48 protein-coding genes and 3 pseudogenes (1 of these 51 running past the window's edge) are annotated in these 57,671 nt (G+C 37.5%); 28 read left to right on the forward strand and 23 right to left on the reverse strand.

The annotated features are described in order from the left end of the window. Positions 1 to 163 precede the first annotated feature (163 nt). The 6 genes and pseudogenes from ACH8JV_RS11140 to ACH8JV_RS11165 all read left to right on the forward strand — a co-directional run. Positions 164 to 1,333, forward strand: coding sequence for a tetratricopeptide repeat protein (locus ACH8JV_RS11140; RefSeq protein ID WP_396521239.1), 1,170 nt, complete (start codon positions 164 to 166; stop codon positions 1,331 to 1,333). 403 nt (positions 1,334 to 1,736) lie between these two features. Next, entirely contained in the window at positions 1,737 to 2,177 is a 441-nt protein-coding gene (locus ACH8JV_RS11145; protein WP_396521241.1) for a hypothetical protein, read from the forward strand. A gap of 192 nt (positions 2,178 to 2,369) precedes the next feature. Next, positions 2,370 to 5,633: an AAA domain-containing protein gene (locus tag ACH8JV_RS11150; RefSeq protein WP_396521243.1), complete on the forward strand. Its 3,264-nt coding sequence runs from the start codon at positions 2,370 to 2,372 to the stop codon at positions 5,631 to 5,633. A gap of 386 nt (positions 5,634 to 6,019) precedes the next feature. Beyond that, entirely contained in the window at positions 6,020 to 6,472 is a 453-nt protein-coding gene (locus ACH8JV_RS11155) for a hypothetical protein (protein WP_396521245.1), read from the forward strand. 47 nt (positions 6,473 to 6,519) lie between these two features. Then, positions 6,520 to 7,485: an RDD family protein gene (locus ACH8JV_RS11160; protein WP_396521247.1), complete on the forward strand. Its 966-nt coding sequence runs from the start codon at positions 6,520 to 6,522 to the stop codon at positions 7,483 to 7,485. 251 nt (positions 7,486 to 7,736) lie between these two features. Then, positions 7,737 to 7,964 (forward strand): annotated as a pseudogene (locus tag ACH8JV_RS11165) (NLPA lipoprotein); the annotation flags it as partial. A gap of 183 nt (positions 7,965 to 8,147) precedes the next feature. Here ACH8JV_RS11165 and ACH8JV_RS11170 read toward each other — a convergent pair. Then, complete coding sequence (locus ACH8JV_RS11170; protein WP_396521249.1) at positions 8,148 to 8,543, reverse strand: tautomerase family protein; 396 nt, start codon at positions 8,541 to 8,543, stop codon at positions 8,148 to 8,150. Between the two features lie 813 nt (positions 8,544 to 9,356). Here ACH8JV_RS11170 and ACH8JV_RS11175 point away from each other — a divergent pair. Further along, on the forward strand, positions 9,357 to 9,917 hold the full coding sequence (locus ACH8JV_RS11175) for a TetR/AcrR family transcriptional regulator (RefSeq protein ID WP_396521251.1): 561 nt from the start codon (positions 9,357 to 9,359) through the stop codon (positions 9,915 to 9,917). Positions 9,918 to 10,618: 701 nt separating this feature from the next. On the opposite strand, the gene ACH8JV_RS11180 is transcribed toward ACH8JV_RS11175, so the two are convergent. After that, positions 10,619 to 11,200 (reverse strand): TetR/AcrR family transcriptional regulator, encoded by a 582-nt coding sequence (locus tag ACH8JV_RS11180; RefSeq protein ID WP_396521253.1) that lies wholly within the window; start codon positions 11,198 to 11,200, stop codon positions 10,619 to 10,621. A gap of 161 nt (positions 11,201 to 11,361) precedes the next feature. Here ACH8JV_RS11180 and ACH8JV_RS11185 point away from each other — a divergent pair. The 13 genes and pseudogenes from ACH8JV_RS11185 to ACH8JV_RS11245 all read left to right on the forward strand — a co-directional run bounded on the left by ACH8JV_RS11185 (position 11,362) and on the right by ACH8JV_RS11245 (position 23,510). Further along, positions 11,362 to 14,418: pseudogene (locus tag ACH8JV_RS11185) on the forward strand (DUF2345 domain-containing protein). Beyond that, a complete protein-coding gene (locus tag ACH8JV_RS11190; protein ID WP_396521255.1) occupies positions 14,415 to 15,860 on the forward strand; it encodes a hypothetical protein in 1,446 nt (481 codons plus the stop codon). The pseudogene ACH8JV_RS11185 and the gene ACH8JV_RS11190 overlap by 4 nt, the downstream one beginning before the upstream one ends. Positions 15,861 to 15,865: 5 nt before the next feature. Further along, positions 15,866 to 16,933 (forward strand): PoNe immunity protein domain-containing protein, encoded by a 1,068-nt coding sequence (locus ACH8JV_RS11195; RefSeq protein WP_396521350.1) that lies wholly within the window; start codon positions 15,866 to 15,868, stop codon positions 16,931 to 16,933. A gap of 38 nt (positions 16,934 to 16,971) precedes the next feature. Next, a pseudogene (locus ACH8JV_RS11200) lies at positions 16,972 to 17,055 on the forward strand (hypothetical protein); the annotation flags it as partial. Positions 17,056 to 17,057: 2 nt separating this feature from the next. Then, positions 17,058 to 18,125 carry a PoNe immunity protein domain-containing protein gene (locus tag ACH8JV_RS11205; protein WP_396521257.1) on the forward strand — a complete coding sequence of 356 codons (1,068 nt, stop codon included), beginning with the start codon at positions 17,058 to 17,060 and terminating at the stop codon, positions 18,123 to 18,125. Between the two features lie 225 nt (positions 18,126 to 18,350). Continuing rightward, complete coding sequence (locus ACH8JV_RS11210; protein ID WP_396521259.1) at positions 18,351 to 18,524, forward strand: hypothetical protein; 174 nt, start codon at positions 18,351 to 18,353, stop codon at positions 18,522 to 18,524. Position 18,525: 1 nt separating this feature from the next. Next, positions 18,526 to 19,644 (forward strand): hypothetical protein, encoded by a 1,119-nt coding sequence (locus ACH8JV_RS11215; RefSeq protein ID WP_396521261.1) that lies wholly within the window; start codon positions 18,526 to 18,528, stop codon positions 19,642 to 19,644. 10 nt (positions 19,645 to 19,654) lie between these two features. After that, positions 19,655 to 20,668, forward strand: coding sequence for a PoNe immunity protein domain-containing protein (locus ACH8JV_RS11220; RefSeq protein ID WP_396521263.1), 1,014 nt, complete (start codon positions 19,655 to 19,657; stop codon positions 20,666 to 20,668). 149 nt (positions 20,669 to 20,817) lie between these two features. Continuing rightward, the gene (locus ACH8JV_RS11225; protein ID WP_396521265.1) at positions 20,818 to 21,522 is read left to right on the forward strand and encodes a GAD-like domain-containing protein; all 705 of its coding nucleotides are present in this window, start codon (positions 20,818 to 20,820) and stop codon (positions 21,520 to 21,522) included. A 237-nt stretch (positions 21,523 to 21,759) separates the two neighbouring features. Then, complete coding sequence (locus ACH8JV_RS11230) at positions 21,760 to 22,113, forward strand: hypothetical protein (RefSeq protein WP_396521267.1); 354 nt, start codon at positions 21,760 to 21,762, stop codon at positions 22,111 to 22,113. 209 nt (positions 22,114 to 22,322) lie between these two features. After that, the gene (locus ACH8JV_RS11235) at positions 22,323 to 22,676 is read left to right on the forward strand and encodes a hypothetical protein (RefSeq protein ID WP_396521269.1); all 354 of its coding nucleotides are present in this window, start codon (positions 22,323 to 22,325) and stop codon (positions 22,674 to 22,676) included. 68 nt (positions 22,677 to 22,744) lie between these two features. Continuing rightward, on the forward strand, positions 22,745 to 23,113 hold the full coding sequence (locus ACH8JV_RS11240; protein WP_396521271.1) for a hypothetical protein: 369 nt from the start codon (positions 22,745 to 22,747) through the stop codon (positions 23,111 to 23,113). Positions 23,114 to 23,210: 97 nt separating this feature from the next. Continuing rightward, on the forward strand, positions 23,211 to 23,510 hold the full coding sequence (locus ACH8JV_RS11245) for a hypothetical protein (protein ID WP_396521273.1): 300 nt from the start codon (positions 23,211 to 23,213) through the stop codon (positions 23,508 to 23,510). Between the two features lie 313 nt (positions 23,511 to 23,823). On the opposite strand, the gene ACH8JV_RS11250 is transcribed toward ACH8JV_RS11245, so the two are convergent. The 10 genes from ACH8JV_RS11250 to ACH8JV_RS11295 form a co-directional block, all read right to left on the reverse strand. Continuing rightward, positions 23,824 to 24,294, reverse strand: coding sequence for a hypothetical protein (locus ACH8JV_RS11250; RefSeq protein ID WP_396521275.1), 471 nt, complete (start codon positions 24,292 to 24,294; stop codon positions 23,824 to 23,826). 237 nt (positions 24,295 to 24,531) lie between these two features. Beyond that, positions 24,532 to 24,891 (reverse strand): hypothetical protein, encoded by a 360-nt coding sequence (locus tag ACH8JV_RS11255; protein WP_000416091.1) that lies wholly within the window; start codon positions 24,889 to 24,891, stop codon positions 24,532 to 24,534. 388 nt (positions 24,892 to 25,279) lie between these two features. Beyond that, positions 25,280 to 26,638 (reverse strand): amino acid permease, encoded by a 1,359-nt coding sequence (locus tag ACH8JV_RS11260; RefSeq protein ID WP_396521277.1) that lies wholly within the window; start codon positions 26,636 to 26,638, stop codon positions 25,280 to 25,282. A gap of 145 nt (positions 26,639 to 26,783) precedes the next feature. Beyond that, positions 26,784 to 28,229, reverse strand: a complete 1,446-nt coding sequence (locus ACH8JV_RS11265; RefSeq protein WP_396521279.1) for an NAD(P)/FAD-dependent oxidoreductase — start codon at positions 28,227 to 28,229, stop codon at positions 26,784 to 26,786. A gap of 19 nt (positions 28,230 to 28,248) precedes the next feature. Next, positions 28,249 to 29,580, reverse strand: a complete 1,332-nt coding sequence (locus ACH8JV_RS11270) for an APC family permease (protein ID WP_396521281.1) — start codon at positions 29,578 to 29,580, stop codon at positions 28,249 to 28,251. Between the two features lie 195 nt (positions 29,581 to 29,775). Next, positions 29,776 to 30,483, reverse strand: a complete 708-nt coding sequence (locus tag ACH8JV_RS11275) for a cache domain-containing protein (protein WP_396521283.1) — start codon at positions 30,481 to 30,483, stop codon at positions 29,776 to 29,778. A gap of 65 nt (positions 30,484 to 30,548) precedes the next feature. Next, a complete protein-coding gene (locus ACH8JV_RS11280; RefSeq protein WP_396521285.1) occupies positions 30,549 to 31,268 on the reverse strand; it encodes a FadR/GntR family transcriptional regulator in 720 nt (239 codons plus the stop codon). A gap of 59 nt (positions 31,269 to 31,327) precedes the next feature. Then, positions 31,328 to 32,098 (reverse strand): nuclear transport factor 2 family protein, encoded by a 771-nt coding sequence (locus ACH8JV_RS11285; protein WP_396521287.1) that lies wholly within the window; start codon positions 32,096 to 32,098, stop codon positions 31,328 to 31,330. Between the two features lie 28 nt (positions 32,099 to 32,126). Beyond that, positions 32,127 to 33,557 (reverse strand): gamma-aminobutyraldehyde dehydrogenase, encoded by a 1,431-nt coding sequence (locus tag ACH8JV_RS11290; RefSeq protein WP_396521289.1) that lies wholly within the window; start codon positions 33,555 to 33,557, stop codon positions 32,127 to 32,129. Positions 33,558 to 33,877: 320 nt separating this feature from the next. Beyond that, on the reverse strand, positions 33,878 to 34,300 hold the full coding sequence (locus ACH8JV_RS11295; protein WP_191106786.1) for an Lrp/AsnC family transcriptional regulator: 423 nt from the start codon (positions 34,298 to 34,300) through the stop codon (positions 33,878 to 33,880). A 135-nt stretch (positions 34,301 to 34,435) separates the two neighbouring features. Between ACH8JV_RS11295 and ACH8JV_RS11300 the strand changes: the two genes are divergently transcribed. The 3 genes from ACH8JV_RS11300 to ACH8JV_RS11310 all read left to right on the forward strand — a co-directional run bounded on the left by ACH8JV_RS11300 (position 34,436) and on the right by ACH8JV_RS11310 (position 38,557). Further along, complete coding sequence (locus tag ACH8JV_RS11300; RefSeq protein WP_396521291.1) at positions 34,436 to 35,671, forward strand: aspartate aminotransferase family protein; 1,236 nt, start codon at positions 34,436 to 34,438, stop codon at positions 35,669 to 35,671. Further along, positions 35,668 to 36,762: an arginine N-succinyltransferase gene (gene astA / locus ACH8JV_RS11305; protein WP_396521293.1), complete on the forward strand. Its 1,095-nt coding sequence runs from the start codon at positions 35,668 to 35,670 to the stop codon at positions 36,760 to 36,762. The genes ACH8JV_RS11300 and astA overlap by 4 nt, the downstream gene beginning before the upstream one ends. Positions 36,763 to 37,093: 331 nt before the next feature. Continuing rightward, positions 37,094 to 38,557: an amino acid permease gene (locus tag ACH8JV_RS11310; protein ID WP_396521295.1), complete on the forward strand. Its 1,464-nt coding sequence runs from the start codon at positions 37,094 to 37,096 to the stop codon at positions 38,555 to 38,557. 82 nt (positions 38,558 to 38,639) lie between these two features. Here ACH8JV_RS11310 and ACH8JV_RS11315 read toward each other — a convergent pair whose 3' ends face one another. Beyond that, on the reverse strand, positions 38,640 to 40,100 hold the full coding sequence (locus ACH8JV_RS11315) for a coniferyl aldehyde dehydrogenase (RefSeq protein WP_396521297.1): 1,461 nt from the start codon (positions 40,098 to 40,100) through the stop codon (positions 38,640 to 38,642). 129 nt (positions 40,101 to 40,229) lie between these two features. On the opposite strand from ACH8JV_RS11315, the gene ACH8JV_RS11320 reads away from it, so the two are divergent. Further along, on the forward strand, positions 40,230 to 41,300 hold the full coding sequence (locus tag ACH8JV_RS11320; protein WP_396521299.1) for an AraC family transcriptional regulator: 1,071 nt from the start codon (positions 40,230 to 40,232) through the stop codon (positions 41,298 to 41,300). Positions 41,301 to 41,315: 15 nt separating this feature from the next. Here ACH8JV_RS11320 and ACH8JV_RS11325 read toward each other — a convergent pair whose 3' ends face one another. The 8 genes from ACH8JV_RS11325 to ACH8JV_RS11360 form a co-directional block, all read right to left on the reverse strand. Then, positions 41,316 to 42,212 (reverse strand): DMT family transporter, encoded by an 897-nt coding sequence (locus tag ACH8JV_RS11325; protein ID WP_396521301.1) that lies wholly within the window; start codon positions 42,210 to 42,212, stop codon positions 41,316 to 41,318. Positions 42,213 to 42,354: 142 nt separating this feature from the next. After that, entirely contained in the window at positions 42,355 to 44,106 is a 1,752-nt protein-coding gene (locus ACH8JV_RS11330; RefSeq protein WP_396521303.1) for a tannase/feruloyl esterase family alpha/beta hydrolase, read from the reverse strand. A gap of 33 nt (positions 44,107 to 44,139) precedes the next feature. After that, the gene (locus tag ACH8JV_RS11335) at positions 44,140 to 44,529 is read right to left on the reverse strand and encodes a PaaI family thioesterase (protein WP_396521305.1); all 390 of its coding nucleotides are present in this window, start codon (positions 44,527 to 44,529) and stop codon (positions 44,140 to 44,142) included. A 79-nt stretch (positions 44,530 to 44,608) separates the two neighbouring features. Further along, a complete protein-coding gene (locus tag ACH8JV_RS11340) occupies positions 44,609 to 45,859 on the reverse strand; it encodes an OprD family porin (protein WP_252060169.1) in 1,251 nt (416 codons plus the stop codon). An 81-nt stretch (positions 45,860 to 45,940) separates the two neighbouring features. Then, positions 45,941 to 47,080, reverse strand: a complete 1,140-nt coding sequence (locus ACH8JV_RS11345; RefSeq protein ID WP_396521307.1) for an acyl-CoA dehydrogenase family protein — start codon at positions 47,078 to 47,080, stop codon at positions 45,941 to 45,943. A gap of 74 nt (positions 47,081 to 47,154) precedes the next feature. Next, entirely contained in the window at positions 47,155 to 49,041 is a 1,887-nt protein-coding gene (locus ACH8JV_RS11350; RefSeq protein ID WP_396521309.1) for a feruloyl-CoA synthase, read from the reverse strand. An 81-nt stretch (positions 49,042 to 49,122) separates the two neighbouring features. Continuing rightward, a complete protein-coding gene (locus ACH8JV_RS11355; protein ID WP_396521311.1) occupies positions 49,123 to 50,574 on the reverse strand; it encodes an aldehyde dehydrogenase in 1,452 nt (483 codons plus the stop codon). Between the two features lie 37 nt (positions 50,575 to 50,611). Continuing rightward, a complete protein-coding gene (locus tag ACH8JV_RS11360; RefSeq protein ID WP_170825830.1) occupies positions 50,612 to 51,451 on the reverse strand; it encodes a p-hydroxycinnamoyl CoA hydratase/lyase in 840 nt (279 codons plus the stop codon). A 249-nt stretch (positions 51,452 to 51,700) separates the two neighbouring features. On the opposite strand from ACH8JV_RS11360, the gene mhpT reads away from it, so the two are divergent. The 3 genes from mhpT to ACH8JV_RS11375 all read left to right on the forward strand — a co-directional run bounded on the left by mhpT (position 51,701) and on the right by ACH8JV_RS11375 (position 54,260). After that, positions 51,701 to 52,933 carry a 3-(3-hydroxy-phenyl)propionate transporter MhpT gene (mhpT, locus tag ACH8JV_RS11365; RefSeq protein ID WP_017400394.1) on the forward strand — a complete coding sequence of 411 codons (1,233 nt, stop codon included), beginning with the start codon at positions 51,701 to 51,703 and terminating at the stop codon, positions 52,931 to 52,933. A 69-nt stretch (positions 52,934 to 53,002) separates the two neighbouring features. Further along, on the forward strand, positions 53,003 to 53,461 hold the full coding sequence (locus tag ACH8JV_RS11370; protein WP_000252459.1) for a MarR family winged helix-turn-helix transcriptional regulator: 459 nt from the start codon (positions 53,003 to 53,005) through the stop codon (positions 53,459 to 53,461). 106 nt (positions 53,462 to 53,567) lie between these two features. After that, on the forward strand, positions 53,568 to 54,260 hold the full coding sequence (locus ACH8JV_RS11375) for a GntR family transcriptional regulator (protein WP_396521314.1): 693 nt from the start codon (positions 53,568 to 53,570) through the stop codon (positions 54,258 to 54,260). A 41-nt stretch (positions 54,261 to 54,301) separates the two neighbouring features. Here ACH8JV_RS11375 and ACH8JV_RS11380 read toward each other — a convergent pair whose 3' ends face one another. Together ACH8JV_RS11380 and ACH8JV_RS11385 are read right to left on the reverse strand one after the other, a co-directional pair. Further along, positions 54,302 to 55,246: a PDR/VanB family oxidoreductase gene (locus tag ACH8JV_RS11380; RefSeq protein WP_396521316.1), complete on the reverse strand. Its 945-nt coding sequence runs from the start codon at positions 55,244 to 55,246 to the stop codon at positions 54,302 to 54,304. Positions 55,247 to 55,258: 12 nt separating this feature from the next. Then, the gene (locus ACH8JV_RS11385) at positions 55,259 to 56,335 is read right to left on the reverse strand and encodes a Rieske 2Fe-2S domain-containing protein (protein ID WP_396521318.1); all 1,077 of its coding nucleotides are present in this window, start codon (positions 56,333 to 56,335) and stop codon (positions 55,259 to 55,261) included. A 518-nt stretch (positions 56,336 to 56,853) separates the two neighbouring features. On the opposite strand from ACH8JV_RS11385, the gene ACH8JV_RS11390 reads away from it, so the two are divergent. Further along, positions 56,854 to 57,671 carry the 5' portion of an MFS transporter gene (locus tag ACH8JV_RS11390; protein WP_396521320.1) on the forward strand. 529 nt of this gene lie beyond the right edge of the window, so only the first 818 of its 1,347 coding nucleotides appear in the window; the start codon lies at positions 56,854 to 56,856; the stop codon falls past the right edge of the window.

Raw genomic sequence — 57,671 nt, forward strand, 5'->3', positions numbered from 1 at the left:
ATATATTGATTAATTAAATGAGAATTAAGCTCCTTTTTTATTTAAAATTTTTAAATAAAATGGATCTAATTTTTGAATTTAGATCAGTATTAAGTAAGAGCTAATTATAAAAATAAAGAGTATTATTTATATTAATACTTTTTATTTAAGATGGAGGGTAAATATGGGTACACGTATGAAAGGAATGGTTTTTCCATTTAATGGTTCTAAAGAAGATATACAAGGAATTATTTGTAAATGGATGCAACATGAGAATATCTTACTAGATCAATATAAAGAAATATATGTAAAGTTTTTGGATAATAATTTTATTTTTATTGCTAATTCCGATATTTTTGAGTCCGCATATAATGATCCTGAGCTGTGGCAAGAGTTATTATTTGAGTCATTAATTCAGAATTGGGTTGTTTTCTTTGAATGTATTGATAGTTGGGATCAATACGGCTATTTAATCTATAAAAATAATATTGAAATTCGTAGGGTTATACAGATTCAAGAAGGTGATTTGTATCAGGAGGGAGAGCCCTTAACTTTTGAGAAAGAATGGTTAGATTTTACTACATATTATGAGCGAGAAAATTATAAAAATGGTCGAGTTGAAATTGAGAAAATAATCGACCCTATTTTTTTAGAGGAAACTGATGATTATCATAAATATTATCATGTGCATTCAAAAAATCAGCATGTATACCATCATTATTTAGCTAGATTAATGTTGTCTGAATTATTTATCAATTATCTCGGAATTAATATTATTGATGAAAATTATATAATTAAAGATGAAATAATAATAAATTATGATGAAATACCTATGTTTGAAAAAGTATTAAAATTTGCTAAAAAAGGTGATATAGATTCTCAAAATAAAATTGGAAAAATGTATCAACAAGGTTATGGTATTGAAAAAAATTATGCTTTAGCATTCTATTGGTATCAGCAAGCAGCAAATCAACAAGATTCATATGGGCAACTGAATGTTGGAATGTCTTATCTTAATGGTTTAGGCGTGAAACAAGATATAGATACAGCATTATTATGGTTAAATAAATCTATAGCACAAGATAATCCAGATGCTCTTACTACACTTGCTGAGATGTATGAAAATGGAAAATTTTTAGAAAAAAGTATTGAACAAGCTATTTCATTTTATAAAAAAGCAGTAAAACAAGGAAGTGGTGTTGCAGCATATAGATTAGGTTTAATATATGAATATGGCAAAGATGCTGTCGTAGATATAAAAATGGCAAAGCGGTGGTATTATCAAGCGGTAAATAATTTCAATGAAGATGCTAAAAAACGTTTAGATGAGTTAAATAATATGGTGCGTAGTTAAAATGTTGAGGATTTATGATGTTTTAATATAAATGGTTTTGTTTGCTTTTATGTTATTTTTACTAAATGAAATTATTGATGAGATTGCTAAAATTACAATGTGGGAATTTTACTAAACTGATAAAAAATAATTATCGTAGGGTGGTCTAATTTTTAATAAGGTTTAGATGTTTTATGAGTTAATATATTGGCTTAAAGGAAATAGTAAAGATTTTTTTGATTTTAAATATACAATTTGGTTATATATTTAAAGGTTTGGTAGTTTAATATTTATGATTTACGAGGAAAATGTAATATGGTTGGTGAATATTTTTTAAATTTTAATTTATATGGAATGAATATTAATTTATTAAAGTTTTAATATATAATTAAAAAATAAGAGATTGTTTGTGGATTAAATAAATATGAAGTTAAATCAATTGAGTTTGGCTGTTTTTATACTTTTTATAGTTACTGGATGTGGTGAAATTTATCCGCAACCTACTGATAAATATCCATTTGAAGTGAAAATGAAAGCTTTATTGGGTGATAATCTTGAAATTGTGAACTCAATACGTAAAGCAGAAGTTCAAATTTCTTCTTTTAGATTTGAAAAAGATCCCAATAAATTGAAAAAAGTAATCAACCAATTAGAAGAAGATGGGTGGGTGTTAAAAGGCAAAGGACAAGGAGTTGATACTTATTGTTTAGGAAGAAATAATAGAATTAATGTTGTAAGTCCTACAATGATAGGTGTTTTTGATTACCAAGGTGGAAAACTGAATATAACAGATTATAATTCTGATGCTATATCTTATAGTTATAACAAATGGGGAGATGATATGTGTGAGCAATCTGAGAAGTAAATTTTTGAAATTTATAGCCTTATTTATATAATTTAGTTTTAAGGGTTTAAATTTAAGATAAATATCTATTTATAAAAGGTATGGGAATATTTTTGATGGAGTGTTGGAATAATGATACTGATGGATTAATATTTTGGCATGATATATTTATTTTATAGAAAATTTTAACACTATATAGCTTCGAGAGTCTTTATGGATAATAAGAAAAGTACTTTTATTGAGGATAGCCGTATTCTTGCATTTTGGCGCGATTTAGAAATATTTACTATACCTTCTGCTCCAACTTCAAAAGATAATAATAAATTCACAAAAATAATAACTTTGAGATTTGGTGAGAAGCTACCTTGGGAAATGGTGGAATATCAGCCAACATTAAAGGATATGTATATTCATACAGTTTATATTGGTGTAGCGGATCAAGAAGACTTGACTAGACTTGTTTTGCGCAAAATTGTAAGCAAAGAGTTGAGTGATAAGGAACGTGAGCGCATTTTGGGTACTGGGTGGTTAGCGTCTTTTACTGTAAATGAAAATGGATGTTTAAGTGCAGATAGTTATGCACCAGCCAGTTATGTATATGGTACCCAGGCTTTAAGTCAGGGAGAACCCCTGAGTGATTTGAATGCAAAACTTACTAGAGCTAAGGAAGAGTTCGCTCAGCGTTGTCATCGCTTAGTTCAATCGAAAGAGGATTATCGATGTTCATGGAAGGATTTACAAAGTGAAACGGATTTAATTAGCTCTTTTTTTGCTCATGATGAGCAGATTGGATTAGATTGGCGGGTCGTAGTTGCTACAAAGCGATTACCTAGAAAAAAAGCGTTAGAGGATATTGAACAAGAGGTTAATTATCTGAACTCATTTTATTTAGATGATCTAGATAAAATGCTGAAACAAAGTTCATTAAGTCAACCATTTGGCCAAGCACTATCTACATATCTCGGGGCTTCAATTACTCATGATAAACGAATAGATATTTTAAAAAATCATGAAATTATGGGGAAACTTGTCTGTGCTGCCAATTTACCTATTGCGCGTTGGCCTAACGCACCAGATAGACCTTTGGTGTTGGCACAACAGGCGGTAGTTGCTCATATAGAAAACTCGTTGAGAAACCAAGATGGTATTCTTGGTGTAAATGGACCGCCAGGTACAGGGAAGACAACTTTACTGTGTGATGTTATTGCGACGGTTATTACTGACAGAGCTAAGCGGATTTCTGCACTTTCTACACCTGAAGCTATATTTAAACAGCCTATTCAGCTTATGGGACGGAGATTTTCACCCATTGTTGAGGAGTTGGTGCGAGATAGCTCAATAGTTGTCAGTAGCAACAATAACAATGCTGTAAAAAATATTTCACAAGAGTTGCCTGCTACCAGTAAATTAGACAAGCGGTATGAAACAGATTCTTTATATTTCTCTGAAGTCATAAGTGGAGTTTTTGATAGTCAAAGAGTTCAGGATGAAAATCAAAAAACGATTCCTACATGGGGCTTAATTGCTGCGGCTTTAGGTAATAGTACGAATCGGAGATCTTTTGCTCGTGCTTTTTTTAAAGAGGATCATATTGCTGAGAATGATGAGGAGGAGAGCAAAAACTCATTTATATCGATGAAACAAATACTTGAGGATGCAATTCCTCATACTAGTGCTTATTGTCGGAAATGGCATAAAGTCAAAAGTGAATTAATTGAATTAATTGAAGAATTAGAGAAAAAACGTTCAATTTTGATAAAAGCAGAGCAGGCTTCACTGGTTATTTCAGAATGTATGGAGAAGAAAGAAGCATTATCGGAAACGATTACGCTCAAAAATGAAGAATTAAATAGGCATCAAGATTTATATCGTCAAATACAGGGAGAGTTAAAAGACCAGGCTATTTTAATACAATCTAAACAGCAAATATTAGAGCAAATTCAGATATCACATGGACCTCGGTTATGGGATCGCCTATGTGAATTATTTGGTTACCGGACTCATCGTACAGAAGTCTATGATAAGCAAATTAGTGAAGCAACTTTATCATTACAAGAAACTACCTCTCGCTATGAAAAGCTCATCAATGATAAGACATCAAGCCATAAAATTATAAAAATTTGCGAGCAGGAGTTGTTGAAATTAAATGATGAGCTTCTTGTAATAAGGCAAAAATGCGACAAGTTGATTTCAGATCTACAGGCGATACAAGCTTTAGGGGTAAGACATGTCATTGGGCCTGAGTTTTGGAAATTATCGTTTGAAGAATTGCATAGGACTTCAGTAAATACTTCAGAAATTATCGATGATATTCGTGCCCGTATTTTTATAAAATCGATACAGCTACACAAACTAACGATTTTATCTAATGCCAAAAGATTTTTAAGTAATTTAAGAATGGTCGGGCAAATGCTTTCAGGAAATACCAAAGGTCTTTCCCTTCATGATCGTCCTGTAATTTGGGATAGTCTGTTTTTTGTGGTTCCTGTTGTTTCCACAACTTTAGCTTCATTTAGTCGGCTTTTTGCAGGTATGGGACAAGACAGTTTAGGATGGTTATTAATTGATGAGGCAGGTCAGGCTACACCTCAATCTGCAGCAGGTGCAATCTGGCGAAGTAAAAGGGCTATTTTAATTGGTGATCCTTTGCAGGTTGAACCGGTATTTACACTACCAGATAGCGTAGTTGAAATTCTACGCAAACAAAATGATGTTGATTTATCTTGGTCTCCTGTCTTCGAATCTGTACAAACAATTGCTGACAGAATAACACCATTTGGTTCATGGATTGATGATGGTAGTGGAGATGATCAATCAAGAATCTGGACTGGTATGCCCTTAAGAACACATCGTCGTTGTGATGACCCTATGTTCTCTATTGCAAATAGTATTGCTTATGCGGGTCAAATGGTTCAGGGGCGTGTTGATCGCGAAGGAAAGCCTATACCAGCAAATATAGCTTATGACATTGGTATGAGTACATGGATGAATGTCGATTCAATAGATTTTGCTCATCCGGTTAATTCTGAAGAACTTGAGGTATTGATTGATTCTTTAAGAAAGCTTGAAGAAAAGCGAAAAACTACAATTAATAGTTCAAAAATTAAAATATATGTCATTTCACCTTTTAGAAAAGTTATTCAAGCATGTAAAAGCAGTATTGAAGAGGCAGGAATAAAAGGCATTGAATGTGGCACTGTACATACTTTTCAGGGTAAAGAGGCGGATATCGTATTTTTAGTATTAGGTACAGCGAAGGATCGTACTGGGGAAGGAGCTAGAGCTTGGGCTTCTTCAAGTCCAAATTTATTAAATGTTGCTGTGACAAGAGCCAAGAGTCGTTTGTATGTGATCGGTAATGTGGATACTTGGTCTAAAATGGACTATTTTTCAACACTCATTAATATACTGCCGGTGAAACCAGTAAATATAGCAAACCGATCAATTGAATTAGAGGAGGTTAAAATTACTAATTAGTACCGAATTGAGGGCTTTGACTTAGTCGTGATTTCTTTGCGTAGGGCAGTAATGAGGTCAATAAAACTATACTTTTTAGATCATCAAGAGTTTTTTTTAATTAAATGAATACTCTCTACACAAAAATACCTGTATAGAACTGAATAAAAACAACTTATAATGATTAGGTTGTTTTTATTTATGCCCTCTTTTAAGAAAATTAAAAGATGTAATTATTTATAAAGTAAACATAATATAAAACATGCTACTTAGGATTTAAATTTTTTGGATTTTGATGAAATAGTTGCTACTACTAAAGTTAGAGAGAAACATGCCCTGAAAGGAGTGTGTTTAGAAAATGAATAAATTTTAGCTGAAAAAAGAAGTCACGAACTGGTGAGAAACAAATGTTAAATAAGATCATCAAAATTTTATTATTAACTGGAATGCTACCACTTATAGGATGTTCCACAATAGATAAAAAAACTTGTATTAATCATTTTAATAATAGAGTTTCTATTTTAACAAAAGACAGCCAAGTCATTAAATCAATTAATTTAATTGATAAGAACATATTTTGTGGAGATCAGCCGTATAGTGAGTTTTATAATAATATAAATTTATTTCTATTGGGGTTGAATCATGACCAAAAAAAGAATTTTTATGCAATCCTATTTTTTACGGAATTTCATAAAAATGAAAATGCCGGTGAGTTTGTTGAGTTTTTGTTGAAAAATAAGGTTAATATTTCTGATCAATATATGGGGATTTTAAATAATAATCATTTAATATCTAAAATGAAATATACAAATGAAGAATTATCGAATATCAAGAAAATGGGTGAATTGTTGAAGAAATAGTTAAATTCGATAAAATCTATTTTATTTACTATTAATAAGGAATAATTTTGTCTTTACAGCCATCTTATACTGCTGGATTCTGGCGTAGGTCTTTTGCTTTTATTATTGATGTAGTACTAGTTAGTTTATTTTGTGGACTTATTGTTAGTATTTTTTCAAGTTTTCTACATCAGCACTCTGTGATTTCTACTTTACTGGGTTATTTGTGTGTCGTTTTATATTTTGGATTATTGAATAGTCATTTGAATTTAGGAAAAACTTTTGCTAAACAGTTATTAAAAATTAAAGTGCTGGATCTGGAAGGAAATGATCTATCAGTTTCCTTATCTATTTCACGTGCTGCGATTTTATTTGCACCTCTCTGTCTAATTTCTTTAAGTGATTATATTGAGAACTTTATGCTCTCTTGGGGAATTAAACTATTATTTATTTGCTTACAAATTTTAATTATATATTTTTATCTTTTTAATGGTCGAAATCGACGTTCAATCCATGATTTTATATCAAATTCGATAGTTATTAACGTTCAACAAAATTATACTAATATAAAAATACCTTCCATATGGAAAAAACATGAAGCTTTTGCAGCTATACTTGTAATTGCTTGCATGGTTTTTGGGATAAATCTAGCTTTATCTCAAGAAAAAAATGATGAAATTATTCAAACACAATTAAAAGACATACAGCCTGAAATTATTCATATTCAAGAAACTTCGGAATCGATAACTGATAGGAAGTTAAGTTATTTTGATGTTCGAATTAAAAGCCCAGACAAACTTAATAATCCTTTTTTCGCACAGCAATTTATTGAGAATTTACAAAAAGCTAACCCGTCATTGATGGATGGAAATAGTGAGATACTCTTGATCTTAAGAACAGATCTTCAATTTGGTCTAATTTCAACAGGCAAATACAATCTATATTCTGTTGAGCAGAATGATACAGGGTTAAACATTGTAGAGCAGCAAAGTTCTGAGTTTAATCAAATATCTTTTTTATCAATCAACTTCTAATATACGTTTCAAATATTAATTTTGATATCAAGTCATTTGTTCAAAAGAGTTCTGATATCCGTTTTAGAAGCAAAATTCTGATTTGAGATAGACTTTTCAGTATTCAAGCCAAACAACTTGTTTGGCTCTTATTTTAGAATTTAATTCCTATCTATTCAGACTGAGCTAAGTCACGTTCATGACATAATAATTATCTTGTGGTAGAGAACGATTTTAAAGCCACAGTAATCACTAGTTGACTCTATAGGACCGGCAATACATTAGCACTTGAGGGTGGCTTGAATGTAATGATTCCGTGAGCCTATTGATCAGTCTACTAAGCTTTATGTCAATTTATTGTGGGTGTAGCTGAAGCCAACAAAAATGACCCGATCTATACGAAACTTGGTGAACTTTACCACTTACCTAAAGTACAAAAAATCGGTGGCACAAAAGTTGAGGTGAACAAGTCTGTTTCTGAATTTGCAGACATCAAATAAGTAATTTTTTAATTAAAATTATTTTATAAAGCTAAGCTACGATAATCGGAGCTTAGCTTTTTTGGGAAGGTAATAATTAAATTAATACTTACTTTAAATTATTATCATTTTATCAATTAGGAAAATAATATTTTTTATTTAATGTAATGAATATTATATTAAATAAATTTAAGATTATAGAAATCACACATCAATTTTAAAACCTAAATCTACATCACAAGCTGCTTGACCACCACGAATCCCAAAGTTCTCAGCTGTAATTTCTCTCAATATAATTTTAACGTGATCTATGGGTATACCTAATGGTTCTAGATTATTTACAATATTTTTATACAATTTTCGTTTAGCATCTAAAGAGCGTCCAGCAAAACCATCAATGTTGATAAGTGTATAATATTCAGGTTTTTCCTTATTCGGAGGGCATTGGAATCTATGAGGTTCATGTACAATTAATCTTACATTTCGGTCATGGGGAAGTATTTTGAACGCATCTTTTAATGCAGCATGTACACCTTCCATAATTTTTATTTCAATTGCCATATCATATTGTTGCCGAACTTCAATTAAAACACTAGGCATTGTAGTTGTCCTGTTATATAAGTGATCGTAATTAATGTTTTGCTTACTATAAAATATTTAAAAATAATAATCTTGATTATATTTGTATCTTCTTACTATGTGTTTAAGCACAATAGAATCGATTATTTAAAAATTAAAAAAGCATGACTTATTCTAACTTAGGCCCTAAATATTTCGTTTTACACATACTATTAAGATTTTTATATTTTTATAAACCTCAAATTAACAATAACCTATTAATTATTTACCCTTACTTTTTAATGATCTAATTTAAAACAAATGTCATTTTGTGTGCTTGACTGTAAGAGGGTTGGGAACTATCCTTTGCCTGCTGGCCACATTGCCAGTCGGTTTTGACGAACCGCAATCACACGAGTATCAGAATTATTCCTTCTGAGGGATAGTTTTGTGCAGCTCCTCGTCTCCCTCTCGTAGCGGTAGGACGGAAGGGGGACACCTACGGGTGTGCTGGCCTCGTGTGACCAGTTCGTCAACCCCCTTTCGTTCTGCCACCATAATTTTAATGTTTTGGCAGAACTCCCTATAAAAAGGAGTTGGCTTTGCACATCCACTATTTCTTGGCAACCTTTGCCAAAAGCTATAACGACACAACTTAAAAATTTAAAGCAGCTTGTTCACCTTTAGGTTTTTCAGGCTTTAAGTCATTACGGCTCAAAAAACTTGCATTAACAACAAAACTTGAGATGTGCCAAGCACAGTCTTTACGGTTTTGCTGTGCCTTTTTTTCTCCCAGAAAGGGCGCAGGCTTTTTATCTCATTTAGAAACAACAATAATTTTATAACGGTAAAACTATGCGAAACTTAGAAACATCTTCCAAAAAATTACAGGTTATTCAAACCGCAATTCAATTATTTACCAGTCGTGGCTTTCACACGTCAGGCGTAGACTTGATTGCTAAAGAAGCCCAAATCACCAAATCCACGTTTTATAAATATTTTGGCTCAAAAGAACGCTTAATCGAAATGTGCATCGCCTTTCAAAAAAGCCTATTGAGAGACGACGTGCTTGCCATTATTTATTCAAGCCGTTACTACACATCAAAAGATAAACTCAAAGAAATTATTGTTTTACATACCAATCTAAACAGCCTATACAACCTTTTACTTAAAGCCATTTTTGAAATAAAACTGCTTCATCCGCAGGCTTACCGTATAGCGGTTGAATATAGAAAGTGGCTGCGCCATGAAATTTTTGATCTGATTTTTAGCAGAGAAATTAATGAACCAAAATTCGATGCCAATATGGTAGTAAACCTTATAGATGGTTTACTGCTACAAGTTTTAAGCTTAAACAGTTTGAAAGAAAGGGATGTGGTGGTAGAGCAGTTTTTTAAACCTACATGTTTAAGGTAAATCAATTAAATATTAGGAATATAAAAAATTATATGGCATGGCTATAACCATGCCAGTTTTAAGGGTAAAGATAAGCGACTACTTTTTGGGACTTAATACGACTCTCAGAAAAAGTTGATAAGTTATGATGAATAAAATAGAACCTCTATTAGATTCATCTAGTTAAAAACTAGTTTGGTCATAGCAACAAAGACATTTAAAACCCAAAATAATTATTTGTTTTATAGAGATGAGAAACAAGTTAAGCCAAAGATACTTATTAGTCCAAACATGACCACAAAAGTAGGGAGATTCTTAGCATTTTTTTTTAAAAGAATAGGTAGAATAATCAAACAAGCGAGATAGGTGAGTGGGGATAAAATTATACATAGCGATATCGCGGCATAACCGCTTGCACCTTCAAAATTGGACATATTCATTGTCAGAAGTAGGGCAATTAGGCTGCCAATGGTCAAACTGGTTGGTAAACCCAATATGAGATAACAGATAATAAGTCCAATGGGGGTACGTTGCTTGAAGGATGAATTTGGTAAGTTGTTATCTGTTTCCATAAAGTATTACTCTTAATATTAATGTATTTTTTACAGTTCTTTAAATATATGCATATTATTGAAATAAATGATAATAGTCTCATTTGAATCAGAAGCAATCGAATATGAACGTAAATTTATTTCTTTAGAGAATATAGCGTTGATTTACATTTAGATTGTCTCTAACTCAATTAATGTATTGATATAGTTCCATGTCTTCTCTGGTTCAATCGGATTTTCTTCGTAAACTGACCCATTAATTAACCCATCCAGAAGAGAGAGAAATAGGTGAGTTAGCGTTAGAGGGTCCTTTATTTCTAATTCCTTAACAATAGAAGTGGTTGTGTCAAATAACCAATTTCGATATTCATCCAGTACAACCAGAATAGATGAGTATAAGTCTCCTACATCCATGCGTGCTTTATGAAATGGGCATCCTTTAGCATCATTTTGGTTCACCCAATTGATATACCAAAGGTAGAGTTGCTCTAATTTTTCTAAAGGCTCTGATCGTGCCGAGATATGCTCTTCTACAGCAATCTGGATATCGAGTTTTAATTCCTTTAAGCAGGCCACTACCAGTTGTTCTTTAGATGGAAAATGCTTATAAAAAGTCGCTTTGGCAATATTAGATTCAGCAATAATACGGTCGATACCGACACCGATATAGCTTTCGTGAATAAAGAGCTGAGTTGCAGTGCTTAGAATAATTTCTCGTTTTGATGGTTTTTTTAATTTTAATTGTGCATTCATAAGGATTTATTGCAATTTGTGGAAGTGTTAGGTTTGTTATTTTAATTTATAAATAATATATTCGACTAGTCATCAAAGGTGAAATTAATATAAAAAATAGACAGATCTGTACGTATTTTATAAAATATGATAAATGAAGTCCTAAAGTTATAAACAAAGTAATGTTTAATAATATTTCCCAAGTTTTAGAGAGTATAGGTTTTCTCTCACAACATCGTTCGGTGTATCTCCAATTTTCAGATGCATCCCTGAATAGTCAGGTTTTCTTACAACGTATAGACGGGCAGCATTATCTTAATCAGGGCATGACAGCAGAGCTGATTTGTTTATCAACAAATGCCCATATTGCACTCAAGACATTTATTGGGGTACAGGTTGCGATTGATCAGGTCACAGATCAAGGCCTGTTGTTTCGCACTACAGGTATTATTACGGGTGCATCACAAGGGCAAAGTGATGGTGCTTTAACCTTATACAAATTCACCATAAGTGATCCAACTTACCTCTGGCATAAACGCAGAAACAGCCGTGTGTTTATGAACAAAAGTGTGCGGGAAATTACTGAAATTTTATTTCAGGAGTGGCAGGGTAAAAGCCCGTTGTTCGCATCTAGTCTAACTTTAGATTTAAGCGGCTTAAAGCAGGCGTATGACATACGCCCTTTCGTTATGCAATTGAACCAAAGTGACTACGACTTTTTAACTCGTTTATGGCGTAGTGAAGGCATTAACTGGCTGATTGATGAAGCGGAGCTTAATGTCGCAAGCAATACAGATCATATCCAGCCACAAAAACTACGTCTTATTGATGACAATAACCAATATCAAGCGTTAACAAGAAGAACGATTCGCTACCATCGAAGTCATGCAACTGAACAATTTGATAGCATGACCAGCCTTATGGCTAACCGTAGTTTACAGCCCACTTCTGTTTTTGTGCAGCGTTGGCAGTCAGATGTATTAGAGCAAACAGATGGGGTAGGCAGTGTACAAAGCAAACATGAGCATAGCTCTAACTATGACAACCAAAGTTTAAGTCTTGAAGATGCATGGCACTTTAGTCCGGCATGGATGCAAGATTTAAAAGGCGAAGATGGTGCAACCTCTGCAAGTAATCAACAACTGGAAAAATTTAACCAGAACTTAAGCGCTTTTCATGATGCTCAGTCCAAGCAGTTTATTGCTCAAACTACAGTACGGGATACACAAGTCGGTTACTGGTTTGAGCTGAATGAACACCCTGAAATTGATCTTCATACCGGTGCGGATAAAGAGTTTCTAATCATTGGTAAGCATTACTATAACCAAAACAACTTACCGAAAGACTTAAACCAACAAATTCAAGCTTTAGTTCAACAAAGCCATTGGCAAGTGAGTCAGACAGACGAGCGCCAAGGTAATAAACTGATTTTACAACGTCGCCATATCAAGACAGTTCCAGAATACCAGCCATTACAAGATCGACCTCAAGCCGCTGTACAACGTGCACGTGTAGTTGGACCAGAAGGCGAGCAAATTTATGTCGATCAATGGGGACGCATTAAAGTTCGTTTCTTGTTTACCTGAGCTGATGACCACCGCCATGATGGTGGAGCAGGAAGTAACGACAATGACACGGATTCGGCTTGGGTTGATGTTTTAACCCCGTGGGCTGGAAAAGGTTATGGGGCACGGTTCTTACCACGCGTGGGTGAAATCGTTGTAATTGATTTCTTTGACGGTAATGTTGACCGACCATTTGTGGCGGGACGTATTCACGAAGCTGAACGTTATCCAACCCAATTTGATCAGAAAGGCCAGCTCCCTGATACTAAAAAGCTGAGTGGTATTCGGTCAGAAGAAGTGGGTGGCAATGGTTTTAACCAGTTACGTCTTGATGATACGACTGGGCAAATTAGTGCCCAGCTACAAAGTAGCCATGCGGCTAGTCAGCTAAACTTAGGTAACTTAAGCCATCCAAAAGACAAAGCGCAAAGTGATGGTCGTGGCGAAGGTTTTGAACTGAGAACTGACCAGTGGGGTGCTGTTAGAGCAGGTAAGGGTTTACTCATTACCACTCATAAACAAGATCAAGGCACACATTTAGACGCAGCCGATGCCAAACAACAAATAGAAAGTGGTCTTAACAATGCTAAGGCACTGAGTGAAGTTGCTAAAAATCAGCAAACTGATCCATTGGAAGTGCTTGAGAACTTAAAAACGTTTATAGAGCAAATTGAACAGCAGGATAAAGAAAAGGCTGCTGCATTTAAGCAAGCCTTGATGATATTAACTGTACCTAACAGTATTGCCGTAGCCAGTAATGAAGATATTCATTTAAGTGCAGATGGTCAGTTAAGCCAAACTGCTGGGGACAGCATTAATATAAGCACTCAAAAGAACCTGATTGCACATGCTCAAAATAAGTTAAGTCTATTTGCTGCCCAACAGGGCGCACGACTTTATGCGGCTAAAGGGAAAATTGAGATACAAGCGCAAGGCGACGGCGCAGATTTAATTGCCCGTAAAGGTATTCAGATTATTTCAACAGAAGACAAAATTGCTATTAATGCTTCTAAAGAAATTGTTATTACAGCGGGTAGTTCTCAAATCAAGATTAATGGCTCTGGTATTTTCCCTGTCAGTGGTGGTAAGTTTGAGGTGAAGGCAGGGCAGCATATGTTTATGGGAGGTGGCAGTGCTTCGAGTAATTTGCCTGCTTTACCTCAGTTGAATATGCCTGCTAAAGAGCTTGAACTTAAATACGTGTATGACGATTTAAAGCCAGTCGCTCAAGCACCTTACAAACTTATATTTCAGGATGGTACGACGCAAGAGGGTCTTCTGGATAGTAGTGGTTCTGCTAAAGTTCAGATTCCTGCGGATAAAATTCAGTCAAAAGTCTATTACGGTTTTAGCAATATGGAAGCTAAACCTGATCAGCCCAAACAGGACAATACATTTAAAGATAAACACGTAATGAGTGTTATGGCAGCAGAACAATTGATCGAACAATATAACAAGCAAGAACTTGACCACTTATTAGATGAATATTTCCCAGATGAAATAGAAGCCATCATAGAAGGGCAAGGTGTCGTGTACGATGACCATATCAATGATTATGAGGAAAAAGATTTAGAACAACAAAATAACCCAGATGATGCTATTGCTGATCATGCAGAAGAAATTCTCTTGAATGAACCATCAAGTCTACATTCTGGTTTTGGGGAAGATGTATGAGTACAGCAGTTGCAAAGTCACACGTTAAATCGATTAGGGTCACCAAAAAAGGAGAGCAATCAGCAGCCAACTGGATAAAAGGGGTATTAGACGGGAGTGGATCAAGCCCGGCACAAATTATTGTAGCTGTTGTAATTGGCTGCATCCCTTTTGTTGGTCAAGGTGTTGATGTTGGTAATGTGATTGTTTCAATTGTTAAAATTGCAGAAAACCCCAACAATAAAGATAACTGGTTTGACCTAGTCTTTAATTTAATTGCGTTTGTTCCTGTAGCTGGAGATGGGCTTAAAATTGTATTTAAGCAATTGCGCTCAGGTAAATCTATGGGAGCAATATTAGATGCAATCCCCAGTAAAACCTTGCGTGGTGATGTTGAAAAATGGTTTCGTAATTTAAACTGGAATGCTTATACCAAAGAGTTACAGAAAACCGTTAATAAAATGATAGATAGACTCATTAACGTTTTTGATAGCTGGATGACCAGAGCGGTCTTGGGACAAGCCCGATTAAAGACTCTTGTAGTACAACTGAGAAAAATGAAAACAGTTGCGAACAGGCAAATTGAAATGGTGATGAAAGACCTGCAATTAGCCCATAAAAAAGCTTTGGCAACCCCTTATCCTAATACCACAGCGAGGGCACCCATCCACAAAACGGGTTCAAAGCCACTTAATCGAACTTCGGCGCCTCATACACAGCAAAAGGGTCAGGTTCTTAAAAATACCAGTGGTAATACAGCGAAGACAGGAAGCAAGAATACATCAACCAAAAGAACATCAAAAAAGCGCAGTAATAAGGAATTAGGTTCGGGTGGTGAACACATCACGGATTATTACTTTGTGAAGCGGAAAAAGAGTCGTACCAAAATTAATAATAATGGTGTGCTGTATGAATATCATGATACTGGACATGATGGTATTGACCATGCTTGGTATAGCAATAGTATTGGGCATAAGTACCGAATTACAGATAGTAAAGCGACGAATTTAGCCAGTCATCGAAAAATCATGACTCCGAAAGCAGCAATGGATGCTTTAAGCATGGGCTTGGATGTTTATGTAAAGTCTTCCAAAGAGAAAAAAACTAAAGGTGCATTAGGTAAAACAGTCAGTGATGGTGCACAAATGTCACATCTTTGGATTGCGAATAAAATTGGTAGCGCAAAGATTACGTCTAGTCATAAAGTTAAATTACTTGAGCAGATTGAAGCTTGGAAGCGTGTCGAATTTAAGCCTGCATCTGAAAGAGTTTTTAAAAATGGGAAAGGACAAACTGTTGCAGTGAAGTGCCCTTATGACCGAAGTTTAGTGACGATAACGGGAAATCAATTTGACCACCATAGTCAATGTAAAGGTCTGGATGAACCGAAATGTACCCGTTCAGTGACCTCACATGCGATTACTTTAGAGTTTGTCTTGCCGAATGAAATGTTACGGGAGTAATGAAATTGGAATATCAAGTTAATGATCAAGAAATAGATTGGCAGAAATGGTTTGATCAGGAAAACAAAGATTCGGATAGTTATAGGGATAGTTTTCTAGAAACAGAAATGTATCAAAGAAGATTTAATACTTTTCTAAATGGCATTTACTCAGTGACTGATGGGTTCCGAAAATATAAAACTAGTGCCAAAGCTGGAAAAATGATGAGCGCAGGGCATCAACGTTTACAAGATGTACTGAATTTAATGTCATTGCAGTATTCAGCGGGTGGGGATATTAGCTTTATTAAAGAGCTTTATCCTTACTTACTGCATTGGATGGAAGAATATGCAGAAACTCATGCAGCTTATCACCAAACAGAAGAAGCTGGTGGACGTTACGTTTGGCATATTAGTTTAGGTACAGAAGACTACTGGTATATTGCTTTACGTTTGATCTGTTTTGGTTTGTTAACGGGCTATGCAGACCAAATGGCACGGATTATGCCGATTATTGATTATGTTGAGGCAACTCCTGAAGGCCAAGAAAAAGATGGTTTAATCGAGCGTCTGGTTGCTCCATTTGTAGCAGACCGTGGCACTCCACCAGATGAAGCCAGAAGACATTTGCCTTATCGAAAGTTAATCAAGGTGTTTAATGCTGCACCTGAACAACGCCCAGCTTTAATGCTGCAATATTTAGAAAGTTGGTATGAGGCGAGCCGTCGGGAACCTTATTACAACCAGCATCCCCAAGCAGATATAGATGAAGGCTTTTTGTATTATGGCTACTGGTCATGGGAATCGGCAGCGGTGACATGGCTGTTAGATATAGATGATGCTTTATACCGTGAGCATGAGTTCTACCCAAAAGACTTAGTTGATTTTGCGCGTACACAATCAAATGTGGTTCCAAATGAGGAACAGCCAGAACGTATAAAAGTAAAAGGTGGCGAAGCTTGTATTAAAACAGGTCATTGGATTACTCCAGCTAAACCTGATACACGATTGTATTTTACGCAAGGTACAATCTTGCCGATCCTTTCAGAAACGGACTGGGGTGAAGTGTATTGGTACTGGGATGGTGAGAATTAATTGAATGCCCGAAAGGGCATTTTTATTTGCAACTAATTCATAAACCGAAATGTACCCGTACCGTGACTGCACATGCGATTACTTTAGAATTTGTATTGCCCAATGAAATGCTGGAGCGTTAAGAATGTCAATAACAGTCAATGATCAAGAAATAGATTGGCAAAAATGGTTAGAGTTAGAAGTTACTGACGAGAATGATTTTAGAGATAATTATTTATTAAAACAGGACTATCATGAAAACTTTGATGAGCTTGTAAATGGATTGTATTCAGTTACGGATGGATTTCGGAAATATAAAGCTAATGCCAAAACTGGAAAAATGATGAGTGCAGGGCATCAACGTTTAAGAGATGCTTTAGATTTGATGTCTTTGCAATATTCGGCGGGTGGAGATATCAGCTTTATTAAAGAGCTTTATCCTTACTTACTCCATTGGACTGAAGAATATGCAGAAACCAGTCATTTATATAATTTAAGCCCTGATGCTGGTGGTCGCTATGTCTGGCATATCAGTTTAGGTACAGAAGACTATTGGTATATTGCTTTACGTTTGATCTGTTTTGGTTTGTTAACGGGCTATGCAGACCAAATGTATCGGATTATGCCAATTATTGACTATGTTGAAGCTACACCAGAAGGTCAAGAGAAAGATGGGTTAATTGAACGTCTGGTTGCTCCGTTTGTAGCAGACCGAGGAACTCCACCAGATGAAGCCAGAAGACATTTACCTTATCGAAAGTTGATCAAGGTATTTAATGCTGCACCTGAGCAACGCCCAGCTTTAATGTTGCAATATTTAGAAAGCTGGTATGAGGCAAGTCGTCGAGAGCCTTATCATGATCAACATCCACAAACTGATTTGAGGTCGGGTGTTAGCTATTACGGCTACTGGTCATGGGAAGCGGCAGCGGTGACATGGCTGTTAGATATAGATGATGCTTTATATCGTGAGCATGAGTTCTACCCAAAAGACTTAGTTGATTTTGCGCGTACACAATCAAATGTGGTTCCAAATGAGGAGCAGCCAGAACGTATAAAAGTAAAAGGTGGCGAAGCTTGTATTAAAACAGGTCATTGGATTACTCCAGCTAAACCTGATACACGACTTTATTTTACGCAAGGTGCAATCTTGCCAATACTTTCAGAAACGGATTGGGGCGAAGTGTATTGGTACTGGGACGGTGAGAATTAATTGAATGCCCGAAAGGGCATTTATATAAAACACAATGAAAATATTTAATTTTGAACTAGCTTGTTAGAGTTTTGAGCTTCTTTTGATACACGAATAATGCTCGATATTGGGAAGTTTGTGCATGAAGAAGGCCTAGGCAACGATGATTAAAGTCCGTTAAGGTTTTTCTTTATTCTATTTTGTATTTCCTAAATATATGAACGAAAAATTAGAAAGAGTATAAAAATGAATGAATTGTTGATAGATGAAGATTTTGAAATTTTCTATCACGATGAGAGTTTTTGTCCTCCGATTGAATTTACCCTTGTTTCTGAGGAAGTGTTAGCTAAGTTCAAGGAAAATTATCGAATCAATTACTTGAGTACTGAAAAGCCATTGGCTTTTTGGTTGGAGAAATGAATTGTTTTGGCAGGAAAATCCAGAGGATTACCAAGATGTTCTGGATTCTTGGTTGGCAAAACAAGTAATGGGTAGACCCAAAGTAAACGAAGTAATTCATATGCTTCAACAAGTAAGAAAAGATGCTCCAAAATATATGAATTCTGCGTTTGCAGAAATTCAAAAAACAGTTAATCAAATGTTGAATATGCATCCCCCATTACCGAGTACAGCAGCAGCTAAGACCGCACGTCAAGTTCCTCCTAGACAGAAGACAGGTGCTGGGAAAGGAAAAAACTCATCTCAACAACCTTCAAGTCATCAACGAGGTGGAGCACAGCAGCAAGTAAAAAATAAAGCTCCGACTGTTCAGAGTTCTGCTGCTAATAAAACAAAACGTAGTCAAGAAATTAGACAATCGAAAAAAAAGCGTTGGTCTTCGGGGGTGCCTGCTGAGCATATTGTGGATTACTATTCAAAAGAAAGACGAAAGGGTTTACGCAAAATTAATGATAATGGACGTTTAATAGAAGAACATGACCGTTTAAAGCGTAATGCAGCGGGTGACCGAATACGTAAACAAGATATTAACCAAACTGGTATAGACCATTTGTGGTTTGGAAGCCATAAAGGTCGTAAATATTTGGTTGGTGAAACAAAGGGAAGCATTTTTGGTCATTTTGCTTTTTTAGCGGGAATGGCAGATTCTGATGCTAAAGCCATTGAAGGTAATCGGAGCGAGATTGGTAAAATTTTTGATGAGAAGACTGAGTACAATGAACAGTCAGGGTTAGGTAAAAGATCGACTAGTGCAGAAATTTCTATAAAAAATGAAGGGGCTCTAACGGGCAGTCAAGGGAAAGCTGGGTTAAGTGGAACTAAGTCTAAAGGTCGTCAGATGAGTCATAGATGGGTAGAAAGCTCATTGAATAATGATAATTCAATTTCAATAGGCCATAAATCTTTCATTAGAAGAGAAATAGTGAGAGCAGATATAACAGGTATACCTCCTACAGTTTATCATAGGGAGATATATATGATTACAGGTAAACAATATGAACAACATGATCGTTCAAAAGGCAGAGTCCATAATATTCAAATGCCCTTAATTGTACTTCAAGATAATATATTAGTTGAATAGGTAGTAATTAATGAAGTTAATATCAAGAGTAGATTGGGGAAAAAATAGAAGAGAGCCTTATCAAAAATATAAGGATTATGAAGAAATTTGTTTATCTGCGGTTGAAGGAATTCCTGTAGGGATAGAATTGATTAAATCTCCATCAAATAATATCCCTGAAAATTATTTTTATACTGCTTTGATGCGAGCATCTAGGCGGATAGCTATGTTTAGTTCTGAATATAATATTTATAGTTATTCTGCTGGTCTAACAGTAGAAGAACTTGCTGACTTTTTTCCAAAGGTAGTGGAATATTGGCAGCTTTACGCAAAGCATCATATCAATTTTCATCAAAGTTCAGAATGTGATGGGCATTTAGTACCACATTTAGAACTGGTAAATGATGAATATTGGGAAGCTTTACAGTTAGTTTGTTTCTCAATTTTATTTGCTCAACCTGAGCATTTAAAAATAATTATGGAACTTTTGGCTTATGAAAATGATGAGCAAGATGCCTTACTAGATAAACTAGTTTCCCCATGGTTACCAGATCGGGAAATCTCGGAAGTATATTTAAGACAACTTCCATATAGAAAGCTTGAAAAAGTGTTTACGGCGGATGAAGTTGACCGTCCAGCTTTGATGTCTGCTTATATGGATGAGTGGTATGGTGCAAGTAAAAGAGAACCTTATCATGACCGTCATAAAAGTAGTCAGTTTCCGGGGTATTGGTCATTAGAAGCAGCAGCAATTACAGTTATTTTACGAATAGATGATAGTAGTTATCATGATAAACCATACTATCCAAAAGACTTGGTTGATTATGCTCGAAGCCAGTATATGGTTCTAGATGAACATGGGAATATAGAGGAAGAAGCTAACCGTTTACGTTGTGAAGCTGGTGAACCTTGTCCACAGTCTGGAGAATGGTATAGCCCAGCGAATGGCATGCAAAAGCGTCATTTTAATCAGGGCGAAATTATGCCGGAAATTAAAGATAACTCTTGGGGTGAAACTATTTGGTATTTAAATCTAGAAAATTAATAATATTTTTATTTAAAAATATATAAGGTCTATCCAATAAATAGGCTTTTATATGTGGAATATATATATTAATTAAAATGCAGTAGTGATGTGGTTTTAAATGTCAAGTAAAAAATTAAAATCAATGTGAAATTAGAGAGATGTAAATAATGTTGCCGATTAGCCAACAGGAAGAGATACAAAAGTACTTTGATTACTTTAATGTTAAGTTTTCTAAGATTGAAATAGGTAAAAAACCAACGCCTAAATTCATTGCTCAGCATAAACATACTTTTCCTGAATATTTATTTTATATTTGGGATAAGTTAGGTTTTGCATCATTTGAAAATGGCGGCTTTTGGTTAGTTAATCCAGTGGATTATGAAGATATTTTAGAGCTTTGTTTAAAAGATACTGATTTTTCCCAATATGATGAATTTTATATTCTTGGACGAAGTGCTTTTGGAGAATTGCATGCTAGAGGTAAAAGTACGAGTTCAAAGTTGACAATAGATATGATCAATTTAAGAATTTACCCATCAATTAAAGATATTCAAGATACTGAAAATAATGATTTATTAGGCTCATTTTTATCTATGATTGTTACTAGAGCTAAGAATGAAGACATAGATGTTTATGATAAAAACGGAAAATTTCTTTTTGATCGCTGCTTAACAAATTTAGGTGAGCTTAGAGAGAATGAAATCTATGCCTTTGAACCACCAGTGGTATTAGGTGGACCACAAGTTATTGAGAATATGAAAAAAGTAGATTTATTCCAATACATTCCTTTTGTAGCTCAACTAGATAAATTCCAAGTCATGTTGGATATTGTCAAAGAGGTTGATCGTTTGGGTGTCAAACAGCAAGGTTAATCTTGCCTAACAAAATATATGCTATGTGAGTAATTAGAAAAGGGAGTTAGGCTCCTTTTTCTATATATAAATTCTTCAAATAAAATTTGATAGTGGCCTAACAGAATTCGACTGTGCCATAAAAAGCATGGTCCATATTTTGATATACTGCGGAAAGCTTTACTGAGGATTTGATGGGAATGAATAATGAAATTTCGGTAAAAGTTTTTATTAATTGCTAAAAAAGGAGAAATTCTAATGAAAAATAGACTCATCTTCATTTTTTCAATCCTGTTGATACTTACAGGTTGTGGTAAGAAATATAAGATAACCCCTGATAGTTTGCCTATAGCTCATGTTAATCAAAATTATCAACAAATAATTAATATCTCAGGTGGGAAAACAGTTGATGGAGATGTAGATTTTAAAAGTAATATTCCTAATGATTTAGGTATATCGGTTAGTCCAGATGAAAGTAGTGGTTATAATCAAATTACAATCAAAGGTGTTCCAAAATACACTGGGACATTTACTATTTATATTTCGACGGGATTTTATGCTGGTGGTGATGCTGTAATTAAAAAAAGTTATACTCTCAAAGTTGAGAAATAAATATCTTAAATTTTAAGAAGATCTAAAATTAACTTAGTACTCCTTCCAAATAAAAAATAGTCTATTATTTATGGACTATTTTTTATTTACACTTTTTATCAATGTAAATTTAATAATAAATTTTAATATTTGAAAGTCTTTTTAGTCGTGATAGTTAATTTCGAATAGAAAGTATTTTTTGCTTCAATTGTTAAAACGGAGAAATTTTAATGAAATTTAAACTTATCGCTATTTTATCAATATTATTGATACTTACAGGTTGTGGTAAGAAATATACGATTACACCTGATCTACTTCCAACAGCTCATGTGAATCAGGAATATAAACAAACTATAGAAATATCTGGCGGTAAGGTTAGTGATACAAGTTCACCTTTAAAAACAGATATACCTGAAAATTTAGGAATAACAATTCAACCTGCTAATGATCTCAATGGCTATAATATTATTGAAGTCAAGGGTATTCCAAAGCATAAAGGTACATTTACAATTCATATTTGGGCTGGTTTTTATGCAGGGGGTAATAATGAGATCAATAAAACTTATAATTTTACAGTTCAATAAAAGAGATTTAACCTGTAATAAGTTATATGAAATTTTTATCCATTTAACAGAAAGAAGATGGTCTAATTATGGGGAAATCTAACAACTATATTCGCTCCATTATTTTTTCAATTTTACTGATACTTACAGCTTGTGGAAAGAAATATACTATAACTCCTGATGTACTTCCAACAGCTCATGTGAGTCAGGAGTATAGACAACTTATTCAGATTTCTGGAGGCAAAGTTGTAGATAAAGAGGCTGAATTAACTACAGATATTCCCGATGATCTTGGTATTACAGTTAAGCCAGGAAATGATTTATCTAAATACAATATTATTGAGATCAAAGGAAAACCAAAATATAAGGGAACATTTTCTATAAAAATTTGGGCTGGGTTTCATGGTGGGGGGAGCTCTGTAATTGATAAAACCTATACTTTTAAAGTTGAGAAATAAATATTTAAATTTTAAGAAGTTCTAAAAATGATATGATACTAAATTCTTGTATATATCTAAATTTAAATATTAGAAAACCTTCTCAAGGTAAGTTTAAATGAAAAAAATTATAACGAATCAATTGAATCTTGAAGATATACCTATGAACTACAAGTGGAATAGTTTTGTTCAGTTTGCTTTAAGTTTTGATCCTAGATTAGAGATGGATCAATGGAGCGAAAGTGATTATATTAGTCCAAGTCGGTTGCCAACTGAGTCGGATTCTATAATAGGATTGAGAGGCTATTTGTACCATCTTCAAAGAGTAAATAATCAAGATATTAATTATGAAAATACTTTAAAGTTTAGAGTAGAAAAGGCATATAGTTTATTAAGAGAAAAGTTAAGGGGATCTTAATTTTCATTTTTCTTATATTCTTAATAGAAATATACACAAATTATTTTAGTAAGAGAAAATAGGAATGCTGACAGTTTTATTTGAAGATATTATGTGCGCTTTTATAGAAAACTTTAAAGTATCCTATTAAAAATATAGCAATACATGGTATTTTAATTATGATTGATGGTGCTAATTTTATAGGACTTGCAGCAACAATAAAGACTTGATAAATAATTGAATTATGGCTTCTTATTGCTGTGTCAGCTATATATTCCTTTATTATTTTGAGCCAAACAACTTGTTTGGCTCTTATTTTGAGGTTAATTCCTATCTATTCAGACTGAGCTAAGTCACGTTCGCGGCATGATAATTCATAATAATTACCTTTTGGCAGAGAACGAATTTTAAAGCCATAGTAATCACTAGTTGACTCTATAGGTCCGACACTACATTGATTTGTTTTCGCAAATTTTTCAATCAATTTCAAATTAGAAGTTTGCTTAAATACAGCTCCCCAACCTTCACTTACACAACAGCCCACATATTCAGACATATATTCATCTGAAATGAGTACGACATTTTGTCCCATAAACTCATAAGGTTTCTTGAGTTTATATATATCGTTATAGTCTGCTCGCGAAATATTAGGTTTCTTGGCTAAAAAGCCTTTTTGTTTGAGTATTTGGAACTTTAAAAAATTCTGAGGCCCAGTACCAAGTCCTCTATAAACCGAATTATTAACTTCTGCAAAGCTATATGAGCTAAGCATACTGACTAAACTTAAAAATAATATTTTTCTCATTTTAAATTTCAAAAGTTATATAAGGCCGTAATTCTTTCATATCTTATGAGTAGCGTAAAGTAAATGACTGATTTTTATAGTCTACACATAAAATATAGTGTCGATAATAGTTTGTTATTAAATTATTTTTCTTTGAACTAGATGAGATAAGAGGGGAAGGAAAGCAACCTAAATGATAACTTTCCTTTATTTTCAAATTATGAGAAAAGCTTTAAGACTAAGCTTAATGAAATAGGGTTATTTCTTTACTTTAAAACGGTATTTACATTTTAGGCAGCGGTAGTCCTGAAATATATTTTTGTCGATCATTACACCTGCTTTTTTACCAAAGATATTACCCACTACACCGCCAGTAATACCTGCACTGATTGCACCGACAAAAGTTCCTACAGTACCGCCAACAATTACACCTAATGGTCCAGCAACTGTACCAATCGCTGCTCCTATAGAAGCACCTGTTGCAGCACCGCCTACGGTACCCGCTGTTGTTCCCGCAGCTGTTAGTAAAACACCGCCAGTGGTTTTGAGTAGTTTGTCATGATCACGTGTTTCAATTTCTGTAGAACCACACTTTGGGCATTGCAGCGTTTTTTCCATAAAATTTTTCCTGTCTTTCATCATTAAGCGACACAGTGAATGGAGCAAAATCAGTAAAGTGGGTAAAGAGCACGACTTATGGCGAAGCGTCTTTTTCCTGATTGGTGATCGCAACGATATACCGAGTCAGCCACGATTTTAGCTGAACATTGGCACAATTATTTATAGATCATGTAAACACTTGTACTTTAATAATCATCTCTTAAAAAGATCTTAAGCACCATTTTTAAATGAATAACCTGTACCTAGAAGTGACTAAGTGATGTGTGAATGATCAGAAACAAGATAAATATTTGGCTTGATTAGATTTGCAGTGAGGGTAAGCTTGTTTATAGTTCTCTAAAATAAGAAAGGCTTATTCTGTGTTTGAATAAGCCTTTTAGGACGTTCAGAGTGATTTATCTAACCTTAAAACTTTATATAAACCAAGCATTAAAGCAATCCAGATTGGAATTAAAATTACCGATTCTTTAAAGCCTTGAGTCCACATAATATATAAAATCATGCCGATAAAAACGAGCACAACATAGTTACTTAAAGGTGAAAATAGAGCAGGGAACTTGGCAACTTTTCCGTCAAGTTTCATGGCTTTTTTAAACTTTAAGTGGGTAAAGCTAATAATCGCCCAGTTTAAAACTAAAGCTGCAACAGCCATATACATAAGATGGCTTAAAGCTTCTTCTGGTACAAAATAGTTAAGTAAAACACACCCAAAAATCAGGATAGAAGAGAAGACAACAGCGGCTGTTGGTACACCTTGTTTGCTTACTTGTCCAAAAACTTTAGGCGCATTGCCTTGGACTGCTAGTCCGTACAACATACGACTGTTGGCATACATGCCGCTGTTATAAACTGAAAGCGCAGCAGTTAAAATAATAAAGTTAAGTAAATGTGCTGCCCAACCAATACCAAGCTGGCTAAAAATCATGACAAATGGGCTTTTATCTAAACCACCGAGGTCCAGTTGGTTCCAAGGAATTAGCGACATAATAATTGCAAGGGAAGCCACGTAAAAAATCAAGATTCGAAAAATAACTTGGTTAATGGCTTGCGGAATACTTTTTTCCGGATTCTCAGCTTCAGCAGCGGTCATTCCAATCAGTTCAATACCGCCAAATGCAAACATTAAAAAGGCGAGCATATAGAACAAACCCGAAAACCCATGCGGGAAAAATCCGCCATGCTGCCATAGGTTTGAAAAGCTCGCTATAGAGTCGTTGCCTGCTGTAAGCAATAAATATAAGCCAAACACAATCATTGAAATGACTGCGGTAACTTTAATAATGGCTAACCAAAATTCAGATTCGCCATAAAATTTAACATTGCCTAAGTTCAAACAAGTGACCAGTACAAAGAAAAATAAAACCGAAACCCACGCAGGTATATGAGGCCACCAATAATGCACATATTTGGCTACAGCAGTAAGCTCAGTCATAGCCACTAAAATGTACACTACCCAATAGTTCCAGCCCGATAAAAAACCGGGAAACCTTCCCCAATACTTCTGTGCAAAGTAGCTAAAAGAGCCAACCACAGGTTCTTCTACGATCATTTCACCCATTTGTCGCATAATTAAAAATGCAACTAAACCGACAATGGCATAACCTAAAATGATTGAAGGACCAGCAGATTGAATGACTTGTGCAGAGCCTAAAAAAAGTCCTGTGCCCACAGCACCACCCATAGCGATTAACTGGATGTGACGATTTTTAAGTCCACGTTTTAATTGGGAAGTTGAGTTACTCAAAATACTATGCGCTGTCTAAAAAAGCCGATGCTATTGTAATAGATTGAATAGGGATAACCTAGTTTGAAAACTAATATTGGGCTTATATAAAAAGATTCGCACAAATCTGTACGAATCCTTTTTTAGAGAATGTCGTTTTTATAAATTAGAAAGATACCATTTTGCCTGGGTTAATCATTGCACCGATGCCATACATACTTTTAGCGAGTGGAATAACGACAGGGGCAAGCGTACGACCAAAGATAATATTTTGATGGTCAATTTTAGATAACATTTCAAAGTCATTCGATTGACCAACAAAGTCATTTGCGATGGCTTTACCAATACGTACTGTTTGTGCCACGCCGTGACCGCTCCAGCCATGAACAGCATAAATCGGGAATTTATTGCCAAACTTACGACTATCAACCGCACCATTTACGGTTAAATCAGTAGTTCCACTCCAGACAAAATCCATTTCTAGATTTTTAATTTGTGGGAATACGGTATGAATTCGATGCTCTAGATAATTTAAAGTTTTTTCTGGACCCCAGCATGTTCCTGTACCTTGTCCACCAAACAGTAAACGGTTATTAAACACAGGTCGGTAGTAATCAATCTGGAATTGAGTGTCATAAACCGGATGTCCAAATGGCAGAAGCTCTTTGGTATCAAGCTCTAAAGGAGCGGTGGTCGCGACATAGGTGTAAAACGGAATAGTGGTATTGCTTTGCTCTGATAAAAGTTTAAATGAAGCATGGTGTACTGCCAATACCACAGACTTTTTAGCTTTTACGACAGCATTTGCTGTTTGAACATAAATGCCATCTGCTTTTTCTTCTATTGAGATGACTTCGGTTTGTTCATAAACAGTACCGCCGTTTTGGCAAAAGCCATAAATTAAGCCACGATTCAAAGCTAAAGGATGGATCTGTCCACCTAACTCATCAATTAAACCGCCTGTATAGTAGTCAGATTTAATATAGTCCATGAGTTCGTGTTTACCCACAATGCGAGTATGGTCTTCACCTAAGTATTTTCGGGCATCGGCACCCTGTGTTAAGCCAACTAAATGTCCTTCATGAACGGCAGCAGTAATATGGCCGTATTTTCGGTCAAAGTTGAGTTGATATTTTTCCGAGATGTCATCAATCAGTTGCATGGCCTCCGTAGAGGTAAAATGCCACAGTTTTTTGGCATCTTCATAGCTTAAGCGATCGGCCATTTCTTGAGCTTCCCAGCGTGCTAAACCAGGAGTAAGTTGTCCACCATTTCGGCCAGAAGCTGCACTACCAATGCGGTTTTTTTCTAACAAAACCGTATCTACACCTTGTTCAGCTAAGTGTAGGGCAGTCGATGAACCTAATAAACCACCACCAATAACCACGACATCACATTCAATGTCAGCATTTAAACTATCAAAGGTATGCCAATCAGACAGTGAGCTTTCATAGTAGTTGGCTGGGTTATCTACCGATGCATCATTAACCGTGGCTGTATCAAATTTCGCATGTTTTGGATTTAACCAACTCCATTCTTTGCCTACTTGTAGAGATTTACTTGGTTTGTATTCCACGTCTTTTAAAAGCTGAGGTTTAGAAATAATTTTCATAGAGAAGTTCCTTAAAAAATTAATAAGCATTACTAATGGCAATACTTTGTTTTTTAATCGTTTTATAGATGAATAAAAGAATGCCTAAAGATAACCAGAAGCATCCAAAAATGAGTGAAGAAGAGTCGAGATTGAGCCATAAGCAAATAATGCTAATGACCGATAAAAGCGGTAAAAATAGGTTTAGAAATTTATTTTTAAAACCTAAGCGCTGTTTATCTTTAATATAAAATTTCATAAAAACTGAGAAGTTGACGGCCGTAAAAGCAACAAGCGCACCAAAACTGATCAGACTTACGACTTGGGCTAAATCTAAAAAAATAGCCGACATTGAAATAAGCCCGACAAATAAAACCGAGAAAAATGGCGTACCTAAAGAGCTATGGATAGTCCCAAAATACTTTTTAGGGAAAATATTGTCAGTTCCCATTATATACAGTAAACGCGAAGCACTGGCATGCGAGGCAAGACCAGAGGCGACTGTGTTCATAATTTGGCCGCATAAAAATATCGACTGAAACAAAGCACCGCCGACATAAAGCACAATTTCAGGAAGTGCTTCTGAAGGGTGGTGAAAACGAACATTGTTTGGAAAATAAAGCTGAATAAACCAAGCGGCTGTGAAGAAAATAAGCCCGCCAGTAAGTGTTGTTAACATGACTGCTCGAGGAATATTTTTAGTGGGTTGTTTGGTTTCATTTGAAAGAGTAGTGACTGCATCAAAACCTAAAAATGAAAAACATAAAACCGAAGCGCCAGCAACGAGCGGTAATAGCGATTGTTCGCCATGCCATAGCGGAGCCAAGGTCAGCACATGCTCATAACCTTGAGTCGAGCCAATACCACGAATGACTAAATATACAAAAATGACCATGAGTATGATCGGTGCAAACACAAACACGAGGCTTAAATTAGCCAGTAATCGAATACGGAAACAGTTGACTAAAGTTACAAGGCCCGCCGATACCAGTACCCAAAACCAGTACGGTAAACTTGGAATAAGGGCGGTAAGATAAATTGCAGCCAGTAACACATTAATAAGGGGTAATAACAGATAGTCGAGTAGAGAACACCAGCCAACGAAAAATCCACTTTTAGGTCCTAAACTTTCAGCAGTATAACTATAGGCCGAACCTGATCTTTCTGAATTTTTACTAAACCTCGCATAGCTCCAAGCGGTGAGCAGCATAGCGCCTAAAGCGAGTAAATATGCTAGAGGAACATGACCATTGGTGATTCCGGAAACAATCCCGAAAGTATCAAAAACCGTCATGGGGGTCATATAGGCAATACCAATAATCGTGACTTGCCATAGTGTTAGTTTTTTTAAGGAAGACGCTTTATTTTCCATGTCTTTTCAACCTCAAATTTCGTTGTTTTTGCTTTTCATCCAGAAAGGCGATGCTATTTTTAGGCCAAAACTTCCCCGTGACCTGAATAAACAAGTCTGATTGAGGAAAGTTTGAACAGTAGCTAGAGGCTTAAAGTGCTATTTCACCTTGGTGGTACACTAAAGCGAGAATAAAGAACCAATATTCTTTGCTTTTTAAATCACGACCAACTGGAAAGACTGACACGGTCGCGAGAAAAACTGTTGAGTGGTCTTTTCTTTAAATAATGTTCCAGTTCTGATGCTAATGTCGTTTGAAGTAATGACCCGAGATGAATCATTCATAATGACTGCTTTTTGCTTGATATTTTTGAGTTTTGGCATAAGTAGTTTTTCAAGCGCCGAAACTAAAATATCCGTCGCAATGACACCAATAAACTGATCATGAATCATGACAGGGTGAGCAATGGTGATGGTGTAGGCGCCGTTGCAAATATAATCAACATAAGGGCCATGTATGCACGGGCTTTTATCTTGAGCAGGTTTGTGGAACCATTCAAAAGAGCGGAAATCTAAAAAGCGCTGCGCATTTTGGTAGTTTTCAAGTTTCGCTTGTTGTAACTGATCTTCTTTTTTATACCACCATTCGAGTGTCCAGTAGTCTTGCTCGTCTTGCGTTGCTGGACTATAACTTGCAAAACCAGTTCCTTGACTATAATGGCTCTGATTTAGCGCATTTTTAATTTCCTTCTGTAAAGCAGAGCGTTCTGAAGTTGAAAGCTTAATATCAGCATTTTTTTCAGAAGCGTGTTTTGACAGAATTTTGCTTGCTTTACTCGCCAGTGTTTCCGTAATTGTTGTTGTTTCCTCAACAACACTTTTTAATAAATTTTGAAGCTCTTCTATATCTAAGTGCTGGGTCATTCCGATAACTCCTAAAATTCCATATTCCTAACTTGATTATTGATAAGCCATCTCATTTATTATTTTTATTCACTCGATAACTTATAGCGAAGCATTTGGTCAGTGAGCATTGAAACTATTTTTCTGGCTTGAATCACAGCTTCATTTTCATTGTTTTCAACAAAAGACGACAAAAGATGGTGATATTGCTTTACAACTTCACGGTGAAAATCATCATCTTGATAAAGCACGGCAATAAGGGGAGCCCATTCAGCCTGAATAGTGAGTTCCTGATTTGCCAGTCTTGCAGATTGGGCAAATGAGGTGAGTGTCAGCAAACAACGTAAATCAAGCTGTGCGCGTGTGTCTGCTTCAACAGCTTTCTCAAATTGTTCAATCAATTCTTTTATTTTGCCTAGTTCATATTCTGTGGTTCTTTGAGCGGCCAAATATGCACTATGACTTAAAATTGCACTGTGAAACTCGCCTAAATCGGCAAGATACTCATTTGAAGCTTGGCGCAATGGATGTTGGTTTAACAGTAAATCTGAAGGTAGCTCACAAACAAAACTTCCTCCATTTCTGCCGCGACGTGTATCAATTAAACCTTTTACACGTAAAGTATTTAAAGCTTCGCGAACGGTAATGGGTGAAACGCCCATTAAGCGTGCTAAATCTGCCTCATTAGGAAGTTGTTCATTGCTTTTGAGCAAACCAGAGATAATTGCATTTTCCAAGCGTTCTACAACTTGTTCCGAACGAGTTGCTTGAGCAATAGGTGCAAAAATTATCGTATATGCTGACATGGCGAATTCTCTAAAAGCTAAGTCAAAAGACTTAGCTTAATGAAGCGGATAAATAATTATTAAAACACGCCATAACCATGGACAGCCTGTTCATCTTCAGGCACAGCTGGTATTGCATCCCAAAGTTCAACAATTTTGCCATTATCTACGCGCCATAATTCAAAATAGGCATGTCGATTTCCGGCAATACTACCTTCGGAATGAGTCAATACAAATTGACCATCAGCAATGGAGCGATGCGTTTTTGAGTATACCAAACCTTGTCCTTCATTACGGATATTGTTCAAAAAATCAATGACGGCTTTAACCCCATCTCCAATATCTGGACTATGTTGAATGAACTGATCGCCGTGGGTGTATTCTTTAAAGGCATCGTAATTTCCATCAATTAATGACTCCTTAAAGAACGAGGTCACAATCTCACGGTTTTTCTCTGGGTCATGGTGAGTTACGATTTCAGTCGGGCCATCTAATTGGGTTCTACCACTCACATTTGGTGCTGCTTCTGCTACAAGACCATCCCAATGCTCTACAATTTTGCCGTCTTTTACTCGGTAAATATCAAAGCCAACCAAAGGGTTTTCATCTAAGCCTTGAAAGCGGCCATGAATTGCAACCAAATCACCATCCGCTAGTACACGTACAGCTTCGTGTTGCATATCGGGACAATCTTCTACTAATTGACGAAGACCTGAAATACCGTTTGCAACGAGTGGTGAGTGTTCTATAAAGTCTTCAGAAAAATAACGGTCCAAAGCAGTGGTGTCGTGCAAATTAAATAGCTCGTGATGGGCTTTAGTCACCAAGTCTTTCATTTCTTGCCTATTCATTTTGATCTCCTTTCAAAACTCATTGTTATTATTCGTTTGAACTCATCACATGTTTAACGCGGGTATATTCTTCAAAACCGTAGCCAGATAAATCTTTACCATAACCTGATTTTTTGAAACCGCCGTGTGGCATTTCTGCGGTTAAAGGAATATGGGTATTAATCCAAACTGTACCGAAATTGAGTTCACGTGACAGACGAGTTGCGCGAGCATGATCTTTGGTCCACACACTTGAAGCTAGGCCATATTCAACGTCGTTAGCTTTTTCAATCGCATCATTTTCATCGGTAAATTTTTGAACGGTAATCACTGGTCCAAAAATTTCTTTTTGAATGGCTTCATCATGTTGTTTTAAACCACTAATAACAGTCGGTTCAAAATAGAAGCCTGGACGGTCTGCTTGTTTTCCGCCTGTTTCAACTTTGGCGTGAGCAGGTAAGTTGTCAATAAAGGCTTTAACATTTTTTAATTGGTTAGCATTGTTAAGTGGACCATAAAGTGCATCTTGATCATCTGGATCACCAAAACGGGTATTTTTGGCAGCTTCAACTAACTTTCTTAAAAACTCATCATGAACAGATTCAGCCACAATGACACGTGTTGCAGCAGTACAGTCTTGGCCTGCGTTGAAATAGCCTGTTAAAGCAATCATTTCAACGGCTTTATCAATGTCGGCATCTTCAAAAACCAGTACTGGTGCTTTACCGCCAAGTTCAAGGTGGGCTTTCGCTAAATTTGCCGCAGCAGAAGCTGCAACTTGTAAACCTGCACGGACTGAACCTGTAATAGAAACGAGAGCAGGCGTTTTATGAGATACCACTTTTGAGCCTACCTGTGCTTGGCCTAACACCACGTTAAATGCGCCTTTAGGGAAAAATGGTGCAGCAATTTCTGCCAGTAAAAGGGTACTTTCAGGTGTTGTATCACTTGGTTTGAGTACCACTGTGTTACCAGCAGCTAAGGCAGGAGCAATTTTCCAAATTGCCATCATAAGTGGATAGTTCCAAGGAGTGACTTGCCCAACTACACCGATGGGTTCACGGCGAATAGAAGACGTTAAACCTTCTAAATATTCACCAGTTGCTGAGCCATCGAGTAAGCGGGCAGCACCTGCAAAGAAACGAACTTGATCTGCCGATACACCGACTTCTTCAGATGCAATTAAGTGTTTTAACTGACCCGTATTGCGACTTTGCGCTTCAATCAAGCGCTCCGCATTTGCTTCGATAGCATCTGCTAACTTAAGCAATGCTTTTTGACGGATTGATGGTGTACTGCGTCCCCAAATTTTAAATGCTTCTTTTGCAGCTGCATACGCTGCGTCAACTTCTGCATCGGTTGCATTCGGTGACTGTGCATAAACTTCACCAGTCACTGGGCTCACCAAATCGAAGAAATCATTTCCTTTGCTAGCAACATATTCGCCGTTAATAAAGTGTTGTAGTTGAGTTTTAGCCATTTTTTTATACCTTGTCCTTGGGTTTTAACATATAACATATAATACTATATGTATTATGTTTTAATTTTTCTGTCAAATGCCTTGATGAGGGTAGTAAGTGAAAAAAGTGGGAATTTAAATCAAATTGGATTTTAAGTTTTTGATTTGATTATTTAAAAAAAATTAAAAATTTATTGAGGATTTTTAGAATGAACTATGGTTGTGATGGTTTTTAATTTTCATAGAGGGTACTTAAGGAAATTTCTTTGTAGGAATGGGAGGGTGAGCCAAACTTTATGCTTAGCTCATCAATTCTTATTCTTTGAAGTTAAAGTGCTTTATCAGGTCTTATGACTCGCAAGCAGAATGCTAGTTTCACTGTTATAAATACCTGAAATATTCCTGATTCGTTCTAATACTTTATCGAAGTTTTCTAAAGTGTCGGAACGTAGCTCAACCAAAATATCCCATTTACCGTTGGTTTTATGCAGACATTCAACCGCACTTTCTAAGCGTAGTTCTTTAATTACGGATTGTGCTTTGGTGCCTTCAACCATAATGCTCATCCATGCACGGATAACGTTGCGTTCGGCATTTGGTTTAAAACGAACTGTATATCCGGTAATGATGCCCGAAGTCTCAAGATATTCCATTCTCTTTTTAATGGTTGCTCTTGAGACGTGAACTTTTTCGGCTAACTCGGTCACAGACATCCGTGCGTTATCTTTAAGTAAACCTAAAATAATTTGATCAATATTGTCCATAATGTCATTGTCAATTATCAAATTGGTAAAAAATAATTCATTTTTTGCTGAATTACAAATTTTGTGAATCAATTTGATTTTGAATAATAGGGACATTAGCTCACCCGAATAATTCAATTTAATGGACTAGATAAAATGAATAATTTTGCAGTTTCTCGTAGCGACTTTAACGAGTGGATGGTTCCAGTTTTTGCACCGGCAAATTTCATTCCGGTACGTGGTGAAGGTTCACGTATTTGGGATCAAGAAAATAAAGAATATATCGATTTTGCAGGCGGGATTGCAGTAAACGCATTAGGTCATGCGCATCCAGTGGCAGTAAATGCATTAACAGAACAAGCAACAAAACTTTGGCATGTCGGCAATGGTTATACCAATGAACCAGTTCTACGCCTTGCTAAACAACTCACTGAAAATACATTTGCAGATAAAGTATTCTTCTGTAACTCAGGTGCAGAAGCGAATGAAGCAGCATTAAAACTGGCTCGTAAAGTTGGGCTCGATAGTGGCGTTGCGGGTAAAAGCGGCATCGTGGCATTTAATAATGCTTTCCACGGCCGTACCTTATTTACCGTTTCAGCAGGTGGTCAACCTAAATATTCACAAGACTTTGCACCACTTCCAAACGGCATTAGCCATGTTGCTTACAATGATTTAGAAGCTGCCAAAGCAGTCATTAATGAACAAACCTGTGCCGTGATTGTAGAGCCTGTACAGGGTGAAGGTGGGGTAATTCCTGCTGACATCGAATTTTTAAAAGGTTTACGCGCACTATGTGATGAGTTTGGTGCCTTACTTATTTTTGATGAAGTACAAACAGGTGTAGGCCGTACAGGTTCACTTTATGCCTACATGAACTATGGTGTTACACCAGATGTACTCACTACTGCAAAAGCACTAGGTGGTGGTTTTCCAGTGGGTGCAATGTTAACAACTGATAAATTTGCGCCGCATTTTTCAGTAGGTACGCACGGTACGACTTACGGTGGTAACCCGTTAGCAAGTGCGGTTGCGGGCGCAGTATTCGAGTTTATTAATACACCAGAAGTGCTTAACGGCGTCAAAGAGCGTCATGATTACTATAAAAATGCTTTAAATCAATTAAATGAAAAATATGAAATCTTTAAAACAATTCGTGGCAGTGGTTTATTGCTCGGATGTGTTTTAAAAGACGAGTTTGCTGGTAAAGCAAAAGATATTAATAACCTTGCAGGTGAAGAAGGTTTACTGAGTCTGATTGCTGGTCCTAATGTTGTACGTTTTACGCCGTCTTTAATTATTCCATTTGCCGATATTGATGAAGGTTTAAAGCGATTTGAACGTGCACTTGCTCGCTTTGCAGAAACTCAAAAGGATGAACAAGCCGCATGATGATTATTCGCTACATTGAACCTAAGGATGTTAATGATCTTTATCTTTTGGCTCAAAAAGCGGGTTTTGGTTTGACATCTTTGCAGCCAAATATTGAAAAGTTGGCTGCACGTATTGAACGAGCATGTAAAACAGTAGCAGGCGAATTACCAAAAGCAGATCAGGTTTACTTATTTGTTTTAGAAGATACCGAACTCAACAAAGTCGTGGGTGTTTGCGGTATTGAGGTCGCGCTCGGTTTAAAAGAGCCTTGGTATAACTTCCATGTGGGTACTCAAGTTCACGCTTCGGAACCTTTAAGTGTTTATAACGCTTTACCGACTTTGTACTTGAGTAATGATCATACTAACTGTAGTGAGCTTTGTACGTTATTTTTAGACCCTGACTATCGCTTAAATAAAAATGGCAAGTTTTTATCTAAAGTACGCTTCTTGTTTTTGTCCGCATTTCGCCAATACTTTGAAGAAACCATTGTTGCAGAAATGCGTGGTTATTCAGATGCAACTGGGCAGTCTCCATTTTGGAATGCTGTAGGTCATAAATTTTTTAATATTGAATTTACCAAAGCGGACTATTTAAGCGGAATAGGGCAAAAGGCCTTTATTGCCGAGCTGATGCCGAGACATCCGCTTTATGTCGATATGTTGCCAGACGATGCTAAAGCCGCAATTGGTATGGTTCATCCAAATACGCGACCTGCTTATAATCTTTTGCTAGAAGAAGGGCTTCGCTATAAAGGCTATGTCGATATTTTTGATGGCGGAGCAACACTACAGGCCGATATTGAAAATTTACGTGCCATTAAAGAAAGTCAGATTTTAACTGTACAAGTTGTAGAGTCTACTGATTTAAGTCTAGGTGATGAACCTTATATTGTTGCCAATGATGATTATGAAAATTATCGGGCAATTGTGGTGTATAGCGCACCTTATCAAAATCGAATACAGCTCAGTTTAGAGCAGGCTAAACATTTGAATGTTCAAAATGGGGCAGGAGTTCGTATATTGAGTATTAATGTTCAACAGGCTTCAAAATCAAAAGCTGTAAATAGGCTGGAAAATACTCAGCATTTGCAAATGGCGGTTAATTAAGCAGTGAGTTTTTACAACTCACCACATTTTATGAGGAATATTATATTATCCCTGAGTCAAAAAATTGATATGGATATACATTATCTTAATTGAATGAATGGAACTTATTATTTCATTTTAGATATTCAGATGATGAGGTATAACGGGATAATTCTATGGTTTATATTTTATTGTTTTAAATAACTATTTTAAGATTTAAAAATGGAATTTACTAAATTATAAGTGGTTTTAATAATATTGGTAAGATGATTTATTCGGCTTAATCGAAGCTTATATCACTCATATTATTAAAACCTTTATAACGGTTGCTATAAATTGGAGCTAATATTACATGAGTAATAATAAAGGAAAGCAGTTCCTGGAAGGAGACCTCCTAGGCAGTCAGCATATGACTGAGCAAGAGGAGGAAAAGTTGCAACGCTCATTGACCAATCGTCATATTCAAATGATTGCGATTGGCGGTGCAATTGGTACTGGATTATTTATGGGTTCTGGAAAAACATTAAGTGTTTCCGGGACTTCAATTATTTTAACCTATTTAATTATTGGCTTTTTCTTTTTCTTTGTGATGCGAGCAATGGGTGAATTATTGCTTGCCAACACGAATTTTAAAACATTTGCCGATTTCGCAACCGCTTATTTAGGTCCATGGGCCGGTTTTTTTCTGGGTTGGTCGTATTGGTGTAACTGGATTATTACAGCGATTGCCGATGTGATTGTGATTGGAGGGTACATGCAGTTTTGGTATCCCGATTTACCGGTCTGGATCCCCGCATTTACTTCATTAGCCATATTAACCATACTCAACTTTGTAGCAGTTCGGTTGTTTGGTGAACTCGAGTTTTGGTTCTCACTCATCAAAATTACCGCAATTATCCTGTTTATTTTGGCGGGTATTTATTTAATTAGTACGGGCTTTACTTCTCCGAATGGAGTCAAAGCTTCAGTCAGCCATTTGTTTGAAACACAATCTATGTTTCCTTATGGTGTTACAGGTTTCTTGGCTGGCTTCCAAATTGCGATATTTGCGTTTGTGGGTATTGAACTTGTTGGTACAACTGCTGCTGAAACCAAAGACCCGCATACCTCACTTCCAAAAGCCATTAACTCTATTCCTTTACGTATTTTATTGTTCTACGTAGGTGCATTGGTTTGTATTATTGCAGTTACCTCTTGGGCAAAAATTTCACCAGAAAAAAGCCCATTTGTGGAAATGTTTACGTTAGTTGGCTTACCAATTGCGGCAGGTTTAATTAACTTCGTTGTCGCAACCTCAGCTCTTTCTTCAGCAAATAGCGGAATCTTTGCAACCAGCCGTATGTTATACGGTTTAGCATTAGACAATGATGCACCGAAAAGCTTTAGTAAATTATCTAAAAGAAAAGTTCCAATTCGAGGACTCGTCTTTTCAATGGCTTGTGTAACGCTTGGAACTTCTATTTTATTTATTGTTCCAAATGTTATGACTGCATTTACGATTATTTCAGCACTCACTTCAATTTTATGTATTTTTACATTTATGCTGATTGTGATGTCATATATTTATTATCGTAAGAAAAGTCCTGAATTACATATCAAGTCAAAATATAAAATGCCGGGTGGCTTATTTATGGCATGGTTAACCATGTTATTTTTAGTTTTTACTATCGTTATTTTAGCTTTAGATCATGATACGCTGATTGCTTTAGAGTTTTCACCAGTATGGTTTGTTGGTTTATTTATTGCCTATAAATATAAAAAGAAAAAGATGTTGCAGCTTGATATTTTAAAAGCACAAAAAGTTGATTATATTTAAATAAATTTTAGTGGTTTTATTAGAAATTTTATTATTTTAAACCCGATAAAAAAGCCTCATTACGAGGCTTTTTTTATATACTTTATTTAATATTTGGATCACCTTTTTTCAAAAAAAAGCGAATCGCTAATTTTTGTAGGAATGTTCCATAAGGAGGGTGGAAAAGCTGAGTCGGGAAAAACCGATGACGAATAAATACAGTTTTTGCATGAGAAAGTTCGCGGAAACCTTCTTCGCCATGATATGACCCCATGCCTGAGTTACCGATACCACCAAAAGGAGCATCATGGTTAACTACATGCCAACCCCAGTCATTAATGGTCACACCACCCGAATGAGTTTCACGTAAAATACGATCACGTTCTACCGAGCTATGTGTAAAGCAATAAAGAGCTAATGGTCGCTCGTCCGATTTCACATAGGTAATCGCATCATCTAAAGAATCATAAGCCACCACAGGCAAAATAGGGCCAAAGAGTTCTTCTTTCATAATGCGCATATCTGGTGTGCAATTCAGCACAATCTGTACAGGCATTCTACGGCCTTGTTGGTCGAAGCTGTAAGTGTCGCAAGGAATAACACGAGCACCTTTTTCTTGCGCATCGATCAAAATATCTTGAATACGTTTTAAATGACGGTCATTTACAATCGATGTGTAATTCTCATTATTTTCAATGCTTTGACCAAACATTTTTATAAAGCTTGATTTTGCAGCTTCTACAAATTCATCAATACTTTCTTTAGGAACCAACGCATAGTCAGGTGCTACACATATTTGACCACTGTTTGTTGCTTTACCATGCGTAATACGTTTTGCCGCATCGGCAAGCGGGTAGTTGCGGCTTACAATTGCAGGAGATTTACCACCTAACTCAAGTGTAACAGGTGTTAAGTTTTCAGCTGCTGCTCGCATGACGACTTTGCCAATCGCAGGAGAACCCGTAAAGACAATATGATTAAATGGCAAAGAGGTAAATCTTGCTGGGTCTGTAATTTCTTCACCAAAAACCGCCACTTCATCTTCGTTAAAGACTTCAGCTAGCATACGTCGAAGCATTGCGTTGGTATTTGGGGTAATTTCAGGGAGTTTAATCATGACTCGGTTACCCGCAGCCAAAGCAGCAATGAGTGGGCCAAGTGCTAAATAAACCGGGAAATTCCAAGGTACAATCACACCAACTACGCCTTTAGGTTGGTATTGCACACTTAAACGGTTTGATAAAAATAAAAGCTCGGTACGGCGTTTACTTGGACGCATCCAGCGGCGTAAATGATGAATTGCATGATCAGCCTCTAACACAGAGCCAAGCAAATCTAGTAGTTTGGATTCATCAAGTGATCTTGAGCTAAAGTCAGCATTAATCGCAGCAGCTAAAGCATCTTGATAGCGAATAATTTGTTTTTTGAGTTGATGTAGCTTTGTGCGGCGTGCTTCAAGGCTTGGGTAGGGATCTGCCTCAAAATTGGCACGTTGTTTGGAAAAAATAAGTTCCATATGTTCAGTGGCAGAGCCGTTATATTCTTTTAAAGTGGAGCTTTCCATTATTGTTCCTTCCATACTTTTGCTTATCATACTTTATGCTTGAAGCGTCGTATGGTCGATGTTAAATTGAGACAACAAGAGGTAGTTTAGTGCCATTATGCACGTCACTCTAGGGATGGTGTGAGTTAAATGCCTAAAAATATTTATAAAAATGCAAATAGTGTTATTGAAGGAAATTATGATAATACATCCTTAGGTGCCAATACATATTTGCTGGGTTTGACCAGTTTATTCGATGAAATGGGTTCGCAAGGCCATTCAATATCAGAAGTTCTGTCTGGCACAAATATTTCGACAGATGCTATAAATCAGCCTTCTTTATATATTTCTCAAGTTCCAAAAATTCAGTTATTTCAAAATATTCAAAAACTATCTCACGATCCATTAATTGGACTACGCGCAGGACAAAAGCAGCGGTTGTCAGATTTTGGAGTGTATGGCTATGCGTTATATTCTTCGCGTAATTTTAGACAAGCAGTCGAGCTTGGCATTCGACATATTAAGCTTGCAGGGCCTATTTTAAAGAAGTCTTTTTATATTCGAGATGATGTTGCCGTTTTTGAAGGGCAGGACATTATTGCACTGGGTAAACTTCTGCCTTTGGTGTGCGAGTTTTGGTTTAGTTCAATGCAAACCTTAATTGAACGCGTGCTTGAAGGACCATTTCAAGCGAAGAAGCTTTTATTGCCATACCCAGCACCTGATTATGCAGAAGAATATGAAAAAGTTTTTCATTGTCCCATTCAGTTTAATGCTGGGGTGATGCAATGGCACTTTGATTTAAAATGGCTCGATGTACCTTGCCCAAATGCCAACCCGATTACTGCGGACATGTGTAAGTCATTTTGTGAGCGGATGCTTGGTGCAGCTGAACTTGAAGAGCCTGAGTTGGTGAAAACGATCCGTTTAATATTATTGGATGGAACAGGTCTTTTTCCATCAGCTCAAGAAATGGCTGAACGGTTACATATCTCAAAGCGTACTTTACACAGGCGTTTGGCAGGTTTTGATTTAACCTATCAAGAACTGTTAGATGAAACTCGGCGCCGTCTTGCAGATGAATATTTACGAGAAACCACTTTAACCGTAGATGAAATTGCCGAAAGAATTGGCTTTTCAGATACTTCTAATTTTAGAAAAGCCTATCGTCACTGGACAGGCGTTTCACCGAATGAGTATCGAATACAGTACCAAAATTAAAATCAAGTTTGGTTGCTACTTAAATCGAGAAAGTAACTTTTTCTGTAAAAATGGATTACAGAGTAAAATGGCAAATAAAATAATAAATATACCGATAATACTGAATAGATCCGGTAATTCATGCCAAAAAACAAATCCCCAAACTCCTGCAAAAATAATAGCAATATAGTTCATTGGGCCAATTTGGCCTGCTGGCGCTAGGCTATAAGCATAAGACATAAATAGTTGGCTAATATTAGCTAAAAGTCCTGCTGCAATCAGTAGGCTTAATTCGTGCCAAGTGAAAATACGCCAATGCCAAAACATTGGAATAGAGGAAATTAAACTACCAAAAACACAGAAGTAAAAAACAATACGCTCAGGCGGCTCTGTACTGGTTAAAGCTCTTACGGTGACAAAAGCCATTGCTGATAAAAAGCATGCACCCAAGCCAATAAAAGATAGTGCGTTAAATAAACCTTGGTCGGGTTTAGCAACAAATAAAACCCCAACGAGGCCAATCACAGCGGCAAAAATCATCGATTTGGTAATTTTTTCTTTTAAGAAAAGCCATGCAATCAGTGGAATAAAGATAGGGGATGAATAACTAAAAACCATAGCATTTGAGAGTTTTAAGTTAGCAATCGCATAGAAAAAGCCATACATAGCAGCAAGTCCCACTAGACTTCGCCACGTGTGCATCCAGAGTTTATCGGTTTTAACGAAGTCTAAGCCCTGTTTAAACAGCATCGGAATAAAAATAAATAAACCTACAGCATTTCTAAAAAATACGACGGTCGCGTTGTCTACCGTTTGTGAAGCAAAACGAATGCACACACCCATAATGGAAAATAATAATGCCGATGTCATAAGACAAAGCAGTGCTTTTCCAAGTTGTGTAGAGTGGAGATTTGAAGCAGTCTGATTTTGCATATCGAAATGAGTTTTTGGTTTTCGGTGTTATCTTAGCAGCGATGCAGGCATTGGACGAAATATCATTTGATAATGATTTAATAGTGATATTTATTAAAATAAAAAAAGAGCCTAGGTCAGCTCTCTTTTAATTTTTAGGGTGCTATTTACAGCTAAAATTTTCGGCTTTTTCGCTATCACCTTGACCATTGTAACGGGCAATCAGTGGGTAAGGACAAAGTGGACGGGTGCGGTCTGGCGCCCAGTCTTGTGGAAGCTCAGTATTCACTTGTCCACTCGGGTTACCTGCGCCGCGTGCAGTTGCAATGATTTTGTCAGGTGCTTGCCCATATTCCACCCAGTTAACTAAAGCAGTCAATGCATCAAATTGGTCGGTCGCAATGCCATCACGGGTATGGTTCATGCCCGGAACTCTAAAGAAACGTGCAAATTCAGGTGCTGTACCTTTTGCATCATTTTTATAGTGTTGTAGCAGTTGATCGTACCAATTTTGGGTGTCATCTACAGAGAAAACGCCGTCTGCTGTGCCTTGTACCACAATCATTTTTCCACCGTGATTACGGAGTTTATCTAGATTCAATTCATCGGGTGGCATCATGAATGACATGGAACTTTCGGTATAAACATCATTGGTTGCCGAGAGTTTTGGATAGTCGGTATCGAAGTTAAAATTAAAGGCAAATTGTCTAGAGTTTTGAGTCACAGTTGGGTCTGGTGGAACCTGAAAAAGAATGCCGACTGCAACGGGGTCACGTGCTGTTCCCACCGAAGATTCGAATTTCCAGCTTGCCCAGTTACTGCCGACTAAACCGGGGTCGAAAGGTTGGGTTGCATAGAGTGCTTGTCCAGCCGAATTTACAGGACCACGGTAAATGTTGGCTAATACATCAATTTGTTCGGTGCTTAAACAAGTACCATCTCTTGTGCTTGAGCAAACGGGTACATCTTTGTGAATATCAAAAGCTGTACGGCAAGCCTCAACGTCTTGAACCAGTCCATCTGCAACACCGTCTAAAGCATCGCATCGATCTAAAATCGCTTTTGCTAAAACTTTACGCTCTGAAAGGGTCAGGGTGGTACTTAAGTCATTTTCATCTGTTGCGACACGACGAAGCTGTTGTGCGGTGTAGAGTTGGGCTGCAGCTGCACGAGGTAAATGAAAACCTGGTGTGCTTGCTAAAATTCCATCATATTGGTCGCCCAAACGGGTTGCGGCAATCATGGCATGACGCCCACCATTAGATGTACCGCCTGCATAGGAGCGGTCTGGCAATTTACCATAGGCGGCTTTAATTAGGTTTTTTGCCATAGGCGTGAGTTTGGTAATGGCTCCGTAGCCGTAGTTAATTCTGGCTTGAGGGTCTAAGCCAAACATTGGATTTTGTGAAGCGTTATGTCCAGCGTCGGAGGAAATAACAGCAAAACCATCATGCAGGGCATTGGTCAGTGGACCACCACTGCCGACCTGACCTGTTGCAGGGACTAAATTGCCATCGGTTCCGCCATTACCTTGATAGAGAAAACGGCCATTCCAGTCTATTGGTAAACGCATTTCAAAACCAATTTGATAGGTTTGTCCATCGACAGAACTTACACGTTGGTCCATATAACCTTTAACCAAACAATGTGCGCCAATCGGTTTGTTGGTGACAGTCAATGTACCTGCTTCTTGAAGGGTAGCTGAGCTAATAACGGTATTGTTGTACTGAAATCCGAGTAAGTCTGAACAGCTTCCTGTCATTTTTACGCCAACAGCAGGAGATAACTGCGGTGGTTTGGTTGTTGACGGAACCGTTGTGTCATCATTATCACTTCCACAGCCTGCCAAAGAACCAAGCATGGCAAGCACTAAAGCGGAATGCATCAAAATTCGTTTATTGTTGATGTAATTCATTTATTCATATCCTTATTGAATGAATGTTTGCAATTAATCTAAAACTAGAAAATTAGCTGTGCTTCGTGCAATCATTTTGTTGTTTTGCCAAGCTTCACTTTCAAGATTTAGTACAGTTTTGCCTTGTTTAATGAATCGGCATTTTGTAATGACTTCACCTACAGCACAGGGCCTTAAAAAATCCATTGTTAAGTTGATGGTGGTGGCTGGTTTACGGTCATTGGCGAGATATGCAAAAAGTCCCATCACATCGTCAAGCATGGCGCAGATTATGCCGCCTTCAACGGTGCCGCGTGGATTGGTAAAGCTTTCTAGCGCTGTGTAGTGGATGTTAAGTTCAGTGTTTTTGTCATTCCAATGGATATTATGTCCACCCAATTGGTGATGGATGGGCGGTAAGTGTTCTAAAGTTTTTTGATCCATAATGAAGGCTCCATGCTGAATTATTTATTTCCCGAAAATAAAAAGAGGTTCTATGTGTGATAGAACCTCCTGTTTTGAATTATTTAAATTTCCATGTGTAGTCGATGTTGAGACGGGTTTCGTTTACAGGTTTGATATTGGCTGTAGAGAGCATGTTGTTGTCATAAATGGCATAGCGCGCGCGTAACCCTAAATTTTTTAACCAGCCACTTTGAATGGTGTAGCCTAAATCAAAGTCTGTTTCGCGTTCTTTTAGATTGGTTCCGCCTAAATTGGGTGCATAAATATTGTGACCTGTGGTGTAACGGGTCATAAAACGTAAACCCGGAACATAATCTTTAAAGTCATATTCATAACGGAAGCTATAGGCTTTTTCTTTTGGGTTTAAAAACTCGCCCGGCCATGTATCAATAAGAAGTCCAGTTTCACCTCCGGTCAAATACGGAAAAGCGGTGTCGCCGTGATGTTGGAAGGTGCCAAAAATAAATTTATGGTTTTGATGTTTAAGTTCGAAATGCGCATGATAAAGGTCATTATCGACTAAACCTGCTTTTGCTTGTCCATCATCGCGGCTGCGGTAGTATCGTAATTGTGAACTAAAGTTGGTGGTGTCATTAATTTTGTGTTGATGTAGTGCGCCGACCATGGTTTGGTTATAAAGGTCATCAACATCCATGTAAAAAGCGGTGAGCTTCAATGCAGGATTAAACTGATAGTTTCCACCTAAATAATAGAGTCCATCCGTTTCCGCACTTTTAAATCTTCCATTTACCCCAGAAATTTTAATTTTTTCATAGTTGGTCGAATCACGATGATTCACTTTATCGAGATAGGCTGCCTGTAAATCAAAATCTTTAATATCTTTACTGGTCAGTGAAATGCCTCTATAGGTTTGAGGAAGCAAACGAGCAGGTGACGCCACTAAAACAGGGTTCATTGGCATTAATGTACCGATGCGTAGTTCGGTCTGGCTCATTTTAGCTTTTGCTGTGACTCCAATTTCGCCATAAGAGTCGGCAGGTTCGTTGGTTCGCGTATCTCTAGGTAAGTTTCCTGTACCGCCATGCTCGGCATCGGCATCGAGTTTAAAGCCTGCCGTTGCAAGCACATCCAGCCCAAAACCGACAGTTCCTTCGGTATAACCTGAATTGGCTTTAAGAATAAACCCTTGTGTCCAGTCCTTGGCAGCAGGGTAAGCAGATTGCTCTTGGTAGTCGCGGTCAAAATAGAAATTTCGCGTGGTGAGTTCTACTGAACTGTTGTCAATAAAATTGCCAGCCCACACTGAACCAGAGAGCATGAGGGTAGAGTACATCCATAATTTCGACATAGCATTTCTTCCTGAAATAACATTTTTTGTTTTCAACAAGGCATAGTTGTTGTGTCTGCCTTGTTTGGTTTTTAAATCGAATTATTTTCCGAGCAGTTCTCGGGCGACGATTTCTTTCATAATTTCATTGGTTCCCCCATAAATTTTTTGTACCCGCGCATCCACAAAAAAGCGTGAAATCGGGTATTCCTGCATGTAACCGTAGCCACCAAAAAGCTGAAGTAATTGGTCAATCACTTCACATTGGACATCGGTAATAAAGCATTTCAGTGCGGCAACTTGAGTCACGCTTAGCTGGTGTTGTTGATACAGCGCTGCACATTGGTCTACAAAAGCTTGAGTGGCTTTGGCTTTGATTTGCGCATTTGCGAGAACAAAGCGCGTGTTTTGCATTTGGCTTAAAGGTTGCCCGAAAGCTTTACGTTCCAGCACATAGTCTTTGGTCAGTTCGATGGCGCCTAAAATTGCCCCCAAAGCCATCATTGAAATGCTTAAACGTTCGCGAGGTAACTCTTGCATTAAATAGGCAAAGCCTTGTCCTTCTTCACCCAAACGCTGAGTTGCCGGCACACAAACATCATCAAAAAATAGTTCGGCTGTATCTTGGGCATGCAGCCCGATTTTTTGTAAAGAGCGACCTTTTTTAACGCCGTCTAAAGCAGCATCAACTAATAATATTGAAATGCCTTTTGCTTTAGCTTGAGGGTCAGTTTTTGCCACCAAAACAATCAGGTCGGCATGTAATCCATTCGAAATAAAGGTTTTTGAACCATTAATACGGTAATGATCATTTTCTAAAATGGCCTGAGTGCGTATAGCCTGTAGGTCTGAACCAGCATTGGCTTCGGTCATGGCAATTGCAGTGACGACTTCACCTGTCACCATTTTCGGTAACCAATAGCGTTTTTGCTCTTCGGATCCGATATTTTGCAGGTAAGGAGAAACCAATTCATTTTGCCCGCCAATGGCAACAGCTAAAGACGCAAAGCCCGCTTGAGCCGTTTCTTGAACCAGCATGAGGGAGTAATGAACAGGAGCGCCGTAACCGCCATATTCCTCAGGTACATCAACACACAAAAAACCATTTTCCCCAAGACGAAGCCATAAATCACGTGGGATAAGGCCATTGTGTTCCCACTGTTCGTAATACGGGGCAACTTGTTCTTTTAAGAACCTGCGATAGCTGTCCCGAAATAGTTCAAATTCTGTATCGTGTGGCATGTTGAACCTTTTTTAGGCAAAAGTGAGGCTAAGGCCCAAACCGAAGTTTGAGCTTCCTTTTTTATTTCAATTGCTTATTGCTTTAAGGTGGGCACCCGAATAATCAGTGGGTTATCAGTCTGCTTTTGATAAAGCTCATCAATTAAAGCGGCACGACGTTTCGTAATACTGCTTTGATTGAGGTTGCCTTTATCGGTCACTTCGCCTGCATCGAGTTGAGGTGGCTCGGTCATTAAATAAAGCATTGAGACTGTATTTGAGCTGCCAGTCGCATCTTTATTAAAGGTCGTTAAAAATTGGCGGAACCATTGCTGGACTTTAGGGTGTTGTAATATCTCTGTTGCAGAATGTTCGCCCAGCTTAAGACCAGCTTGTTGAGCACATGCTTCTAATTTTGGAAAAATCAGAAAGCCAACAGCATTTAGGTTTGAACCTGTAATGCAGACATCTTGAATCAGTAAATTACCTTGAATCAGTACTTTGTTGCGTAGTGTGCCGACATTCACAAAAGTGCCCGTATTAAGTTTAAAGTCTTCAGCAATTCGTCCGTCGTACATTAGGCCTTTAGTTGGATCATTCACATCGACCAAACGAACAGCATCGCCCGTATGGAAAAAGCCTTCATCATCGAAAATAGTACTTTGTTGGTCTGCTTTTAAGCGCCAATAACCTTTCATGACATGTTTGCCACGAACACAAAACTCAAGTTTGTCACCACATGGCACTAGCTTAATTTCGCATCCCGGAGCAGGGTAGCCAATAAAGCCAGCCATCACGCGTGGACCAGTGGTAAAAGCACAAGAGGGAGCAGTTTCGGTCATACCCAATCCGCTCATAATGCGAATTTTTTCTCCGCAATGTTGCTGAGCAATTTTATCAAGTCTGTTCCAGCCCGCTTCTGAAAGCGCTGCACCTGCAAAGAATAGAATTTTAACTTTGGCAAAAAAGCGGTCTCTTAATTCTTTATCTTTTTCTAAAGCTTCGGTGAGTTCTTCCCAACCTTTTGGCACATTTAAATAAACTGTTGGAGAAATTTCTTTGAGATTACGAATGGTTTCGTCAAATTTTCCTGCAACGGGTTTGCCGTCATCAATGTAAATGGTACCGCCGTTATAGAGCGCAATACCGACATTGTGACTGCCACCAAAGGTGTGGTGCCAAGATAGCCAGTCGAGTAGGACAGGCGGTGTTTCTTCAAACTCAGGGAAAGTCTGCAATAACATTTGCTGATTAACACACAACATTAAATGTGTGGTCGGTACAGCTTTAGGTAATTTAGTTGAACCTGATGTAAATAAGAATTTGACAATCTGGTTTTCATCAAGGGTTTGGTAAAACTCTTGAACATTTGAAACTGGCGTATCTAACAGCGATTGAAAAGACGTGCAGATCTGATCGCCTACAATACCTTTATTGGTTACCACTTCAATATCGGATGTAATACATGCCTGAATCGCTTTGGCAAAAGCTTGTCCATCGCTGGCATAAACCATACCAGGTGTCAGCACTTCAAACACATGTTTGAGTTTGCCAAAGTCTTGAGAGATCAGAGAGTAGGCGGGTGAAATAGCCGAGAAAGGCACACCCGCTAGCATGGCACCCATAGAAAGTGTTAAATGTTCCAGATCATTGCCACTTAAAATAATGAGTGGTCGTTCTTCGCTTAAATTACGGTCATGCAAAGCTTGAGCAATGTGCCATGCGCGTTGTAGAACTTCTGCATAACTCAGTTTGACCCATTCGCCTTGAGCATTGCGTTTTGCTGCAAAAATATGGTCGGGTTTGGTTTGTGCAAAATGAATTAACCGATCTGTAAGTTTTTGTGGATACGGTTTTAATTGCTCTTTTGGGCTGATATAGAGCGTGTCATCTTTATGGTGATAATGAATATCATGTTGCCCTAATTTTACGAACCGTTCGCGGTCTTGTGATTGAGTGGCATTCATTTGCATTTCTTTCACTCCATGGAAAGCGCATCACTGCGCTTTATTTTTTGCATCATGCAATTTTTATTTAATATGTTGTTGTCCGCATTAGCCTGACTAAATCGGGTAATGACGTGATTGGGTCTGAATGGTGATCCAGCGTAGTTCGGTAAATTCGGCAACAGAGACTTTGCTACCAAAACGTCCGTAACCACTCGATTTTGTTCCGCCAAATGGCATTTGAGCTTCGTCATGTACGGTTGCGCCGTTAATGTGACAAATACCCGAATCAATTTGTTGAGCGACTTCTAATGCTTGCGAAATATTCTGACTAAACACTGCTGAAGAAAGACCGAACTCGCTGTCATTCGCCAGTGCTATACCTTCTTCAATGCTTGAAAAGCGTTGAACTGTGCATACAGGTCCAAATGATTCTTCGCGGTAAAGCAGCATGTCAGGTTTAATATTGAGCACCAGCGTCGGTTGCATGGTGGTGTCTTCAATATGAATGCCTAAAGGTAAGTCAGCACCTTTGTTTTGGGCATCTTCTAGCAAATGTTGAATACGGTTTGCAGCGCGGCGACTTTCTAAAACACCCAATACATTGTCTTTTGAGGTTGGATTACCTGCCTGAATAGAACGGGTTTTCTCAATCAACTTTTCAATAAACTGGTCAGCAATTTTATCTTGAACCAAAACACGTTCGGTCGACATACAAATTTGACCCTGATTAAAGAATGCTCCAAAAGCGACTGCATTTACGGCTTCATTAATGTCAGCTTCATTTAAAACCACAACAGGGGCTTTACCACCCAATTCAAGTAAAACAGGTTTTAAATATTTAGCAGCAGTCTCGGCAATAATTTTGCCGACTTTGGTTGAACCGGTAAAATTAATGCGCTTCACGGCTGGATGAGAGACTAAACGCTCTACGATTTGTGGTGCATCTTCAGCGGCATGCGTAATCACATTCACCACACCTTCACCCAGACCTGCTTCATGTAACACTTCACCAATGAGACGATGTGTTGCTGGGCAGGCTTCCGATGCTTTTAACACTACCGTGTTACCACAAGCCAAAGGCATGGCAAGCGCACGTGTTGCCAAAATTACAGGCGCATTCCAAGGTGCGATCCCTACAATCACCCCACAAGGAACTCGCACACCCATTGCAAGATTGCCCGGCACATCTGACGGAATCAGACTTCCGTCAATTTGTGTGGTCATTGCTGCGGCTTCACGTAACATGTTGGCAGCAAGGTGAACGTTAAACCCATACCATGTTGCAGTTGAACCTGTTTCTTGCATTCCAGTTTCAATGAATTGCTCGGTCTTTTGGTCCATTAAATCGGCTGCTTTTAATAAGCGTAAACGACGCTCGGTAGGCGAGAGTTTCGACCATACTTTAAAAGCTTGCTGCGCTGAATCGATGGCACGATCAACATCTTCCAGTGTTGCAGCAGCAGCTTTAGTTGCTACTGTGCCATCAATTGGACTGATACGTTCAAAAGTTGCCTGATTTGATGCATCAACAGATCGACCGTGAATAAGTAACTGTACATTTTGCATGGGTTGCGTCCTTACATTGCCATTAAAGAATCAAAAGTTAACCAGTACGTTTATAGCTCTGTAAACCCGGTTTAATTGATTTTTCATCTAAGAATTGTTTCAAACCTTCTTGGCGACCATTTTCTGTATCGCGATGGATACATTGATCAAGTTTGGCATATAAGTAGTCTTCGTTTTGATCCCAAGTGAGTTCACGACAACGCTTAAATCCATTTTTAGCGGTACGAAGAACCACAGGGTTTTTCTCAAGTAAGCAATTTGCAAGTTCAGTCACTTCTGCTTTTAATTGGGCAAGCGGTACGCTTTTATTCACAAGGCCCATGGTTTCAGCTTCTTTACCACTAAAGGTTTTACCCGTCATGATGTAGTACAAAGATGCACGATGACCTACGGTATCTGCCATTGCTTTACTTACAAGGTTGCCCGGTGGGATACCCCAGTTAATTTCAGATAAACCAAAGGTTGCTTCATCTGCTGCAATTGCAAGATCACATGCTACTAATGGTGAGAAACCGCCTCCGAAACACCAGCCGTTAACCATTGCAATAGTTGGTTTTGAATACATACGAAGAAGTTGCCACTGCCAGCGACAAGAGTCACGGCGAATACGTTCTTGGAAAATTTCAGGCTGAGTGTCGACTTCACGGAAATATTCCTTCAAATCCATACCCGCTGTCCAAGAGTCACCAGCACCCGTCAAAACTAAAACACGCGCATCTTGATCAAGCTCAAGAGTTTCGAGCACATCAATCATTTCGCGATTGAGTGTTGGGCTCATGGCATTTTTCTTTTCTGGGCGGTTCAGGGTGACCCATGCAATTCCTTCTTCAACTTTAACATCTACTGTTTCCCAGCGGTTTTCATAACTCATCTTCATACTCCTTGAATGATTTTTAGCTGTTCTGGGATTTAATCTAATATCAGTTAAACTTACATTCAAGTCTTTTTTATAAAATTTCATAAATATTTTTTAATTCATTGTATTTTAAATACTAATTATTTTTTAAATTAATTTAATATAAAAATATGTTGATTTTTTAGTAAGTTTAACTGATATTTTTTGGTGTGTTTAAACAACAATACACAAAGGGCTAAATGGAACGACTAGTCAATAAAGGACAACACAATGGAAAAAATATCAGGACAGCCTTCAAGGGCAAAAATCACGTTGCTACTGTGCTTTGCCATAGCAATTTTTGAAGGGTTTGATCTTCAATCAATGGGGGTAGCCGCTCCACGAATGCGGGCTGAGTTCATGTTAGACAATGCCCAGATGGCGTGGGCATTTAGTGCTGCAATTTTAGGAACGTTACCAGGTGCAATATTAGGCGGTCGGTTTGCCGATATTGTCGGGCGTAAGAAAATTCTGATTTTTAGTATTTTACTTTTTGGAATTATGTCTTTGCTAACGGCTTATGCTGCTAACTTCAGTTTGCTATTACTCATTCGTTTTTGTACAGGTTTAGGAATGGGTGGGGCATTACCAATGATGATTACACTTGCCTCTGAAGCTGTACCTGACCAGCACAAAGGTACTGCTGTTAGCATCATGTATAGCGGCATTCCTTTTGGCGGATTACTCACTTCTGTTGTTGCTATGTCATTGGCAGGCGATGCAGAGTGGCGTCATATTTTCTATATTGGTGGGATTGCACCTATTTTACTCATTCCACTGATTATGCGCTTTTTACCTGAGTCAAATGATTACCTGCAACGTAAAGTTCAAGCGCAAAAAACGACACCATTCTTGGAAGTTTTATTTGCGAAAGAGCGTCGTATGTCAACCATTCAGCTTTGGGTCAGTTTTTTCTGCACGCTAGTGGTACTTTATTTCTTGTTGAACTGGTTGCCATTGCTGATGGGTGCGCAAGGCCTATCAAAACTACAGGCAAACTACGTACAGATGGGCTACAACGTTGGCGGAATTTTAGGTTCAATCTTAATGGGTGTATTGCTTGATAAATTACGCATGAGCTTTGTGATTAAGCTGATTTATCTCGGCATTTTATTCTCACTGTGCTGTTTAGCAATTTCTCCGACAGTGGCTTTACTTGCACTTTCGGCAGTGGGTTGTGGCTTATTTATTGTAGGTGGACAATCCGCTTTGTATGGTCTGGCAGCAATGTATTATCCAACTGAAATGCGGGGAACAGGAGTAGGTTCAGCAGTTGCAATTGGCCGTATAGGTTCTTTTGCTGGGCCTTTAATGGCTGGTTTTTTACTCTCGCTTGGACAAAGCTCGACCATCGTGATTGGTTCAAGCATTCCAGTGATTTTAATTGCAGCGATCTCTGCATTACTTCTTGTCAAAAAACCTAAACAGCCTGTACATTTAGTACAAAGCTCAGGTGCTCGCTAAGTTTTAACGAAAGTATGGGGTAGATCCTCATACTTTCACTACAGTTTTTCTTATGATGATTGAAAGGTTATGGTACGTTCGAATTTAGTTCCAAAAAAAGTAGAAGATGAGCCTAAGTTAAGTTACATGATTGCTCGTGTTGACCGAATTATTAGTAAACATTTAACAGAACATTTAAAAGAGCTTGAAATTACCTTGCCGCAATTTACTGCACTTTCTGTTTTAGCTTCAAAAAGTAATTTATCCAATGCCAAGCTTGCTGAGCGTTCTTTCATAAAGCCGCAATCTGCCAACAAAATTTTGCAAGATTTACTGGTAAATGGTTGGATTGAGAAAAAACCTGACCCAACACATGGCCGCCGTATTTTAATTACCCTGACCGAAAGCGGGATTGAAAAGTTAAATAAATGCAATGAAGTGGTTTTAAAAGTCGAAGAAAAAATGCTTGAAGGTATTGATATTAACTTAGCTTATTTAATTCGAAATAACCTCGATATTATGGTCAATAATCTTAAAAATTTTAAATAAGTGTATTTGTTTAGGTTGAGATAAATTGCTAAGTACTGATTCACACAGAAAATTGATTTCATTTTGCAAATGAACTTGCTAGCATCGAAGTGACGTTTTTGATGATGTGTGGCAACGAATGTCTTCAGGACAACAAGTTTTACTAAAACTAAGAAAAATGATTATTTCAGGGGAACTTGAAGGCGGTGCCAGAATTGCCGAGATTCCTACTGCCGAGTTACTTGGCGTTTCACGCCAGCCTGTTCGTATAGCCTTTCGGTTGCTCGAACAAGAAGGTCTCCTCATTAAAAACCCAACTCGTGGTTACACGGTTCGTGAAATTTCCGGAAAACTGGTGCATGACGCACTTGAAGTTCGCGGTGTGCTGGAAGGGTTGGCTGCAAAAACTTTGGCAGAACAAGGCTTAAGCGAAGAACAGAAAAAGACGCTGCAACATTGCATTCAGGAAACTGAAAAACTCTTTAATGATAAAGACGAGTTTGGTGATGCTGAACTGGAACGTTATCACCATTTTAATGTCATTTTTCATGACACCATTATTGAAGGTGCGCAAAACGTTGCACTCATACAAGCCTTAGCAAAAAACAACCAATTACCGATGGCTTCTGCTCAAGCTATTACCTATGACCAGAACCAAGCTTTATCGGAATATCGTCGTTTGCACTATGCGCATTTACAGCATTGTTCGATTTTCGATGCATTGGTACATCGTCAGGCAGGGCGTGCTGAAACTTTAATGCGTGAACACAGTAGTGTGGTGATTTTAGGTGAAACGCTAAGAAATGTTCTCAGCGCTTAAAGTGAAAAGTTCCTTTATTTTTGAATAAAGGAACTTTCGAGTTAAAGCTCAATTACAAGATGTTTAGTTTTTGCACGAGAACAGCAGGGCGTAAACTGATCATTTAAAGCATGCTCCTCATCAGTCATAAATAGATCCCGATGATCAGGTATACCTTCTACAACGCGGGTAATACAAGTGCCGCAAATGCCTTGTTCACATGAAACAGGAATATCAAAACCATTTGCAATTAATGCTTCTGTTGCAGTCTGCTCTGGTAATACTTCAATTCGGCGGCCCGTACCTTTCAATTCAATAGTAAAAGCTTCATTGTTGGACGTATCTACTTTTTGCGCGACAAAATGCTCTTGATGTAACTGTTCGCTATGCCAACCTGCTTGTTCGGCCGCGTTCATGACAAACTGCATAAACCCTGTAGGCCCACACACATATAAGTGTCTATGTGGTGAAGTTTGGGCTAAAACCTCTGCCATATTACATTCAGTGTCTGGCTGATCTTGAATATGAAAATGGACTTGGTCACCAAAGTGCTCGGTTAAGTTGCCATAGAAAGCAATCATTTCATGACTACGAACAAAGTAGTGCAATTCAAAAGGAATATTGGCCGACTTAAGTCGATATGCCATCGACAAAATAGGGGTAATACCAATACCACCAGCAAATAAAACTGCCTGTTTTGTTTGAGGGTGAATCTCAAATAAATTGCGTGGTTCACCAATCTTTAAATGGTCGCCTTCACGATATTCAGTGTGGATGCAACGTGAGCCACCGCGTGAATTGGCATCATGTAAAACACCAATGACATAGCGATGTTTTTCAGTGCAGCAGTTTGACAGTGAATACTGACGGGTGAGGCCATTTTTCAGATGCACATCAATATGTGCACCTGCTTCAAAACTCGGCAGCTCCGTACCATTTGCTGCAACCAATTCAAATGCACGAATAGTCGGAGTGAGCTGGTGAATTTTTTGAATAATAACGTCCATGTTTATACTCCTTTAAATAATCCGAATGTTTGGAAACTTCTGTGTGGACGTTTCAGGAGGCGTTTTATTTTCTTCGGCAAGTAGTCGGTCAATGACCTTACGAGACTGGACACCGCCTGCGTCGATGTTGAGCATGAGTAACTTGCGATGTGGATTGTTTAAAATGTTTTGCTGCTGTTGCTCAAGCATTTCTAAATCTTCGGTAAAGATTTTACCTTGGCCTTCACGAATTTGATCGGTGAGTTCAGCATTATTAGGCTGGAAGTTACGTGCCATTCCCCAGAAATACCAATGTGAAGTTTCAGTCTCTGGCGTAATAAAATCGACCACGATTGAGGACACTTTTTTGTCTTTCGGTGCGTGATAACCGCCATGTCCAGCATGCGCTACACCTACTTCAATGTGAACATTACTTGGAGCAAAGAAGTGACAACGTTGCCAACGGTCAACTGGTACATCATCTGCTAAGTGATTACCGCGAAGGGCCATTTGCCAAAATGGAGGTGCGATCACATTTTCCATATAGCGTTCGGTAATGACATGGTCACCGTCAACTTTAGTCACTGGCAGGGCTTCATCAATTTCTTTTTGCCCAATACTGCTTGAGTGAACATAGGTCTCATGGGTTAAATCCATTAGATTGTCGATCATTAGGCGATAGTCGCACTGAATGTGAAACAAGCCTCCGCCATAGCTCCATTCCGGATGATCTGCCCATTCTAAAGTTGGGAGTTTTGCTTCATCTGCTAAAGCCTTTTCACCTGGCCATACCCAAATAAAGCCGAACTTTTCAACAACTGCATATGCTTTGTTGCAAGGGAAACCATTTACACGTTGAGCTGGCATTGAGACGGTCTTTCCGTCACAGCCCATGACTAAACCATGATAACCACATACAAGGTTGCCATCTTCGACATAGCCAAGTGAAAGTGGGGCACCGCGATGAGGACAAAAATCTTCAACGGCTGTAACTTGGTTTTCTTTGCCACGATAAAAAACAATTTTTTCACCACAGATGGTGCGACCTAATGGTTTGTCTTGGATTTCTTCTGGGCGGCAGGCAACATACCAAGCATTTTTAATAAACATTGTGACGACTCCTTATCACTTATTGGATCCAATTTATAATAAATAAAAATATTGGTCAATTGATAAGCAGTATATTTTTTTAAAAATATTGATCTACGTGTTTAGTTGTTATGTATGTGTTTTAATGTTGTTGAAGGCTTTTTGTATTTCTTTTAAAATTTATGGTTGAAATTTTTATAAGCATTTATTTGGATCCATAATTCGTCAATCCCATACTAGATCTGGATAGCTCTTGAAGTTACAAATTTAAAAATGGATAAATAATTTATGGATCCATATTTTTTATTTCTTAAAGTTAAAATAAATTATAAATATATTTTTCAATAACTTAATCAGTCGTTAATTAAATTTTAAAAATATTGTTGATTTTTTGGATCCAAATATTCAGTATAGAAAAAGAGCAGGATGCTCAAAAAACAAATATTCCTCTAGGTCATTATGGATACGGATGTGCATAACCACCCAATCGCTCATATTAGCAATGTCGTGTGTATGTCTTATCCAAGGGAGATACACAAATGGAAAGAGACGTTCTAAGTGAGATCAATCAAAACAACATGAGCCGTTACCAATGGTTCGTCATTTTGATCTGTATTTGTCTCAATATTATTGATGGCTTTGACGTGATGGTAATGGCATTTACCGCTCCATCCGTGTCAGCAGAATGGTCACTTTCAGGGGCGCAAATTGGTTTATTGCTGAGTTCTGGCCTTTTTGGGATGGCTGCTGGTTCCATTTTTCTCGCGCCTTTAGCCGATAAAATCGGTCGCCGTTTACTCATCTTAGTTTGTCTTGTCATTGCAGGTCTGAGCATGTTGGGCTGTGCTTTTGTACAAAGCCACGGCATGTTGGCAGCACTTCGATTTATTACCGGAATTGGGGTGGGCGGCATTCTTGCGAGTAGTAATGTACTGGCAAGTGAATATGCAAATGCTCGCTGGCGCAGTCTTGCTGTGAGCTTAATGTCTACCGGTTATGGAATTGGCGCGACACTTGGTGGAGTACTATCACTGGCATTGATTGAGCATTTAGGTTGGCGTTCAATCTTTTTAGCAGGTGGGGTCACTACCATTGCAATGCTGCTAATCAGCGCATGGTTATTACCAGAATCTTTAGATTACTTACTCGCGAAACGACCAAAACAGGCACTAGAACGAATTAATGCAACTGTAAATCGTATGGGGCTAAACACATTACCCGTTATGCCGCGTTATGAAAAAATCAGTACGCAAAATGGTAGTGAATTGGGCAAGTTATTTGCTGGACAACTTGGATTTCAAACACTTTGTTTGTGGTTCGCATTCTTTTTAGTGATGTTTGGCTTTTACTTCGTGAT

The organism is Acinetobacter sp. ABJ_C5_2 (genome assembly GCF_044538485.1).
GTDB classification, from domain to species: Bacteria; Pseudomonadota; Gammaproteobacteria; order Pseudomonadales; family Moraxellaceae; genus Acinetobacter; species Acinetobacter nosocomialis_A.

Bases quoted from the DNA above. Each gene is read 5' to 3' on its own strand.
- ACH8JV_RS11285 (WP_396521287.1), bottom strand. From the start codon at position 32,098: ATGAATAGGCAAGAAATGAAAGACTTGGTGACTAAAGCCCATCACGAG.
- ACH8JV_RS11300 (WP_396521291.1), top strand. From the start codon at position 34,436: ATGAATAATTTTGCAGTTTCTCGTAGCGACTTTAACGAGTGGATGGTT.
- ACH8JV_RS11295 (WP_191106786.1), bottom strand. From the start codon at position 34,300: ATGGACAATATTGATCAAATTATTTTAGGTTTACTTAAAGATAACGCA.
- astA (WP_396521293.1), top strand. From the start codon at position 35,668: ATGATGATTATTCGCTACATTGAACCTAAGGATGTTAATGATCTTTAT.
- ACH8JV_RS11220 (WP_396521263.1), top strand. From the start codon at position 19,655: ATGAAGTTAATATCAAGAGTAGATTGGGGAAAAAATAGAAGAGAGCCT.
- ACH8JV_RS11240 (WP_396521271.1), top strand. From the start codon at position 22,745: ATGGGGAAATCTAACAACTATATTCGCTCCATTATTTTTTCAATTTTA.
- ACH8JV_RS11145 (WP_396521241.1), top strand. From the start codon at position 1,737: ATGAAGTTAAATCAATTGAGTTTGGCTGTTTTTATACTTTTTATAGTT.
- ACH8JV_RS11155 (WP_396521245.1), top strand. From the start codon at position 6,020: ATGTTAAATAAGATCATCAAAATTTTATTATTAACTGGAATGCTACCA.
- ACH8JV_RS11370 (WP_000252459.1), top strand. From the start codon at position 53,003: ATGGTACGTTCGAATTTAGTTCCAAAAAAAGTAGAAGATGAGCCTAAG.
- ACH8JV_RS11270 (WP_396521281.1), bottom strand. From the start codon at position 29,580: ATGGAAAATAAAGCGTCTTCCTTAAAAAAACTAACACTATGGCAAGTC.
- ACH8JV_RS11180 (WP_396521253.1), bottom strand. From the start codon at position 11,200: ATGAATGCACAATTAAAATTAAAAAAACCATCAAAACGAGAAATTATT.
- ACH8JV_RS11335 (WP_396521305.1), bottom strand. From the start codon at position 44,529: ATGGATCAAAAAACTTTAGAACACTTACCGCCCATCCATCACCAATTG.
- ACH8JV_RS11385 (WP_396521318.1), bottom strand. From the start codon at position 56,335: ATGTTTATTAAAAATGCTTGGTATGTTGCCTGCCGCCCAGAAGAAATC.
- mhpT (WP_017400394.1), top strand. From the start codon at position 51,701: ATGGAAAAAATATCAGGACAGCCTTCAAGGGCAAAAATCACGTTGCTA.
- ACH8JV_RS11190 (WP_396521255.1), top strand. From the start codon at position 14,415: ATGAGTACAGCAGTTGCAAAGTCACACGTTAAATCGATTAGGGTCACC.
- ACH8JV_RS11355 (WP_396521311.1), bottom strand. From the start codon at position 50,574: ATGCAAAATGTACAGTTACTTATTCACGGTCGATCTGTTGATGCATCA.
- ACH8JV_RS11315 (WP_396521297.1), bottom strand. From the start codon at position 40,100: ATGGAAAGCTCCACTTTAAAAGAATATAACGGCTCTGCCACTGAACAT.
- ACH8JV_RS11140 (WP_396521239.1), top strand. From the start codon at position 164: ATGGGTACACGTATGAAAGGAATGGTTTTTCCATTTAATGGTTCTAAA.
- ACH8JV_RS11255 (WP_000416091.1), bottom strand. From the start codon at position 24,891: ATGGAAAAAACGCTGCAATGCCCAAAGTGTGGTTCTACAGAAATTGAA.
- ACH8JV_RS11150 (WP_396521243.1), top strand. From the start codon at position 2,370: ATGGATAATAAGAAAAGTACTTTTATTGAGGATAGCCGTATTCTTGCA.
- ACH8JV_RS11340 (WP_252060169.1), bottom strand. From the start codon at position 45,859: ATGTCGAAATTATGGATGTACTCTACCCTCATGCTCTCTGGTTCAGTG.
- ACH8JV_RS11320 (WP_396521299.1), top strand. From the start codon at position 40,230: ATGCCTAAAAATATTTATAAAAATGCAAATAGTGTTATTGAAGGAAAT.
- ACH8JV_RS11225 (WP_396521265.1), top strand. From the start codon at position 20,818: ATGTTGCCGATTAGCCAACAGGAAGAGATACAAAAGTACTTTGATTAC.
- ACH8JV_RS11265 (WP_396521279.1), bottom strand. From the start codon at position 28,229: ATGAAAATTATTTCTAAACCTCAGCTTTTAAAAGACGTGGAATACAAA.
- ACH8JV_RS11170 (WP_396521249.1), bottom strand. From the start codon at position 8,543: ATGCCTAGTGTTTTAATTGAAGTTCGGCAACAATATGATATGGCAATT.
- ACH8JV_RS11250 (WP_396521275.1), bottom strand. From the start codon at position 24,294: ATGAGAAAAATATTATTTTTAAGTTTAGTCAGTATGCTTAGCTCATAT.
- ACH8JV_RS11330 (WP_396521303.1), bottom strand. From the start codon at position 44,106: ATGAATTACATCAACAATAAACGAATTTTGATGCATTCCGCTTTAGTG.
- ACH8JV_RS11360 (WP_170825830.1), bottom strand. From the start codon at position 51,451: ATGAAGATGAGTTATGAAAACCGCTGGGAAACAGTAGATGTTAAAGTT.
- ACH8JV_RS11325 (WP_396521301.1), bottom strand. From the start codon at position 42,212: ATGCAAAATCAGACTGCTTCAAATCTCCACTCTACACAACTTGGAAAA.
- ACH8JV_RS11290 (WP_396521289.1), bottom strand. From the start codon at position 33,557: ATGGCTAAAACTCAACTACAACACTTTATTAACGGCGAATATGTTGCT.
- ACH8JV_RS11310 (WP_396521295.1), top strand. From the start codon at position 37,094: ATGAGTAATAATAAAGGAAAGCAGTTCCTGGAAGGAGACCTCCTAGGC.
- ACH8JV_RS11280 (WP_396521285.1), bottom strand. From the start codon at position 31,268: ATGTCAGCATATACGATAATTTTTGCACCTATTGCTCAAGCAACTCGT.
- ACH8JV_RS11235 (WP_396521269.1), top strand. From the start codon at position 22,323: ATGAAATTTAAACTTATCGCTATTTTATCAATATTATTGATACTTACA.
- ACH8JV_RS11230 (WP_396521267.1), top strand. From the start codon at position 21,760: ATGAAAAATAGACTCATCTTCATTTTTTCAATCCTGTTGATACTTACA.
- ACH8JV_RS11245 (WP_396521273.1), top strand. From the start codon at position 23,211: ATGAAAAAAATTATAACGAATCAATTGAATCTTGAAGATATACCTATG.
- ACH8JV_RS11175 (WP_396521251.1), top strand. From the start codon at position 9,357: ATGCGAAACTTAGAAACATCTTCCAAAAAATTACAGGTTATTCAAACC.
- ACH8JV_RS11345 (WP_396521307.1), bottom strand. From the start codon at position 47,080: ATGCCACACGATACAGAATTTGAACTATTTCGGGACAGCTATCGCAGG.
- ACH8JV_RS11210 (WP_396521259.1), top strand. From the start codon at position 18,351: ATGAATGAATTGTTGATAGATGAAGATTTTGAAATTTTCTATCACGAT.
- ACH8JV_RS11380 (WP_396521316.1), bottom strand. From the start codon at position 55,246: ATGGACGTTATTATTCAAAAAATTCACCAGCTCACTCCGACTATTCGT.
- ACH8JV_RS11275 (WP_396521283.1), bottom strand. From the start codon at position 30,483: ATGACCCAGCACTTAGATATAGAAGAGCTTCAAAATTTATTAAAAAGT.
- ACH8JV_RS11205 (WP_396521257.1), top strand. From the start codon at position 17,058: ATGTCAATAACAGTCAATGATCAAGAAATAGATTGGCAAAAATGGTTA.